The sequence below is a fragment of the Stenotrophomonas sp. STK16_22 genome (assembly GCF_051984505.1).
Classification (GTDB): domain Bacteria; phylum Pseudomonadota; class Gammaproteobacteria; order Xanthomonadales; family Xanthomonadaceae; genus Stenotrophomonas; species Stenotrophomonas maltophilia_A.
On sequence record NZ_CP196972.1, the window covers coordinates 3,064,349 to 3,120,216 of the forward strand.

Consider the following 55,868-nt stretch of genomic DNA (forward strand, 5'->3'; position numbering starts at 1 on the left):
AAGGCGGTGATGCCGCGCGCGCCCTTGTCCGGCTCGCTCATTGCGAACAGCACGATGTACTTGGCCACCGGGCCGGAGGTGATCCAGCTCTTCTTGCCGTTGATGACGAAGGTGCCATCGGCCTGCTTCACCGCGCGGCAGCGCATGGCCGTGGCGTCCGAACCGGACTGCGGTTCGGTCAGCGCGAACGCGCCGATGGCCTCGCCTTCGGCGATGGCACGCACATGCTTCTGCTTCTGTTCCTCGGTACCGTGGGTGAGGATGCCGTTGCAGAACAGCGAGTTGTTGACCGACATGATGGTCGAATGGGCTGCGTCGGCGGCGGCGACCTCCACCATCGCCAACACGTACGCCACCGGGTCCATGCCCGCGCCACCGTATTCGGTCGGCACTTCGATGCCCATCAGGCCGTTTTCGCCCAGCAGGCGGATGTTGTCCAGCGGGAACTCGCCGGTGCGGTCATGGTGCTCCGCGCTGGGGGCGATCTTTTCCTGCGCGATGCGCCGCGCCACGTCCTGCAGCATCAACTGCTCTTCAGTAAAGCTGAAATCCACAACACCCTCCCGGGTACATGAAGTTATGGGCCGCGCACCGCGCGCCCAGGTGCCTCGATTGTACCGGGGCCCGCCAGTTTCCGTACGCCAGCGACTTGACCGCGGCAGGCGTTCTCAGCGAATATATCTCTATATCGCGATAGGTAGATATTTATGGATCTGGAAGACTGGTCGACCCGCCTCAAGGTGTTCGCCGATGCCACCCGCGTGCGCCTGCTGGCGCTGCTGGAGCAGGAGGAACTGACCGTGGCCGAACTGTCGGCGATCACCCGGCTGGCACAGCCACGGGTATCCACCCACCTGGCGCGCCTGAAGGAAGCCGGCCTGGTCCGCGACCGCCGTGCGGGCGTGTCGGCCTATTACCGCTTCGACGAGGCCCAGCTGGACCCGGCGCAGCGTGCATTGTGGCATGCCTTGAGCAATGGAAGCGACGACCCGTTGCTGCGGCAGGACGCTGAACGTGTCGCCGCCGTGCTGGCCCACCGTGCCTCCGACCAGAACTGGGCCGACAGCGTGGCCGGCGACATGGAGCGCCACTATTCTCCCGGCCGCACCTGGGAAGCCCTCGCGCGTACCGCGTTGCCGCTGCTGGAGACCGGCGACGTGCTGGACATCGCCTCCGGTGACGGCGTGCTGGCCGAACTCGTCGCCCCGCATGCCAAGCGCTACATCTGCATCGATACCAGCGCGCGCGTGGTTGCCGCTGCCAGCGAGCGCCTGCGCCGCCTGCCCAATGTGGAAGTGCGCGAGGGCGACATGCATGCGCTGCCGTTCAAGGACGGCAGCTTCGACCTGGTGGTGCTGATGCATGCGCTGACCTACGCCAGCAAACCGGCGCAGGCGGTGACCGAAGCCGCGCGCGTGCTGCGCTCCGGCGGCCGCCTGCTGCTGTGCAGCCTGGCCCGCCACGAGCACAAGGCGGCGGTGGAGGCCTACGGCCACGTCAACCTCGGCTTCAGCGACAAGGAGCTGCGCAGGTTCGTCGACAAGGCCGGCCTGCAGGTGTCCAGCCTGGAGACGGTCACCCGCGAAAAGCGTCCGCCGCACTTCGAAGTGATTTCACTGATCGCCAACAAGCCCTGAGCCCGAGATCGCCATGCCTGCCCTGCCCTGGTTGCATCCTGATCGTGCAAACGCCCTGCTCGACGCCCTGCGCGAGCGGATCCTGATCATCGACGGCGCGATGGGCACCATGATCCAGCGCCATGGCCTGCAGGAAGACGACTACCGCGGCGAGCGCTTCACCGGTGGCTACGATCATGTGCATGGCCCCGCTTGCGACCACGCCGTGCAGGAAGGGCATGACCTGAAGGGCAACAACGATCTGCTGCTGCTGACCCGGCCGCAGATCGTCGCCGACATCCATACCGCCTACCTGGAAGCGGGCGCGGATCTGGTCGAGACCAACACGTTCAACGCCACGTCGGTCAGCCAGGCCGACTACCACCTCGAACACCTGGTGTACGAGTTGAACAAGGCTGGCGCAGCGGTGGCACGCACCTGCTGCGATACAGTAGCCGCAACCACACCAGGCAAGCCACGCTTCGTGATCGGGGTGATCGGCCCGACCAGCCGCACCGCCTCGATCAGCCCCGATGTCAACGATCCGGGCTTCCGCAACACCAGCTTCGACGAGCTTCGCGACACGTACCGCGAAGCCATTGACGGCCTGATCGACGGCGGCGCCGACACCATCATGGTCGAGACCATCTTCGACACGCTCAATGCCAAGGCCGCGCTGTATGCACTGGAGGAGGCCTTCGATGCACGCGGCGCAAGGTTGCCCGTGATGATCTCCGGCACCATCACCGATGCCTCTGGGCGCACGCTGTCCGGGCAGACCGCCGAGGCCTTCCACGCGTCGCTCGCGCATGCGCGCCCATTGTCGATCGGCCTGAACTGCGCACTGGGTGCCGATGCGATGCGCCCGCACGTGGAAACCCTTGCGCAGATCGCCGACTGCTACGTCAGCGCACACCCCAACGCAGGCCTGCCCAATGCCTTCGGCGAGTACGACGAGACGCCCGAGGACATGGCCAGCACCCTGCGCGGTTTCGCCGAGGATGGCCTGTTGAACCTGGTCGGTGGCTGCTGTGGCTCCACCCCTGACCATATCCGCGCAATCGCCGAGGCCGTGGCCGGGCTGCCGCCGCGCGCCCTGCCCGGTGTCCAGGAGCAGGCCGCATGAATGTCGCCGCCACCGTTCCGCACTTCCCACCCTATTGCTGTTGAGCTGACGCCTGCCATGACGCCTGTCCGCCCTACCCGCCTGTCCGGCCTGGAACCTCTGGTCATCACTCCGGACCTGCTGTTCATCAACGTCGGCGAGCGCACCAACGTCACCGGCAGCGCGCAGTTCCGCAAGCTGGTCAAGGAAGGCCGCTACGAAGAAGCGGTGGACGTGGCCCGCCAGCAGGTGGCCAGCGGCGCGCAGATCCTCGACGTCAACATGGACGAGGGCCTGATCGATTCGGAAGCGGCGATGACCCGCTACCTCAACCTGATCATGTCCGAGCCGGACATCGCCCGTATTCCGGTGATGGTCGACTCCTCCAAGTGGAGCGTGATCGAGGCCGGCCTGAAGTGCCTGCAGGGCAAGAGCGTGGTCAACTCGATCTCGCTGAAGGAAGGCGAGGCACTGTTCCGCGAACACGCGCGCAAGGTCCTGCGCTATGGCGCCGCCGCGGTGGTCATGGCCTTCGATGAAAGCGGGCAGGCCGATACCTGCGCGCGCAAGGTCGAGATCTGCACCCGCGCCTATCGCATCCTGGTCGACGAGATCGGCTTCCCGCCGCAGGACATCATCTTCGACCCGAACATCTTCGCCGTCGCCACCGGCATCGAAGAACATGACAACTATGCAGTGGACTTCATCGAAGCCACCCGCATCATCAAGCAGACCCTGCCGCACTGCCATGTGTCCGGCGGCGTCTCCAATGTCTCGTTCTCGTTCCGCGGCAACGAAACGGTACGCCAGGCCATCCATTCGGTGTTCCTGTACCACGCCATCGCCGCCGGCATGGACATGGGCATCGTCAATGCCGGTGCCATGCCGATCTACGATGAGCTGGAGTCGGAGCTGCGTGAGCGCGTGGAGGATGTGATCCTCAACCGCCGCAGCGATGCCACCGAACGCCTGCTGGAGATCGCCGAGCGCTACAAGGGCAGGAAAGGTGCGGCGAAGACCGAAGACCTGGCCTGGCGCGACAAGCCGGTGGCGCAGCGCCTGGCGCATGCACTGGTGCACGGCCTGGATGCCTTCGTGGAAGAAGACACCGAACTGGCCCGACAGGCCTCCAGCCGTCCGCTGGACGTGATCGAAGGCCCGCTGATGGACGGCATGAACATCGTCGGTGACCTGTTCGGCGCCGGCAAGATGTTCCTGCCGCAGGTGGTGAAATCCGCGCGTGTGATGAAGAAGGCCGTGGCCTACCTGCTGCCGTACATCGAGGCGGAGAAGGCGCGCAGCGGCGACACTGCCAAGAGCAACGGCAGGATCATCATGGCCACGGTGAAGGGCGATGTGCATGACATCGGCAAGAACATCGTCGGCGTAGTCCTGGCCTGCAACAACTTCGAGGTGGTCGACCTTGGCGTGATGGTGCCGGCGCAGAAGATCCTCGATGCCGCGCGCGAGCACAACGCCGACCTGATCGGCCTGTCCGGCCTGATCACTCCATCACTGGAAGAGATGAGCCACGTGGCCCGGGAGATGCAGCGCCAGGGCTTCGATTTGCCGCTGCTGATCGGCGGCGCCACCACCTCGCGCGCGCACACCGCGTTGAAGATCGACCCGCACTACAAAGCGCCTACGGTGTGGGTGAAGGACGCCTCGCGCGCGGTCGGCGTGGCCCAGTCGCTGATCTCGCGCGACCTGCGCGAAGCCTTCGTTGCCGCCAACGAGGCCGACTATGCCGAGATCCGCGCGCGCCATCGCAACCGTGGCGATGCCAAGCGCCTGGTGTCGCTGGAACACGCGCGTGGGCAGAAATTCCAGGGCGGCTGGGACACCTACACGCCGCCCGCACCGAACCAGCCCGGCCTGCACGTATTTGACGACTACCCACTGGCCGAACTGGTCGACTACATCGACTGGACGCCGTTCTTCCAGGCCTGGGAGCTGGCCGGCAAGTTCCCGGCCATCCTCAACGACGAGATCGTCGGCAGCCAGGCCAGCGAGCTGTACCGCGATGCCCGCGCGATGCTCGACCGCATCGTCGGCGAGAAGTGGCTGACCGCCAAGGCCGTGTTCGGCCTGTGGCCGGCCAACAGCGTCGGCGACGACGTGCGCGTGCAGCACCCACAGGGCGAGACCACCCTGCACTTCCTGCGCCAGCAGGTGGACAAGCCGGCCGAGCGCCCGGATTTCTGCCTGGCCGATTTCATCGCCCCGACCGACAGCGGCAGGCAGGACTGGATCGGCGCGTTCGCGGTCACCGCCGGCATCGGCATCGATGCCCACGTAGCGCGCTTCGAAGCCGAGCATGACGACTACAACGCGATCCTGCTGAAGGCCCTGGCCGACCGCTTCGCCGAAGCCCTGGCCGAGCGCCTGCATCAGCGCGTACGCACGGAATTCTGGGGTTATGACCAGGCCGAGACACTGGACAACGAGGCGCTGATCGACGAGCAGTACAGCGGCATCCGCCCGGCACCGGGTTACCCCGCCTGCCCGGAGCACAGCGAAAAGCGACGCCTGTTCGACCTGCTGCAGGCCGAAGCCAACGCCAGCATGGAACTGACCGAGAGCTTTGCGATGCTGCCTACGGCGGCCGTTTCGGGCTACTACTTCAGCCATCCGCAGAGCCAGTACTTCGTGGTCGGCCGCCTCAGCCGCGAGCAGGTCAGCGACTACGCCCGCCGCAAGGGCGTGGACCGCGCCCAGGCCGAGCGCTGGCTGGCCTCCAACCTCGACTACGACCCCGAATGACACAAAAAGGGGACGGAGGGGATTAAGTCGTTTTGGGCACAAACGACTTAATCCCCTCCGTCCCCTTTTCGCTTCATCATTGCGCTGGGCTTTGACGGTTTCTCGTCCGGTGTCGTTTGCCCTGGTCGGCGCACTGCTGTGCTTCTTCGCACCGAGCCTGCCACTGATCCGCGCACGCCGGAGCCGCTTCAAGGCCTGACGCCGGCGCGGTCCTACTGCTGCAGCAGTACCTGCTGTAGCGACGGCAGCAGCACACGGTTGCCATGCGCGCTGAGGTGATCGCCATCGAAGAACAACGGCCGGCCATCGCGCTGCGCCGGGCACAGCACGTCATCACACAGCACCGGCATCGGATCCCACAGCACACCCCCTGGCAGGCCATCGACCACCTGCTGCAGGCTGCCCAGCATCGGCGCACGCAGCGTTTCCATCGCCTCACGCGTGCTGTCCAGGCCGTTGCGGCAGACCTCGTTGCGTGAATTGAAGCGGTCAGAGCAGCGATACGGCGGCGCCGGCAGCACCGGTTTGGGCGCCTCCAGCACAATTCGCACACCGCGCTCGGCCAACGGTTTCCACTGGGTGATCGCCTCCGCCACTTCGGCTTCGCGTCCTGCAGTGGCTTCCGGGGTCAGCTCGCCCGCCAGCTGCGCCTGCGCATCGAACAATACGAACTGATCGGACAAGCGCGGTATCCGCAGCGACACCAGCACCACGGCATCACCTGGCTGCGCACGCTGCGTGACATCGGCGAGCATCGCTGCGTCGAAATCACTGCAACCGGCACCCGCGCCGCGCCACTTCTGCAGGCTCACCTGCGGGCATCCACCACGACCGTAGAGAATCACCTCCGAGCCACTCTCAAGCGCCAGCCGCTGCAGCAGCTCGATGTAGGCCATTGCATGCGAATCGCCAGCAACGAACACCTGCTTCGGCGCACCGGCAGGCGCCGGCCGATCGCAGTCACCACGCGCATAGGTCCGCATGCTGCCACCTTCGAAGCGTCGCTTGGTGGTCACCAGGCTGCAGTCAGGATAGTCGCCTGCCACGCTCTTGCCGTTGGGATACCAGTCGCCGGGATGCCGACTGACCGTGCTCAGTGATATCCGCGGTGCCTGCAGGTACAGCAGCGTCTGGGTGCCGGCCGCGACCAGCAGCACAGCCGAACCTGCCAGCACCCAGCGACCCGGGCGCAGACGCTGCGCCAAGGGGCCCCGGAACGGTTGCTCCACCCAGCGCCACGACAACCACGACAGCAGCAGCACCAGCGCCAGCGCAGCGCTCATCTGCAGGGGTGTCTGCAGGCCCACGGTCCAGCGCATCAGCACGAATACCGGCCAGTGCCACAGATACAGCGAGTACGACAGCAGGCCGATGGAGCACATCGGCCTGCTGGCCAACAGGCGTGCCACCCAGGACCGGGGATGATGATGCAGCGCCCACAGCAGGCCTGCGGCAGCGAAGGTCGGCAGCAGACCATCGGGCCACGGCGAATGCCCTGCCCGTGCAGTCCACAACGCCCAGCCCAACAGCGCCAGCGCCACCATCGCGAGCAGCGAGAACACGGGCGCAGCGCGCTTCAGTGCAATCGTCGTCACCGCATCCACTGGCTGGCGAACATGCAGCAGCTGGAACAGCAGTACGCCAACACCCAGTTGCCACAGCCGCGTAGTGGTGGCGTAGAACGCCCACGATGGCGGCGCCTCGCGCAGGCCCAGCACCGCCGCATGCAGCAGTGACGCCGCACTGACCACGGCAAACAGGCCAAGGCTGATCCAACGCCCGCGCACGCCGCGCGCCCAGGCCAGGAACAGCAGCGGGAACAGCAGGTAGAACTGCTCCTCCACGCCCAGCGACCAGGTATGGGTATAGGGATTGAATTCGGCCTTGGGCGCGAAATAATCGTTGCCGATCAGCGCCAGCACCCAGTTGCTGAAGCCGAAGAATGCCATCAGCCCGGTCTTGTCACTGGCCTCGCTGAGCCAGGACTCGGGAATGAACAGCACGCTGCCGACGGCGGTCAACAGCAGGCAGCTGATCAGCGCAGGTGCGATGCGGCGGATGCGGCGCGAATAGAAGCGCAGCATCGACTGCCACAGCGACAACGGCGGCAGCCGGTGCACCGACGCGCTGACCACGAACCCGGAAATGACGAAGAACACGTCTACGCCGGTGAACCCGCCCGGCAACCAGGCCGGGTCCAGGTGGAACACGATGACGGCCATCACGGCAATCGCGCGCAGGCCGTCAATGTGCGGCACGTAGCCGCGGCTTGGATCAGCGGTCATCCCTTCCCCCAACCGCGGAGGCAGTGCCGTCCGCGGTGGTTGCGCCTTTACCAGACCAGGTCGTCCGGCACCTGGTACTGCGGATCCGCATACGGATCTTCCTCGGCCGGCGCATTCGGATCGACCTTCAGCGCCACCGAGGCGGCGAACACCGCCTCGGACTGTGCCAGCACTTCGGCAGTCACCAGCAGGTAACGGCCATTGAGCTGGACCACACCCAGCTCACCGGCATTGAGCGCGGTCAGCTGTTCGGCGGTCACATAGATGCGCTTGATCTTGCCGCCATACGGGAAGTGGCGGGCGATGTCCGCTGCCTCGGCGTTGAGGCTCTTGTCCTTCAGCAGTTCTTCCAGCTTGGCCTTCGCCTCGCGGCGCACGCGTGCTTCTTCCTGCTTCAGGCGCTCGGTCTCGATGCGCTCTTCCTTCTCCCGCTGCGCCCGGATGGCATAGGCCTTGGCCAGATCCATCTCTTCGGTGCTGCGCGGCTTGCGCGGGCCCTGCTGGCTCTGGCCACCGCGCGCATGCCCGCCGGGCTTGCCCGCGCCATGGCCCTGCCCACGACGCTCACCGGGCTTGTGCTCGCCCTTGCCTGCGCCCTGCGGCTTTCCATTGCCGTTGCCGTTGCCACCCTTGCCCTGCGGGCGGCCATCACGGCGGGGGCCATCATTCTTGCGCTCGGGCTTGGGCGCGGGCTTGAAGCCCAGGCCCATCAGCTGGTCGCGGAGGGTATCGCTCATAGGATTCGGATCAGTAGTGCGGCGGCGGCGGTTCGCTCGCCGGATCGGAAGAATTCAGTGCGTTGCGGACCTTGCCCAGGTCTTCCAGCAGCACGCGCAGCACATCGGCGTTGCGCATGCCCTGCATGCGGGCATCAGCCAGCGCGTCGCTCAGCTCGGCCAGCGCCTGTTCCTGGAAGGACACGCGCATTTCCAGCTCGACCAGGCGCGCTTCCAGCGCCTGCTCGCGTTCAGTGGGCAGATCAGACATGCAACGAGCGCCCCCGGCCAATGCCGTAGTACGCAAGACCTGCGGCTTCCACTTCGCCCGGCTCATACAGGTTGCGGCCGTCGAACACCGCCGCATCCTTCAGCTGCTCGCGCAGCTTCTGGAAGTCGGGGCTGCGGAACTGCTTCCACTCGGTGACCACCACCAGCGCGTCGGCACCCTGCAGCGCTTCATCGGCACTGTTGCAGAACACCAGGTCATCGCGTTCGCCGAAGATGCGCTGCGACTCGTGCATCGCCTCCGGATCGTAGGCACGCACCGTCGCACCGCCTTCCCACAGCTGCGCCAGCAGTCGACGGCTGGAGGCCTCACGCATGTCGTCGGTGTTCGGCTTGAAGGCCAGCCCCCATACGGCGAAGGTCTTTCCACGCACGCCCTCGTCCTCGCCCTTGTCGTAATGACGCTGGATGAGGGCAAACAGATGGCCCTTCTGCGCATCGTTCACCGCTTCAACCGCATTGAGCAGCTTCGGCTCAAGGCCATACTGCTGGGCTGTACGGGCCAATGCCTGCACGTCCTTGGGGAAGCACGAGCCGCCGTAACCGGCACCCGGATAGATGAAGTGCCAGCCGATGCGTGGATCCGAACCAATGCCCTGGCGGACCTGCTCGACATCGGCACCGACGCGTTCAGCGATGTTGGCGATTTCATTCATGAACGAAATCTTGGTCGCCAGCATCGCATTGGCGGCGTACTTGGTCAGTTCGGCCGAACGCACGTCCATTTCCACCACGCGGTCGTGGTTGCGGTTGAACGGCGCGTACAGGCGACGCATCACCGCCACCGACTCTTCGTTCGCCGCACCGATGATGATGCGGTCCGGGCGCATGCAGTCCGCAACCGCATCGCCTTCCTTCAGGAATTCCGGGTTGGACACCACGTCGAAGGCGATGTCCGCGCCACGCGCGGCCAGCTCTTCGGCAATGGCGGCACGCACCTTGTCGGCGGTGCCGACCGGCACCGTCGACTTGTTCACCACCACGGTCGGCACACTCATGTGCCGACCAATGGTCCGGGCTACGGCAAGCACGTATTGAAGATCGGCACTGCCATCCTCGTCCGGTGGCGTACCAACGGCGATGAACACCACCTGGCCGTGATCGATGGCGGCCGCGGCATCCGTGGTGAACGCCAGCCGCGCTGCGGCATGGTTGGCCTTCACCATCGGCTCCAGGCCGGGTTCATAGATCGGGATGATGCCCTGGTTGAGGCCATCCACCTTGGCCTGGTCGATATCGACACAGACCACCTGATGACCAACATCGGCCAGGCAGGTACCGGTCACCAGTCCAACGTAGCCGGTACCAAAAATCGCAACGCGCATATCCGTATTCGCTCCTGAATGACTTACGGCAGAACGCCCAGCAGCTCGACGTCGAACGTCAGAGTCGCGTTCGGGCCGATCGGGCCGCCCGGGGTGCCGTTCTCACCGTAGGCGAGTTCGCCCGGGATCCAGAAGCGGTACTTCGAACCGACCGGCATCAGCGCGACGCCTTCGGTCCAGCCCTTGATCACCTGGTCCAGACCGAACTCGGCCGGCTGGCGGCCGTAGGAACTGTCGAACACGGTGCCGTTGAGCAGCTTGCCTTCGTAGTTCACGCGCACCTTGCTGCTCGGCAGCGGGCGCTCGCCGCTACCCGGGCGGATCACCTGGTACTGCAGGCCCGACGAGGTGGTCACCACGCCCGGCTGGGTCTTGTTCTTGGCCAGGAATGCGTTGCCTTCCGTGCGGTTGGTCTGCGCAGCCTGGGCGGCCTTGGCCTGCATTTCAGCCTGCTTGGCACCCATGAAGGCCTGGATGGTGGCGGTCGCGTCAGCTTCCGTCATCTTCGGCTGGCCCTTGGTCAGGCCGGTGCTGATTGCGTCAAACAACGAGGCGACATCGATATCGTCCTTCAGCTGCGCCAGCGACGGACCCACCGAGTAGGAGCCGATCATCTGCGACACCTTGACGCGGTCGACCTTCGGCGGCTGCGAGCCCGGTGCCACGCCCGGCACCTGCTGGCCGCTGCGGGCCATCACGACCTGGCGCAGGGCGGCATCGGTGGCCTTGGCCTGTTCCTGGGTGATCTGCGGCTGCAGGCCCTCGAACGAACGCTCAACGGCGGTGCGCAGGGCGGCCACATCGATCTCATCGGCGATCGGGGTGAACGACTTGGCGACATCAAGGCCGATGGCGTAGCCGAGCTTCTGCTTGGGGGAATTCAAGGTTGCGGTCTCCTTGGCGGCTGCGGGGGCAGCCGGTTGTTGCGACAGAGCGACACCCGAAGTGCCCATCGCCAGAATCAGAACCGACGCCGCGGCGCCGCGCATTCCCATCTTCATTCGCTGCATTCCTGGAAGTGTCTGGGCGCCGACGTCGGCGCGAAAAGAAACATTGTCGCACGCATGCCGTCGATGTCGAGGCATGCGTGCTGGATATCAATGCGTGGCGGCTGCCGCCAGCGCCTTGTCGATGGCCGCGGTCAGCTGCGGATCGTCCGGCGTCACCTTGCTGGCGAACTGGGCAATGACCTTGCCATCGCGGCCCACGAGGTACTTGTGGAAGTTCCAGGCCGGCGCAACGCCGGTCGCTACGGTCAACCGCTGGTACAGCGGCGTGGCCTGCGTGCCGACCACATGCACCTTCTCGAACATCGGGAACTTGACGCCGTAGGTCAGGGTGCAGAAGTCCTGGATCTGCTTCTCGTCACCCGGTTCCTGGCCCTTGAAGTCATTGGAAGGAAAGCCCAGCACCGCAAAACCGCGGCCTGCATAGCGCTTCTGCAGCGCCTCCAGCCCTTCGTACTGCGGCGTGTAGCCACACTTGCTGGCGGTGTTGACCACCAGCAGCACCTGCCCGTGATAGCGCTGCTGCAGATTCACCTGCTGCTTGCTGGCCAACGGCCGGTATTCCAGATCGAGCAGGTCGGCCGCCAGCGCACTGGCGGAACCGGCGGCGCCGGCCACCATCAGGGCCAGCAGGGACAGGCCGCGCAGGCGGCACGGGGAAACGGTCGGCAGGGGCATCAGAGGCGGTCCGCGGTAGCCATTCACAAGGCCCGGCCAGTGCTGGCCGGGAATCGGCCGAACTATAGCACCGGGCTCTGGAGCCCCTGATGGCACAGGTCCATCCCGGGCTTTGCGCGGCGTGGCGAATGTGCTGCCCGGGCGCCATCGAAGGCGCAGTGATGACATAGCATGGACATCACTGAATGGAAGGCCGCCCCGAAAAGCCCCCTGCAGAAGATTCATTTCCCTTTTAAATCAATCGACTAGAGGGATGTTTCAGCAATCTGACCACCCCTGCCATCAGTTGGGGACGGCAAGGGGTTGCACGTAGGCGTGCCGGTGTTATAGTTGCATACAACACCAGTCATCTGAGACAGGGGGAAGCCATGAACGTCCGGATCCGTCGCAACCTCACCGCACCCGCGGCCGTCGCTGTTTCGACCCTGCTCGTGCTGGCCTGGTGGGCCACGCCCACCGCCCCTGTTTCCGCCGCTGCTGAAAGTGCGCAGGACGCGACTCTCTCCCCCGCAGGGAACGCCCCCTCCTCCTCCCCCCCTCCCCCGCGTCGGCTGCACAGCGCGCTGTCCATGCCGTATTTCTCGTTCGCCCAGCCGCTGACCCCACGGAGCTGAATATGAGCGACATCCAGTGGAGCGACGGCGCTCCCATCTACCGTCAGTTGAAGGAGCGCGTGATCGCCATGATGCTCGACGGAATCCTCAAGCCGGGCGATGCCCTGCCTTCGGTGCGCCAGGTGGCCGCCGACTATCAACTCAACCCCATCACCGTTTCGCGCGCTTACCAGGAGCTGGCCGACGAAGGCCTGGTCGAGAAGCGCCGCGGCCTGGGCATGTTCATGACCGAGCAGGCGGCCACGCAGCTGCGCAGCAGCGAGCGCGACCGTTTCCTCAACGAAGAATGGCCGGCGGTTCTGGAGCGCATCCAGCGCCTGGGCCTGAGCCTCGACGAATTGCTGCCCCAGGGGAAAGTCTGATGAATAGCACTGCAAGTGAGTCGGTCATCACCGCCCGAGGCCTGCGCAAGGCCTACAAGACCACGGTCGCCCTCGACAACGCCAGTTTCAGCATTCCAAGCGGACGCATCGTCGGCCTGATCGGGCCCAATGGCGCCGGCAAGACCACCGCGCTGAAGGCCATTCTTGGGCTGACCTCGGTGGAGGGTGAACTGAGCGTGCTCGGCCGCGACCCGCGACTGCACCGCGACGAACTGATGAACGACATCTGCTTCATCGCCGACGTCGCCGTGCTGCCGCGCTGGCTGAAGGTGCGCGAGGCGATCGATTTCGTGGCCGGCGTCCACCCGCGCTTCGACCGCGCCCGCTGCGAGCGCTTCCTGGCCAACACCAAGCTGCAGCCGAAGCAGCGCGTGCGCGAGCTGTCCAAGGGCATGATCGTGCAGCTGCACCTGGCGCTGGTGATGGCCATCGATGCCCGCATCCTGGTGCTGGACGAGCCGACCCTCGGCCTGGACATCCTGTACCGCAAGGAGTTCTACCAGCGCCTGCTGGAAGACTACTTCGACGAACAGAAAACCATCATCGTCACCACCCACCAGGTGGAGGAGATCGAGCACATCCTCAGCGACGTGATGTTCATCCGCGATGGCCGCATCGTGCTCGACGCGGAAATGGACGACGTCGGCCAGCGCTATACCGAGCTGCTGGTCAATGCCGACCAGCTGGACACCGCGCGCGCCCTGAAGCCGATCGACGAGCGCAGCCTGGCGTTCGGCAAGACGGTGATGCTGTTCGATGGCGTGCCGCGCACCCAGCTTTCCTCTCTCGGCGAGACCCGCATCCCGGGCCTGGCCGACCTGTTCGTCGCCATCATGAAGGGGACCTACGCATGAATGCCGTCAACCACCCCATCAGCCCGATCGGCACCCTGCGCTGGCTGCTCAAGCGCGAGTACTGGGAGAACCGCGGCGGCTTCCTGTATGCCCCGTTGATCGCGGGCCTGATCTCACTGGTGATGAGCATCGCCGGCATTGCCTTCGGCCTGTTCGCGCTGAACCGTGCAGCACGCGACGGCGGCCTGCACATCGATGGCGAGAACGTGAACATCAACGGCCTGAACCTGGCCCTGCTCACCCGTGACATCAGTGCCAAGGACCTTGCTGATCTTGGCAACGGCCTGGATCTGACTCTGGTACTCAGTTCAAGCTGGCCGTTCGTGGTGCTGGCCTTCGTCGTGTTCTTCTACTGCCTGGGCGCCCTCTACGACGATCGTCGTGACCGCAGCATCCTGTTCTGGAAGTCGTTGCCGCTGTCGGACACGCAGACCGTGCTGTCCAAGGTGATCAGCGCACTGATCGTGGCACCATTGATCGCGGTCATCGCCGGCATCCTCACCATGTTCGGCTTCATGCTGATCATCAGTGCCGTCGCGCTGCTGCACGGTGGCAGCCCGATGACCCTGATCTGGGGCCCGGCCAGCCCGCTGACCCTGGCCGCTGGGCACCTGGCCTGGATTCCGGTCTATGCCCTGTGGACCCTGCCCACCGCCGGCTGGCTGCTGCTGTGCTCGGCATGGGCCAGGAGCAAGCCGTTCCTGTGGGCGGTAATGTTGCCGCTGTTTGCCGGCATCATTGTCAGCTCCACCAAGATGATGCCGCTGTTCGGCCTGACCACCGGCTGGTTCTGGCAGAACATCGTCGGCCGCCTGCTGCTGGGCGGCGTGCCCGGCATGGACCTGCTGTATCGCCTCGGCGCCGACGAAGCATCGCGCCGCGATCTGGACTCGGTCGTCAGCCTGATGTCCCCCGCCTCGCAGCTGAAGTCGCTGGCGATGCCGGAGCTGTGGATCGGCGCCGTCGTCGGTGCAGTGTTCATCTTCCTTGCCATCCGCCTGCGCAAGCGCGCCGGCGAGATCTGATCCCATCCATCCGGAGGCACCACTCATGCGTTCTTTGCTCGCCTGTTCTGCGTTGTTGCTGTTGCCGTTGTCGGCGCTGGCCGCCGATGCTCCGAACTGCAAGTTCACTGCCGCCCGCGCACTGAAGCTGGACGTGGCTGCTGCCAGGACGGTGGTGTTCGAGGTCAACCAGCATGACCTGAAGGTGGTCGCCAGCGCTGGCGGCGGCCAGCTGGACGGCCGCGCCTGCGCGTCCAGCCAGGAATGGCTGGACCAGCTGGTGCTGGAGCAGCGCAAGGTCGGCGACAAGCTGGTGGTGAGCCTGCGCCGCGACGGCCGCCAAAGCGGCATCAGCCTGGGCAACAGCTACGCCTGGCTGGATATCCGTGGCAGCGTGCCGGACAACATGCCGCTGCAGTTCAAGATCGGCTCGGGCGATGCCAGCGTGGAGAACGCACAGTCGCTGAGCGTGGATGTGGGTTCCGGTGATGCCGTGGTCCGCGGTACCCGCGGCAGCATCCACGCTGCAGTGGGTTCGGGCGACCTCAACATCGATGGCGGCAGCTCCCTGAATCTGCTGTCGCTGGGTTCCGGCGACGTCACCGTACGCAACATCAGCGGCGATGCCAGCACCGGTACCGTCGGCTCCGGTGACCTGAAGATCAGCGATGTGCGTGGCAACGCGCGGCTGGATACCGTGGGCTCGGGTGATATCGAGTTCAAGCGCGTGCAGGGCAGCGTTGAAGTGGGCGTGGTTGGCTCCGGCGGGGTCGATCTGGCCGACATCGGCGGCAATGTGCATGTCCGCAGCCACGGCTCGGGCGACATCAACGTCGACGGCGTGCGCGGCACCCTGACCGTCGACCACAGCGGCAGCGGTGACGTCGATCATCGCAACGTCAGCGGCCGGGTCACTCTGCCGCGCAGCAAGTAAACCCTCTTCCAGACACTACCAGGGGAACACCATGAACCTGTTGCGCCTGTTGCCCGCTGTGCTGCTGTCCCTGCCGCTGATCGCCTGCGGCGGCACGTCGTCAGCACCCGACAAGACCGTTGGCAAGAGTGTGGCCGAAGCCACAGGCGGCGTCGGCGAGACCGTCAGGAACGCGATGGACGATGCCCGCAAGGATATCACCCAGGGCAACATCAAGATCTCGGCGGACAAGCAGCCGCGTGCGGAGATCACGCCGGATGGCCGCCTGCTGATCGCGGGCAAGGAGATCGCCGCCAACGATATCCAGCGCCGTCATCTGCAGGACTACCGCGGCCACGTGGTCGCCATCGCGATGGACGGCATGGATGTCGGCCTGGCCGGCGCCAAACTGGGTGCCAGTGCTGCCGGCGAAGCGCTGAAGGGCATTTTCAGTGGCGACAGCGAAGGTGTCGAAAAGCGCATCAATGCCGAAGCCGAGAAGATCGAAGCCCAGGCCAAGCGCATCTGCGACCGCCTTCCGGCGATGCTGGCCAGCCAGCAGGCGCTCGCACGTGAACTGCCGGCATTCAAGCCCTACGCGACCATGGACCAGGGCGACGTGGACGACTGCGGCAAGGACACCGTGGTCCAGCGCTAGGCCTGTGACAGATCAGCGCACCCGGCCGGCAGCGGCGTCCAGCTGCCGGCCGTAGTGCGCCGCCCGGCTTACAATGGCGGCCCCGGACGCCCCCGAACCGAATGTCATGAAGAAGCTGTTTCTGCTGTTGACCGCCCTGCTCTGCCTCGGCCTGGCCGGCTGTGACCAGGAGTACCGCAACCACCGCGCCGAGCGTGGCAAGCCCAAGATTTCCGTCAGCGAAGGCATGGTCACCGTGCGTCGCCCGCCCGCGCCGAACATCATCATCCTCGCCGACGGCACGATGAAGATGGACGAGATCCAGATTCCGCTGGACGACGGGCAGAAACAGATGCTGCAGACCATGTTCGGCAAACTGCAGGTGCTGCGCCAGAACACCCTGGTGGCCGCACCGGCCGATCCCAACATGCAGCCGGTGAAGATCCAACCGCCGGAGGGCATGGTCGTGATTCCGGCGGACCTGATCCAGCGCATCCCGGAGTTCAAGGATTACACCGACACCTTCGGCAACATCGTCGCCGACCGTCGCTGAAAAAAAACGCCGCCCAAAGGGCGGCGTTTCTGCTTTCTGTAGAGTCGAGCCATGCTCGACTCCGGAACAACAGTCGAGCATGGCTTGTATGTTCCTCCCGGCTCCTACGAGGTATGTAGGAGCCAGGGTGGAGGGACCGTCAAGCATGCATCTGCGGATACTAGCCGACAGACGAGTCGAGCGATCCCCATCCCGCACACGAACGTCGATAAAGGATCGTACGGCCCCCAAAGGGGATCGTCGATGTAGGCAAGCTAACGTCGGTGCGGTACCACCCCAGCCCCTTAAAGATAGCTGGGAGCCGTACAAATGTCTGATTCTCTCGATATTGGCGTGGACGTGGACTCCAAGGAGTTCGTACCGGCAGTGGCCGACCGCAAGGCCGGCGACAGGATCGCCAACACCCGGGCCGGCATAGCCCAGTGGCTCAACACCTTGCCCCAGCGATGCCGGATTGGCATGGAGGCGACGGGGCGGTACTACGAGTTGTTGGCTCGGATGGCTGGCCAGGCAGGCCACGTTGTCTATGTGATCAATCCACGTCTGATCAAGCACTACGGCCGGGCGACGGGCTCGCGTGGCAAGACGGACGCCATGGACGCCGAAGCGATCGCCCGGTACGTGAAGAAGGAGAACGATCGCCTGCGTGAATACGTACCGCGTACCGACGAGCAGCAGCAGATGCACGATTTGCTGCGCAAGCGGCAGACGCTGGTAAAGACACGCGCGCGCCTGGAGCAATCCTTCGGGGTAAGCAAAAGTGCTCCCGGGGAGCTGTCAGATCTGTTCTGCGCTCTGGCTGGGACGCTGTCCGAGCTGGAAAGCGAACTGCAGCGCTTGGGTCGCGATGGAGAGCATGGCACGCTCTACAAGCGCCTGTTGACCATCCCTGGTGTCGGCCCTGCCGTCGCCGCTCACCTGATCTACTACATGACGCGCTGGCCGTTGGCCAACGCCAACGCGTGGATCGCCTGCACGGGCCTGGATCCCCGGCCCAACGAGTCTGGCGGCAGAACGGGACGGCGTCGGCTGTCCAAACAGGGCGCGCCAGTGCTGCGCCAGATGCTCTACATGGCCGCCATGGGGCTCAAGCGGTGTCGTCGGGGGCAACCGCTCTACGACGAGCTGTCAAAACGCGGTCACCCCAGCACCGCCGTCTTCAACATCCTGGCCAGAAAGCTGGCCAGGATCGCCTGGGGTGTCTTCAAAAGCGGCCGGGACTTCGATCCGGCCATGCTGAAGGTGGGTCAAGCCTGCTTCCAGCAGGCTTGACCACGAACATAGGATCTCGACTCTACAACCGGCCGATCAACCGCCGGCGCCGCCGCCACCGGCCTGGATGCCACCGGCGGTCAGCGCGGTCGGGTCCAGCAGGCGACGCAGCTCGGCCTCCTCCAGTCCACTGTCCTCCAGCGCCACATCCAGCACCGGGCGCTGTTCCTTGTACGCACGCTTGGCAATCGCCGCAGCCTTCTCGTAGCCGATGATCGGGTTGAGGGCGGTAACCAGGATCGGGTTGCGCGCCAGCGCCTCGGCAACGCGGTCCTCGCGCACCTTCAGCCCGGCAATCGCACTGTCGGCCAGCAGGGTGGACACGTTGGCCAGCAGGCCGATGCCATCGAGCAGGTTCACTGCGATCAGCGGCAGGGTGACGTTGAGCTGGAAGTTGCCGGTCTGCCCGGCCACGGTGATCGCAGTGTGGTGACCGATCACCTGTGCACAGGCCATCACCGTCGCTTCCGGAATCACAGGGTTGACCTTGCCCGGCATGATCGAGCTGCCCGGCTGCAGCGCCGGCAGTTCGATCTCGCCCAGCCCGGCCAGCGGACCGGCGTTCATCCAACGCAGGTCGTTGGCGATCTTGATCAGCGCCACCGCCAGCGCATTGAGCTGACCGGAAAGCTCCACCGCGTCGTCCTGTGCGGCCAGGCCTTCGAACTTGTTCTCGGCACTGTCGAACTTGAAACCGGTCTGCTGCTTCAGTGCCTTGGCCACCTGTGCACCGAAGCGCGGATCGGCATTGATGCCGGTGCCGATGGCGGTGCCACCCAGCGGCAGCCGGCGCACGCGCTTGAGGCTGTCTTCGATACGCTCCTGCGCCGACGCCAGCTGCGCCGACCACGCGCCGAATTCCTGCTCGAAGGTCAGCGGCATCGCATCCATCAGGTGGGTGCGGCCGGTCTTGACCACCTTGCGCAGGCTGCGGCCCTTCTTGTCCAGGGTCTTGCGCAGGTGCACCAGCGCCGGCAGCAGCTGCTCATGCGTCGCCAACACCGCCGACACCCGCAACGCGGTCGGAATCACGTCGTTGGAGCTCTGCCCCTGGTTGACGTGGTCATTGGGGTGCACACTGGTCTTGCCCGCCTTGCCGGCACGGTTGGCCAGGGTGGCGATGACCTCATTGGCATTCATGTTCGACGACGTGCCAGAACCCGTCTGGTAGACATCGATCGGGAACTGCGCGTCCCAGTTGCCGGCGGCCACTTCGGCGGCAGCGGTCTGGATGGCCTTGGCCACGTTCTTCGGCAGGTGGCCCAGTTCTGCGTTGACGCCCGCGGCGGCGCCCTTGACCAGGCCCAGGGCACGGATGAAACCGCGCGGCATGCGCTGGCCCGACACCGGGAAGTTCTGCACGGCACGCTGGGTCTGGGCGCCCCACAGTGCGTCCGCAGGCACCTGCAGCTCGCCCATGCTGTCGTGTTCGATTCTGAAACCCTTGCTTGCAGCTTTGCTCATTGCATCAACTCCGCACTACTTCAGTTGGGGAAAGGGAAGCGGCGGCTGGCAGGGTGTCGCTTCCCGGGCTGGCGGCTGCGCCAACGATACTCCCTTGCCCGCAGCGTGGGATGACGAGGGCGGGCCAGATCGTTTCATCCGCAGGGCCGATCTGCACGCGCAAGGGGTAGTGCCGGCCGCTGGCCAGCAATCCATGGAATCGTGGGCCGGGCGTGGTTGCCGGCCAGCGGCCGGCACTACCTCACCGGCACGTCGTAGAATATGGCCCCCGCCGCTCGCCCCAGCCCTGCCGACATGTCCGATTCCGCCCTGCTCGCCCTGTCCCCGCTCGATGGCCGCTATGCCGGCAAGGTCGACGCCCTGCGCCCGATCTTCTCCGAGTACGGCCTGATCAAGGCCCGCATCACGGTCGAAGTGGAGTGGCTGCTGGCCCTGGCCGCCGAGCCGGGCATCGTCGAACTGGCCCCGTTCTCCGACGCCGCCGTCGCCCGCCTGCGCGCCCTGGCCGCCAGCTTCAGCCCGGTCCAGGCCGCGCGCGTGAAGGAGATCGAACGCACCACCAACCATGACGTCAAGGCGGTGGAGTACTTCATCAAGGAACAGCTGAAGGACGACGCCGAGCTGGCCCCGGCGCTGGAATTCGTGCATTTCGCCTGCACCAGCGAAGACATCAACAACCTCAGCTACGGCCTGATGCTGGAACAGGCGCGCCGCGAGGTGCTGCTGCCGACCCTGGACGGCATCGCCAACAGCCTGCGCAGCCTGGCCCACGCCCAGGCCGGCCAGCCGATGCTGTCGCGCACCCACGGCCAGACCGCCTCGCCGACCACCCTGGGCAAGGAACTGGCCAACGTGGTCGCCCGCCTGGAACGCCAGCGCAGGCAGATTGCCGCGGTCGAACTGACCGGCAAGATCAACGGCGCGGTGGGCAACTACAACGCCCACATCGCCAGCTACCCGGACGTGGACTGGCCGGCCTTCGCCGAGCGCTTCGTGACCGGCCTGGGCCTGGTGTTCAACCCGTACACCACGCAGATCGAGCCGCACGACAACATCGCCGAGATCGGTGATGCCGCACGCCGCGCCAACATCATCCTGATCGACCTGGCCCGTGACATCTGGGGCTACGTTTCGCTTGGCTACTTCAAGCAGCGCCTGAAGGAAGGCGAAGTCGGCTCGTCGACGATGCCGCACAAGGTCAACCCGATCGACTTCGAGAATGCGGAAGGCAACTTCGGCATTGCCAACGCGCTGTTCGAGCACTTCAGCGCGAAGCTGCCGATCAGCCGCTGGCAGCGTGACCTGACCGACTCCACCGTGTTGCGTGCGCTGGGCACCGCGTTCGGCCACAGCCAGGTGGCGCTGGATTCGCTGGCCAAGGGCCTGGGCAAGCTGGAAGTGAACCCACAGCGCCTGGATGCCGATCTGGACGCGGCCTGGGAAGTGCTGGCCGAAGCTGTGCAGACGGTGATGCGCCGCCATGGCCTGCCGAACCCGTACGAACAGCTGAAGGCGCTGACCCGCGGCCAGGGCATCACCGCCGAGTCGATGCGGGCGTTCGTGCAGGGGCTGGAGCTGCCGGCGGATGCGAAGCAGCGCCTGCTGGAGATGACCCCGGGCAGCTACACCGGTCTGGCCGAGTCGCTGGCGAAGAAGATCTAAGGGGTTTCCTTTGCGGCGGCGGCCGCGGGCGCTGCCTGCGGCAGGCTCTACGGCAACGGCAACGGCAACAGCAACGTCAAGAGCGGCTCTGGATTGCTGCTAGCTGGGCGGGTCGGGATGGGCCAGCGGGACACGCCGTAAACCCGTCCATGGGGGCTCGATGGCGCCATCCATGGCGCCAACGGTCCCGCTGGTCCATCCCGTCCCACCTCTGACAGATTCCTGGTGACGGATCGAAGAGCTTTGGGTTGTCGGGACGGAATTTGGAAGAGGGACGCGGCTTCGCCGCGTCCCTCTGTTGTTTTTGGCTGATTGTAGAGCCGAGCCCATGCTCGGCTGCTTGTTCCAACAGCAAGCCGAGCATGGGCTCGGCTCTACAGGAGCATGAGCAAGCGCAGCGCGCGACCCGCTTTTGCCTTTGATCTTCTTCTTCCATTCCGTGGCGGGCCGCGCAGGAAACTGTCAGGGGCCGGGCGGGGTGGGTTCGCGGGACCGTTGGCGCCATGGATGGCGCCATCGAGCCCCCATGGATGGGTTTACGGCGTGTCCCGCGAACCCACCCCGCCCGGCCCAGCCCATGAAGCGAGCGCTTTACGCGACCAGACCCCGCCACGAGGGGCTCCGCCGTTGGCCGGAACCCCCGCGACAAACCCGCGCACGTGCGCAATGCCCACGAACGGCGGACAATGGAGAACTCAGGCGGCCCGCCGCGCCGCCCCTCCCGCTTTCCGCTGCAAGGATTCCCCCATGGCTGCCCGCAAGTCCTCCGCCCCCCTCATCGAAGTCACCGCCCGCCCCGGCCAGCCGCTGGGCATGGCGTCGGCCACCTTCCTGCGCGATTTCTGGCAGAAACGCCCGCTGCTGATCCGCAACGCCTTCCCGGATTTCCAGACCCCGGTGCAGCCGGAAGACCTGGCCGGGCTGGCCTGCGAGGAAGGCGTGCTGGCACGCCTGATCGAGCACGACAAGACCCAGGACGGCTGGCGCGTGCGCACCGGTCCATTCCAGGAAGACGTGTTCCCCGCCCTCCCCGACCACGACTGGACCCTGCTGGTGCAGGACGTGGACAAGTGGGACCCGGACGTGCGCGCCCTGATCGAGCACTTCAGCTTCCTGCCGCGTTGGCGCATGGATGACGTGATGATCAGCTTCGCCGCCACCGGCGGCTCGGTCGGCGCCCACGTCGACCAGTACGACGTGTTCCTGCTGCAGGCCCATGGCCATCGCCGCTGGCAGATCGATGCCAGCGAATCGATCAAGGGCAAGCAGCCGCCGCTGGGCTTCCGCCCGGACGTGGAACTGAAACTGCTGAAGGTGTTCAAGCCGACCCACGACTGGGTGCTGGCGCCGGGCGACATGCTGTACCTGCCGCCGAACGTGCCGCACCACGGCGTCGCCGAAGATCCCTGCCTGACATTCTCGTTCGGCATGCGCGCGCCGTCTTCGGCCGAGCTGATCAGCGACTACCTGGACACCCTGATCGCCGATGCCGACGAGAACATCCGCTACCAGGATGCCGACCTGAAGGTGCCGGCCGACCCGAACGAAATCGACACGGTGGCGATGGCGCGGGTGATCACCGCGCTCAACGCCATCCGCATGAACGACCCGGACAAGCTGGGCGACTGGTTCGGCCGCTTCATCACCACCTACCGCGCGGCCGGCGAAGTGATGGCCCACCAGGCCGCACCGGCACAGGAAGAAGTGGTCCAGGCCCTGGCCTCGGGCCTGCTGCTGCAGCGCCACCCGTGGGCCCGCCTGGCCTGGCGCCGGGCCAAGCGTGGCGCCAGCCTGTATGTCAGCGGCCAGGACTTCGCGCTGCCGGTGAAGGACGCGCAGCGCCTGGCTGGCACCGAACAGCTGGACGCCGCCGCTTATCGCGGCCTGTCCGACAAGGGCCGTGCCGTGGTCCAGCAGCTGCTGGTCGGCGGGGTGTTCCAGCTGATCGACCCGAATGAGGTATACGAGGCCGAAGACGAGGACGACGGCGAGGATGCCGTGGTGCTCGGCGAGGTCGTCGAAGGCCGCGACCGCGTGGATGCGATCGACGCCGATGCGGTGTCCGACGATGTCCACTCCGTGACCGTGCACGACGACGGCATCGAGGTCATCGTCAACTTCGAGGACGACGAGGAAGACGACAGCGCCGGCCGGGCCTGAGCCATCGCCATGATCCGGGTCCAGCAGGTCAGCCACGCCGATGCCCACGCAGCCATCCACGAGGTGCGCCAACGCGTGTTCGTGCAGGAACAGGGCATCGCCGCCGAGCTGGAACGCGATGCGCTGGACCCGGTCAGTGCCCATGTGCTGGCGCTGGACAGTGACAACCAGCCGGTCGGCACGGGCCGGCTGGCCCCGGATGGCCGCATCGGCCGCATGGCGGTGCTGGCCAGCCATCGCAGCCGTGGGGTCGGCGAGGCCCTGCTGGCGGCACTGGTCGAAGCCGGGCGCCGGCTCGGCCTGGCCGAGCTGCATCTGCATGCCCAGCTGCCCGCCCGTGACTTCTATGCCCGCCAGGGCTTTCTGCCCGAAGGCGAGGTGTTCGAGGAGGCCGGCATCGGCCACCAGCAGATGCGCCGCCGGCTGGGCGCGGCCAGCGCCATCGACAGCCGCGCCGAGGCAGTAGCCATCACCACGGCCATCATCCACCGCGCCCGTCGCCAGCTGTGGCTGCACAGCCGCCAGCTGGAGCCCGGGCTGCTCGACGCGCCCCCGATACAGGCCGCCCTGCGCCGATTCGTCACCGCCCGCCACGACAAGCAGCTGCGGGTGATCGTGCACGATGCGGCGGCGATCGCCTCGGCCGGAGCGCCCCTGCTGGCGCTGGCCCAGCGCCTGCCCAGCGTGATCCAGATCCGCGAGGTCTGCGACCCGATCGACCGTGCGCTGGCCTCGGCGTGCATGCTCAACGACGCCGGCGACTTCTACTTTCGTCTGATCGGCCACCGCCTCGACGGCGAGGCCGGCATCGCGCTACCGGCACGTTCGCAGCCGTTCGAGCAGCAATTGCAGCGTGTCTGGGACCGTTCGCGCGATTGCAGCGAACTTCGCGCGCTCGGCCTCTGAGCGGAGCGGGCTGCCCCAACCTGTCTGGAAGCGGCACCGGTGGACCTGCGATGCCTCGGGCGGCGCCCCTTCGTGTCCGGTTGGGGGTACAATTTGGCTGTTTGAACGCGCCCGCGCAGGGCTATTCATCTTCCTGCCGGGTCCTTCTGAAGCCATACCCCACAAAGCGAATCAACACCCTCCATCGTGGACAATCAACTGAAGCAGTTTGCGCAATCTTCGCAACTCGCCGGCGGCAACGCCTCCTATGTCGAGGACCTGTACGAGCAGTACCTGGTCTCCCCGGATAGTGTCGATCCCAAATGGAAAACCTACTTCGACGGCTTCAAGGGCCGCGAAGCAGGTGACATTCCGCACTCGGCCGTCATCTCCCACATTGCGGACGCGGCCAAGGATGCGCTGAAAGCCGGCACCGGCAACGGTGCGGGCGACGAGCGTGAGCGCAATGTCGGTCGTCTGATCACCGCCTACCGCTCGCGCGGCCATCTGGACGCCCGCCTGGACCCGCTGGGCCTGACCACGCCGGTCAACACCCCGGACCTGGGCCTGCCGTTCCACAGCCTGTCCGATGGCGACCTCAACAGCGAATTCAGCACCGGCGGCGTCGGTGGCCAGCCGCGCATGAAGCTGCGCGACCTGCTGGCGCGCCTGAAGGCGACCTACACCGGCTCGATCGGTGCGGAGTTCATGCACATCTCCGAGGTCGAGCAGCGCCAGTGGATCTACAAGAAGCTGGAAGCTGCCGGTGGCAACTACCAGCTGGACGCTGACACCCAGCGCCGCACCCTGGAGCGCCTGACCGCCGCCGAGGGCCTGGAACGCTACCTGCACACCAAGTACGTCGGCCAGAAGCGCTTCTCGCTGGAAGGCGGCGACTCGCTGATCCCGATGATGGATACCATCATCCGCAGCGCCGGCAAGGATGGCGTCAAGGACGTGGTGATCGGCATGGCCCACCGCGGCCGCCTGAACGTGCTGGTCAACACCCTGGGCAAGAACCCGCGCAAGCTGTTCGACGAATTCGAAGGCAAGTTCGAGCACGACGAGCACGCCTCCGCCGGTGACGTGAAGTACCACATGGGCTTCTCGGCCGACGTCGCCACCGACGGCGGCCCGGTCCACCTGGCGCTGGCGTTCAACCCGTCGCACCTGGAAATCGCCGACCCGGTTGTGGCCGGTTCCGTGCGTTCGCGCCAGGAGCGCCGCAAGGACACCGCGCGCAAGCAGGTCATGCCGATCCTGATCCACGGCGACGCGGCCTTCTCCGGCCAGGGCGTGGTCATGGAGCTGTTCCAGATGTCGCAGGCCCGCGGCTTCGCCGTCGGCGGCACCGTGCACATTGTGGTCAACAACCAGGTCGGTTTCACCACCTCCAACCCGCTGGATACGCGCTCCACGCGCTACGCCACCGACGTGGCGAAGATGATCGCCGCCCCAGTGCTGCACGTGAACGGCGATGATCCGGAAGCGGTGGTGTTTGCCGCACAGCTGGCCTTCGAGTTCCGCCAGACGTTCGCCAAGGACGTGGTGATCGACCTGATGTGCTACCGCCGTTGGGGCCACAACGAGGCCGACGAGCCGGCAATCACCCAGCCGCTGATGTACCAGGTGATCCGCAAGCACGCCACCACCCGCGAGATGTACGCCGAGCAGCTGGAAAAGGCGGGCGTGATCGCCGCCGGCGCCGGCAAGGCGATGGTCGATGCCTACCGCGAGAAGCTGGACGCCGGTGAAGTGACCACCGAGCTGGCCAAGGTCGAGAAGACCCCGCCGAGCAGCCCGCTGTTCGTCGATTGGCCGAAGCTGCTGGAAGGCAAGCTGTCCGACCCGGTCTCGACCAAGGTCGAGAAGAACAAGCTGGTCGAGCTGGCCAAGCTGATCAACACCGTGCCGGACGAAGTGCAGCTGCACTCGCGCGTGGCCAAGGTCTACGACGACCGTCGCAAGATGGCCGCCGGCGAGATCCCGGGCGACTGGGGCTTTGCCGAGAACCTGGCCTACGCCACCCTGCTCGACGAAGGCCATGCACTGCGCCTGGTCGGCCAGGACGTCGGCCGCGGTACGTTCACGCACCGCCACGCGATCCTGCACGACCAGAAGACCGACAACTACTACATGCCGCTGCGGCAGCTGGTGGATTCGCCGGAAAAGGCCACCGTCATCGATTCGCTGCTGAGCGAAGAAGCGGTGATGGCCTACGAGTACGGCTTCTCCACCACCGATCCGAACACGCTGTGCATCTGGGAAGGCCAGTTCGGCGACTTCGCCAACGGCGCCCAGGTGGTGATCGACCAGTTCATCGCCGCCGGTGAAGCCAAGTGGGGCCGCATTTCCGGCCTGACCCTGCTGCTGCCGCATGGCTATGAAGGGCAAGGCCCGGAACACAGCTCGGCGCGCCTGGAGCGCTTCCTGCAGCTGTGTGCGCTGGAGAACATGCTGGTGGTGGTGCCGTCGACCCCGGCACAGGCCTTCCACATGCTGCGCCGCCAGCTGCACCTGACCACCCGCAAGCCGCTGGTGGTGATGTCGCCGAAGTCGCTGCTGCGCCACAAGCTGGCCGTGTCGACCCTGGACGAACTGGCCAACGGCGAGTTCCAGCACCTGATCGGCGATGCCAATGCCGATGCCAAGAAGGTCAAGCGCGTGGTGCTGTGCTCCGGCAAGGTCTACTACGACCTGCTGGAAGATCAGACCAAGCGTGGCCAGGACGATGTGGCGATCATCCGCGTGGAGCAGCTGTATCCGTTCCCGCGTGCGCTGCTGGCCGCCGAACTGAAGAAGTACGGCAAGGCCACCGACGTGGTGTGGACGCAGGAAGAACCGCAGAACCAGGGTGCGTGGTACCAGATCCGCCACCATCTGCAGTTCTGCCTGGCCGATGGCCAGAACCTGCACTACGCCGGTCGCGCACGTTCGGCTTCGCCGGCTGCCGGTCACATGGCTGACCACGTCCGCGAACAGCAGCAGCTGGTCGCCGATGCACTCGTCAACCCGTTCAACGACACGTTCGCTGAATAATCCTCCCCCTATTTAGAAGACAAACCAGGAAGCTCCCGCAATGGCCACCGAAGTCAAAGCCCCGGTACTGCCCGAATCCGTCGCCGACGGCACCATCGCCACCTGGCACAAGAAGGTGGGCGACGCCGTCAAGCGCGACGAAAACCTGCTTGACCTGGAAACCGACAAGGTCGTCTTGGAAGTGCCGTCGCCGGTCGACGGCGTGCTCAAGGAAATCAAGTTCGCCGAAGGCTCGACCGTGACCTCCAGCCAGGTCGTGGCGATCATCGAAGAAGGCGCCGTGGCCGCTGCCCCGGCTCCGGCCGCTGAAGAGAAGAAGGCCGAGGCCGCGCCGGCCGCTGCGGCTCCGGCTGCTGCTGCCGCTCCGGCTCCGGCCGCCAAGTCGGCCGCCGACGCGCTGCCGCCGGGCGCCCGCTTCACCGCCATCACCGAAGGCGTGAACCCGGCCGACGTCGACGGCACCGGCCGCCGCGGCGCGGTGACCAAGGAAGACATCGTCAACTTCGCCCGCAACGGCGGCGCCGGCAAGGCCGGTGGCGCACGTCCGGAAGAGCGCGTGCCGATGACCCGCATCCGCAAGCGCATCGCCGAGCGCCTGATGGAGTCGAAGAACTCCACCGCCATGCTGACCACCTTCAACGAAGTCGACCTGTCCAAGGTGTCGGCGGCGCGCAAGGAGCTGCAGGACGAGTTCGTCAAGGCCCACGGCATCAAGCTGGGCTTCATGAGCTTCTTCGTGAAGGCCGCTGCCAACGCGCTGCAGCGCTTCCCGCTGGTCAATGCCTCGATCGATGGCGACGACATCATCTACCACGGCTACTCGGACATCTCGATCGCCGTCTCGACCGAGAAGGGCCTGGTCACCCCGGTCCTGCGCAACGTCGAGCGCATGTCGTTCGCCGACATCGAGAAGACCATCGCCGACTACGCCAAGAAGGCGCGTGACGGCAAGCTGAGCCTGGAAGAACTGCAGGGCGGCACCTTCACCGTGACCAACGGCGGCACCTTCGGTTCGCTGCTGTCGACCCCGATCATCAACCCGCCGCAGAGCGCCATCCTGGGCATGCACGCCATCAAGGAGCGTCCGATCGCCCAGAACGGCCAGGTCGTGATCGCGCCGATGATGTACCTGGCGCTGTCCTATGACCACCGCATCATCGACGGCAAGGATTCGGTGCAGTTCCTGGTGGACATCAAGAACCAGCTGGAAAACCCGGGCCGCATGCTGTTCGGCCTGTAAGACACCTCCCGCCCCTCCGCGCCTGCGCGGAGGGGTTCTGGTAATGCATCAAGGAATAATTCAATGGCTGAACAATTCGACGTCGTCGTCATCGGTGCCGGCCCGGCCGGTTACCACGCTGCCATCCGCGCGGCACAGCTGGGCCTGAAGACCGCCTGCATCGACGCAGCGCTGGGCAAGGACGGCAAGCCGGCCCTGGGCGGCACCTGCCTGCGCGTGGGCTGCATCCCGTCCAAGGCGCTGCTGGATTCCTCGCGCCAGTTCTGGAACATGGGCCACATCTTTGGCGACCACGGCATCAGCTTCAAGGATGCCAAGATCGACGTCGAGGCGATGGTTGGCCGCAAGGACAAGATCGTCAAGCAGTTCACCGGCGGCATCGGCATGCTGTTCAAGGCCAACAAGGTCGCCGCCTACTACGGCTTCGGCGAACTGCAGCCGGGCAATGTGGTCAAGGTCACCCAGCATGACGGTTCCATCGTCGAGCTGAAGGGCACCAACGTCATCATCGCGGCCGGTTCGGATTCGATCGAACTGCCGTTCGCCAAGTTCGACGGCGAGACCATCGTCGACAACGTCGGCGGCCTGGACTTCACCGAAGTGCCGAACCGCCTGGCGGTGATCGGTGCCGGCGTGATCGGCCTGGAACTGGGCAGCGTGTGGAAGCGCCTGGGCGCTGAAGTCACCATCCTGGAAGCACTGCCGGAGTTCCTGGCCGTGGCCGACGCCGAAGTGGCCAAGACCGCTGCCAAGGAATTCAAGAAGCAGGGCCTGGACATCCGCCTCGGTGCCAAGGTCTCCAAGACCGAGATCACCGGCAAGGGCAAGAAGAAGGAAGTCGTTGTCACCTACACCGACAGCGAAGGCGAAAAGACCCTGACCGTGGACAAGCTGCTGGTGGCCGTTGGCCGTCGCGCCGCCACCAAGGGCCTGCTGGCCGAAGGCACCGGCGTCAAGATCAACGAGCGCGGCCAGATCGAAGTCGACGCGCACTGCCACACCGGCGTCAACGGCGTGTGGGCGGTCGGCGACTGCGTGCGCGGCCCGATGCTGGCGCATAAGGGCTTCGAGGAAGGCATCGCGGTGGCTGAGCTGATCGCCGGCCTGCCCGGCCACGTCAACTTCGACACCATTCCGTGGGTCATCTACACCGAGCCGGAACTGGCCTGGGTCGGCAAGACCGAAGCCCAGCTGAAGGCCGAAGGCATTCCGTACAAGGCCGGCAGCTTCCCGTTCGCCGCCAACGGCCGTGCCGTGGCGATGATCGAGCCGGCAGGTTTCGTGAAGATCCTGGCCCATGCCGAGACCGACCGCATCCTCGGCATGCACCTGGTCGGCGCCAACGTCTCCGAGCTGGTGCACGAAGGCGTGCTGACCATGGAGTTCAGCGGCTCGGCCGATGACCTGGCCCGCATCTGCCACGCCCACCCGTCGCTGTCGGAAGTGATCCACGACGCAGCGATGGCGGTCAGCAAGCGCGCCATCCACAAGGCGAACTGATCTGCATCCGGGTAGGTGCCGACCGTTGGTCGGCACGCGCCTGCAGACAAAAAACCCCGCCTCGGCGGGGTTTTTTGTTGCCCGCACCCCTGGCGGGCAGCTTGACGCACGCCCGCTCCGGCTCCCCGCCGGTAGCGGGCTCACGCTGATCCTGACGCACTGCCCGCAACGGCCGTGGCCAGCTCCCGCATGAAGACCTGCGTTGCACGCGATGCGCGACCCGCCGGCGAACAGACCAGGCCAAACAATCGACGGATGGCCGGCTTCACCGGCAGCACGCGCAGGCCGTGGAGATCGTCCGGCAATGTCGATTCCGGTACCAGCGAGACGCCCAGTCCCTCGCGCGCCAGCACGCACGCGCTGGCCCAGTCGCGCACGGTCACCCGTACGTCGCTCAGCTGTAGACCAGCGTCCGCCATCAGGCGCTGACCGTTCACCGCACAGCCCCCTGTTGCAAGGATGAAGGGTTCGCCCGCCAGCTCGCTCAAGGCCACCCCGCTTTCGGTGGCGCGGCGCCCCAGCGGATGCGCCTGCGCGAGCACCGCCATCCACCCGTCGCTGCCCAGCATCAACGGCGCGCGATCTGCAGCGGGGTTCATCACCACGCCGACATCGACCGTGCCCGATTCGAGCCAGCACTCGACCTCCTCGTCCGTACCCTCCACGATCACCACCTCGATGCCCGGGTGGCGGCGCTGGAAATCCCGCAGCAGCGCTGGCAGCACGCTGGAAACGAGTGACGGGAAGGTCGCCAGGCGGATGCGTGCACCACTGAACCCCTGGCTGTCATCGGCCAACGCACGGATCGCCTGCAGGCCGCCCAGCATGATGCGTGCGTGTTCGATCACCCGCTGCCCGAGCGCAGTGATCTCGACCTGACGCCGCTCGCGCACGAACACCGCAAACCCCAATGAGGACTCCAGCTGGGCCAGGGCCTGGCTGGCACCGGACTGGCTGATGCCGACCCGGTCAGCGCCGCGCGAGATGGTTCCCTCGTCGGCCACCGCAACCAGCAGGCGCCAGTGGGCAAGATTCATCATGACAGGCAGTAGCCCAGCTTATGGGAGAAAAATCGAAGATTGATTTTACCGGATACCGCTCGCACAGCAGACTGCCTCGCACCGGCTGACCCGGCCGTCCTTTCTCCCTCGAGACCCTCCATGAAGCTGTACTACGCGCCCTACACCTGCTCGCTGTCGCCCCATATCGTGCTACGTGAACTTGGCCTCCCCTTCGAGCTGGTCAAGGTCGACAACGCCAGCAAACAGACCGCCGATGGCCGCGATTTCCGCACCATCAACCGCAAAGGCTATGTCGCGGCGCTGGAACTGGATGACGGGAAGGTGCTGACCGAAGGCCCGGCCATCGTCCAGTACCTGGCCGACCTGAAACCCGGATGCGGGCTGGCCCCGCCGGTCGGCAGCTGGGAGCGGGTACGACTGCAGGAATGGCTGAACTTCGTGACCAGCGAGATCCACGCCGGCTCGACGCCGCTGTTCAACGCGGATCTGCCGGAAGCGGCCAAGGCCTTCTTCCGGCAGAAGCTGTTCAAGCGTTTCGACCTGCTGCAGGAGACGTTGGCAACGCAGGACTTCCTGATGGGGCCCGACTTCAGCGTCGCCGATGCCTATCTTTTCACGGTGCTGGGCTGGTGCCGCTTCTTCTCCATCGATCTGGCGGTGTGGCCGGCGCTGCCTGCCTATGCCCGCAGGATCAACGCACGACCGGCCGTGCAGGCGGCGCTGCGCGCGGAGGCCGCGTGATGTGTGGCCGAGCACAGGCTCGGCGCTACACCTTTCCAGCCGGCTTCTTTGGTGGATCCTCACAGACCCGGTGCTGCACAACCGTCTCGCCGACCTTCCATTCCTTCGCGACCCTGCAGCGCTCCTTGGCTTTCTGCACAGAGACCGCTGCAGCATTTGCCTCGTCAGCCGCAGCAGTCTGCTGGCGTTCCAGCCACACCGAGGGTGGCGCTGGAGGTGTGGCCAGTGCCGGCCCCGCGAGCAATGCCAGCGCCACCAGCAGCACCGTCCTCATGCAGCCACCGCCCGGCCACCGAGCAGGCGCGCCGGCAGCATGAACAGCGCGCGCAGGAACGCGAACAGGGCCGAGAAGGTGATGCCGACCAGGCGGAACGGCAGGCTCAGCAGCCACACGAACGGCCAGGCGATCAGGGCGAGGATCGCCAGCGGCCAGCACAGCACGAACAGCAGGCACCACACACCGAGCGCGAACAGGGTCTTCATCACGGTCTCCTTGGGGCGGCACCCTGCCGCCTGCGGACACCTTGGCGCCCCGCCCTGGCCACCCGCAAACGGTTTGCGACGAAACCGGGGCTGGGGGCGATGAAACCGATTGCGGGGAAACCGGAGATTCAGGAGGTTGCCGGCCAGCGGCCGGCACAACCGCAGGGATTTACACCGGGACCGCGCCCGGGCGGCCGTGGGTCACCTGGAAACGCGCCGCGGTGCGAACCGCAGCGTCCGCACGCAGCACACTGTCGGCGAAGCGCAGTTCCGCATCCACGGTCTGCCGGTTCAGCTGCAGCTTCCACCAGCCACGGCGGTCACCGTCGAAGTAGCGGATGTGCGGGTTCTGCGGTATCGACGGCCCGTAGTACGGCCCGTACGGCGTGTCGTCGCCGCCGCTGCTGATCGCCGGGGCGATGAATTCGGTGGCGACGGCCGGCGCACTGGCCGCGTCGAAATCCAGCTTCAGATCGTTGACGAAGGTGGAATGCCAGTCACCACCCAACACGATGGCATTGCCCTGCCCGCCCGCCTGCATCGTCTGCAGCAACCGGTTACGTGCGGCAGGATAGCCATCCCAGGCGTCATTCCAGAAGCGCTCGCGTGGCGTGCCGCCGTCCAGCCGCAGCTGCGCCATCAGCAGCTGCTGCACCACCACGTTCCAACGCGTGCCCTGCGCGGCCGCCATCGACTGCGCGAACCACGCCTCCTGGCCCGTGCCGAGCATGCTCATGCGCGGGTCCAGTGCAGCATCACAGCGTGGCGACTCGCCCACGCCACAGGGATTGGCCGGGCGGAACTGGCGGCAATCGAGCAGGGTCAGCTGTGCCAGATCGCCATAACGCAGCCGCCGGTGTACGCGCAGGCCACCATTGCCCGCCGGCGAACTGCGCATCGGCAGGTGTTCGTAGAACGCGCGGTAGGCGGCGGCACGACGCACGATGAAGTCTTCGGCCGATACACCAGCCTTCTCCGGATGGATGCCGGAATAATCGTTCTGCACCTCGTGGTCATCCCAGATCACCGCGAACGCATGCGCGGCGTGCGCAGCCTGCAGATCCGGATCGAGCTTGTACAGCGCATACTGGTCGCGGTAGCGGTCCAGGCTGACGGTCTCGCCGCTGAAGCGCTCGGCATCCAGTGCGCGCCCACGTGCGTTCTGCAGCGGGCTGTACTCGTACAGGTAGTCGCCGGCATGCAGCACCAGGTCGATATCGCTCTGGGCGATATCGCGCAGCACCGGATAGTAGCCGCTGTTCCAGGCCTGGCAGGTGCACAGGGCCAGCCGCAACTGCTGCAATTGCGTGTCCAGCAGCGGCGCGGTGCGGAAGTGGCCGACCACGCTTTCCTCGTCGCCGTCGCAGGCAAAACGATAGTAATAGTCGCGGCCCGGGCGCAGGCCATTGACCTCAACGTGCACCGAATGGGCCAGCTCGGGCACCGCTGCGGCAACGCCCCGCTGCACCAACCGGCGCATGCCCGGGTCTTCGGCCACGAACCAGCGCACCGGCACCGCCCGCGATGGCATGCCACCACCGTTGAGCGGGTCCGGGGCCAGCCGCGTCCAGAGCACCGCGCCCTGCGGATCCGGATCGCCAGCGGCTACGCCGAGGGTGAACGGATCGCGCCCCAGCCGCGGCCGCGGGCCGGCCGTGGCCAGCCCCGGCATCGCCGCCAGCGCGATCGCCGCCCCCGTGCCCTGCCACGCCATGCGCAGCAGGCGACGACGGCTTTCCGGATCGACAGGCCCGCGCATCAGAAATGCACGGTGGCGGTGGCCATCACCTGGCGCGGCGCGCCGACCTGCATGGTCGCCAGGCTGCGGGTCGGGTCAGCGGCGTAGGTGCCATTGGTGTTGATCGAGGACAGGTAGCGCTTGTCGGTCAGGTTGGTCAGGTTCAGCGCTACGGTCAGGTTCTGCGCCGGGCCGAGCTTGCCGAAGTCATAGGCCGCCGAGGCGTTGACCAGCCAGTAGCTCGGCACCGACACATCGTTGGTATAGGTCACGTAGCGCTTGCCGACATGGTTGGCGGCCAGGCGCAGGTCCCACGGGCCCGGGGTCCACGCCAGGGTGCTGGCGAACATCCATTCCGGGGTATCGACGGTCTTCTTGCCACGGGTCGGCACCACGCCGTTGTTCACGTAGTCGTTGTCATAGGTGCTGTCATTCCAGGACAGCGCGTTGGACCAGGTGAGGTCCTGCATCGGCTTCAGCTGCAGGGTTGCCTCGGCGCCGCGGCTGGTCACCGAACCGACGTTGGAGAACAGCGCCGGGCAACCGAGGATGCCCACGCACTGGGCGATGGCCAGCAGACGGTTGTCGAACTTGACGTCGTACACCGCCACCGAGGCTTCATAGCCGCGGCCGTAGCCACGCCAACCCAGCTCGATGGTGCGCGACTGTTCCGGCTTCAGGTTCTTCGCGCTGGCATCGAAGGCGGCCTGCGGCACATTGAACGGGCTGCCCACGCCCAGCGCATAGGCGGCGACGTTTTTGGCGAACGAACCGAAGATCTCGTTGCCTTCGTTGAGCTTGAAGTTGAAGCCGGCCTGCGGCAGCAGGCCCTTCTTCGAGGTCAGGCTGCTGTTGTTGGCATAGCTGCCCAGCGGCGTGCGCACGCTGGTGCGGGTGTGCGGCGACTTCGCACCGATGTCGATGGTCAGTCGGTCATCGAACAGGCGGAAGCGGTCCTGCACGTAGAACTGGCGGGTGATGGTGGTGTAGCGCTGGTGCCACACGCGCTGGTCCGGGTTGCGCAGGAAGAAGTCGTCGGTGATCGGGCCGTCGATGTAGTAGAAGTTGCGCTGCACGCTGTGGCCGTTGTCCTCGTACCAGAGGCCGGCTTCCAGTTCGTGGCCACCGACGTTCCAGGTGAACGCCGAGGTCACGCCGGTACGGTCGATCGCGTACTCGGTGGTGCGGATCGAGATCGGAATCTCGCGGCTGGTGCCCGGGTTCGACGGATTGGACGGGCTGAACCAGTGGCCCTGGCCACGGTTGCTGTGGTTGTAGACGTTGACCTTCAAGCGCATCGACTCGTTCAGGCCGAAATCGCCGGCAATGCTGGACAGGTCATCATTGCGCAGGCCGTGGCCGGAGTAGTACGCATCCCACGGGCTGTTGACGCCGCCGCTGAATCTGCCGCGTGCGGCGGCGACGGCGCGATCCCAGTCCGGCGCGTAGTTGTCCCAGTCCCAGCCGAGGCGATCGATCATTTCCAGCGACAGATCCTGGTAATCGGCCTCGACCCGGCGCGAGGCGTTGAACAGCGCGGTGATCCTGCTGTCCGTTCCGAAGTTGTAGGTGGCCTTGCCGTTGAACTGCTTCAGCTCCTGCGAGCCCTTGCCCTTCCACTTGTCACCTTCCGAATACACGCCGGACAGGTAGGCGGCAAAGCCCTGGTGCTCGCCGGTATCGAGGCGTGCATAGCTGCGGCGTGCGCTGTCACTACCAAAGCTCTGTGCCAGCACGACCCCATACTCGGTGGACGGATCGATCGAGTAGAACTGGAACACGCCGCCGAGGTTGCTGGTGGACGGCGTACCCAGTGCGCCGATGCCGGTGGAGACCTCCGCACCGCCCAGGTTCTCGCTGATCACCGCGCGGCTGATGTGCAGGCCGTTGCTGTTGCCATAGGCCATGTTGCCCAGCGGGATGCCATCGAGGGTGTAGCCCAGGCGGTTCTGGTTGAAGCCACGCAGGCTGATGGTGGTGGACCATTCGTAGGCGCCGGTGGCATCGGCCGATTCGAAATGCACGCCCGGCTTGGTTGCAAGCAGCTTCAGCGGATTGGCACCCGGCGGCAGCACCTTCATGTCCTCGGCGGTCACGCGCTGCACCTGGCGCGCTTCACCGCGGCCGATCACCGAGACCGAATCGAGGGTGGTGGCCGACTGTGCGTCGGTGGCGGGGGCGGTTTCAGCGGCAGCCAGCGACGGCAGCGAAGCACAGACCAACAGGGCCAGCAGATTGCGGCGAAGCGGAGCGTGGGACGGCATGGGGGCGGATTCCTTGGGCACGCTGGACGCCGAAGGGCGGCGTCGAAGGGCAGCAGCGGCGGAATCGTAGAAGCGTCGCGTTACATGTCATTTACACGCCACATACGGACGTTCGGCGTTTCGAATGGTTTGCCGGCCGTGGGGTGGTTGCCGGCCAGCGGCCGGCACTACGGTTATTCGAATGAACCGACCGAGTCGTGGGCCAGGTTGTCGAAGCGGGTGTACTCGCCGAAGAACTTCAGCTTGCACGACCCGGTCGGGCCGCCACGGTGCTTGCCGATGATGATCTCGGCCAGGCCCTTGTCCGGCGAATTTTCCTTGTTGTAGTAATCGTCGCGGTAGATGAAGACGATCATGTCCGCATCCTGCTCGATTGCGCCCGATTCGCGAAGATCGGCCATCACCGGGCGCTTGTCGGTACGCGTTTCCAGCGAGCGGTTGAGCTGCGACAGCGCGATCACCGGCACGTGCAGTTCCTTGGCCAGGCCCTTCAGCGAACGCGAGATCTCCGAGATTTCGGTCGCGCGGTTTTCGCTGTTGCCCGGCACGCTCATCAGCTGCAGGTAGTCGATCACCACCAGGCCCAGGTCATGTTCGCGCTTGAGGCGGCGGCACTTGGAGCGCAGCACTTCCGGCGACACGCCAGGCGTGTCGTCGATGAAGATCTTGGTTTCCTTCAGCATCTTGATCGCGCTGGTGACGCGGCTCCAGTCCTCGTCTTCCAGCTGGCCGGTACGCAGGCGCTGCGCGTTGATGCGGCCGTTGGAGGAAATCAGGCGCATCGCCAGCTGCGATGCCGACATTTCCATCGAGAACACCGCCACGCCCTTCTTCGACTTGATCGCCGCGTACTCGGCGATGTTCAGTGCGAAGGTGGTCTTGCCCATGGCCGGGCGCGCGGCAAGGATGATCAGGTCGGTCGGCTGCAGGCCGGAGGTCATCGCATCGAAATCGTTGTAGCCGGTCGGCAGGCCGGTGATGTTGCCGCCGTTCTCGAAGCGGCTGCGCAGCTCTTCGAAGGCATCCTTCAATGCACCGGGCATCGCCACGAAATCGGTACGGCCGCGTGCGCCCTGTTCGGCGATGGCGAACACGCTCTTTTCCGCCGAGGCCAGCAGCTCGCTGCTCTCTCGTCCCTCGGGCTGGAAACCGTCGTTGACGATGTCGGTACCTACCTGGATCAGCTGCCGCAGCACCGCCTTGTCACGCACGATCTCGGCGTAGGCCACGATGTTGGCCGCCGACGGGGTGGTACTGGCCAGTTCGATCAGGTAGGCACCATCGCCCACCAGTTCCATCTTGCCCTGCGATTCGAACCACTCGCCCAGGGTCACCGCATCGAACGGCCGCTCGCGCTCGGACAGCTCACGGATCGCGCGATAGATCATCTGGTGGTCGCGGCGGTAGAAATCGCCTTCGGTCAGCTGGTCATTGACCCGGTCATAGGCCTCCGGGGCCAGCATCAGGCCACCCAGCACCGCCTGCTCGGCTTCCACCGAATGGGGCGGTACCCGCAACTGGTCGATGCGCGACTCGTCGCGATCGCGATCGCGATCGCGATCGAAGCCTTCACCGCGCTCTCTGCGGTTGGAACGGAAGCCGGGGCGAGCGGACATGCTGCGGTGTTTCCTGCGAAAGTGGGCCGGACGAGTGTAGGCATGCGCCGACCCCGGCGGCCATGGACAAGCCTGTGGATAAGCCGTGGAGAAACGGGGGATATCCGCCGGTGCCTGGCCAGACTGGCGTGGGGGCGTCGAACTGCCTGCGACGGGCGCCATTGCGGCACCCGAGCGGACATTATCGCAGATGGGGCTGGCAACCGCTGGCGTCAATCGCCCTTGACGTGAACCGCGATCAGCGCCAGGAACCGGTCCACGTAGCCCTGCAGGAATTTCTGCGTGCCTTCATTGTGGACCGTGCCATCGGCATCGATCAGGCCGTCCTTGAAATGAATGAACGCCTCGGGCTGGCCGAGCACGTGCATGTCCAGGAAGGCCAGGCTGTTGCGCAGGTGCTGCTGGGCCACGGCGGTGCCGATCTGGCCGATGGAGGCGCCGATCAACGCCGCCGGTTTGCCGGCAAACGCGCTGTCACCGTAGGGGCGCGAGCCGATATCGATGGCGTTCTTCAGCACGCCCGGCACCGACCGGTTGTATTCCGGGGTCACGAACAGCACCGCATCGGCGGCACGGACCTGGTCCTTCAGCCGGGTACCCTGCGCCGGATAGTGGCCATCGAAGTCCTGGTCGTACAGCGGCAGATCACCGATCTGCACGTACTGGAAGCGCGCACGGTCGCCGGCAATCTTCTCCAGCGCATGGGCCAGTTTGCGGTTGCAGGAATCCTTGCGCAGGCTGCCGACGAACACGGCGATGGTGGGGACGGACATCGGGACATACTCCTCACGGTGCGGGAGGCCCAGCCTAGTCGCCGGGCCCTTGCAGGCCGGTGAAGATCAGCCGCCGGTCACGCCAGCGCGCACCTGCCGCCAATGCGCCTGCCAGGCCTGGAACATCAGCACATTCCACAGATGGGTATGCCACTTGCGTTGGCCGCCGAGGAACTGCTGCCACAGCGGCTGTACCGCGGCCGCCGACAGCACGCCCTCCTGCTCCAGCCGCGCGGGCTGCAGCAGGTCTTCGGCCCACGGCCGCAGGTCGCCCTTCAGCCAGTCACTGACCGGCGCGCCGAAACCACGCTTGGGCCGGTGCACCATCGACTGCGGTACATAGCGGCCCAGCACGCGCTTGAGCAGCACCTTGCTGGTGGTTTCACTGCGCTTGAAGCCCAGCGGCAGCGACCAGGCGAACTCGGCCACGCGAGAATCCAACAGCGGTGCGCGGGCTTCCAGGCTGACCGCCATCGAGGTGCGGTCGACCTTGCACAGCAGGTCATCCGGCAGGTAGGTCACGTAATCGGCCAGCATCATCGCATCGGCCGGTGTGCCGGCACCGTGCAACGGGTCGGCCAGGTCGTAGAAGCTGCCCGCGGCCTGCGCCCCGGGCACTGCCGCCGCCGGGTCGCGCCAGCGCGAGATGCGGTTGCGGTACACGTCACCGATGCCACGCGCGCCGGATTCTGCCAACAGCGCGGCCAGGCCGCCGGTACGCGAGGCCTCGCCCTGCTGCTGGGAGCGCGCGCCCATCCAGCGCCGCAGCGGCCCCGGCACGCGGCCCAGCATCTGCCAGTTGCGCAGCGCGCGTACATAGCGGGTATAGCCGAAGAACAGCTCGTCGCCACCATCGCCGGACAGCGCCACGGTCACGCCCTGCCGCGCCAGGCGGGCGACCAGCGCGGTCGGCACCTGCGAGGCATCGGCGAAGGGTTCGTCGAACATCGCCGGCAACTGCGGCACCACCGCCAACGCATCGGCACCGCTGACGTAGAGTTCAGTGTGGTCGCAGCCCAGATGCGCGGCCAGTTCCTTGGCCAGCGGCGCCTCGTCGTGGCCCGAACCGGTGAACCCGATACTGAAGCTGTGCACCGGCTGGCCACTTTGTGCCTGCATCAGCGCGGCCACCAGCGACGAATCGGTGCCGCCGGACAGGAACACGCCCACCGGCACGTCGGCCACCATGCGCAGCGCGACCGCGTCACGCAGCAGCCCGTCCAGTTGCTCCTCGGCTTCCTCGATGCGGCCCTGGAACGGCGCAGCCAGCGCCGCCTGCATGCGTGCACGGGCATCCCAGTACGGGCGCTGCGCCTGTTCCGGGCGATGCGCGGCCGCACCCGCCGCTACGGCTTCCGCATCCAGGCGCAGCACGCGGCCCGGCATCAATTTGTAGCAACGCTGGTGGATGCTGTGCGGCGCCGGAATGTAATCCAGCCGCAGCAGCAGGGTCAGGGCGTCACGGTCGATGTCGTTGTCGAAGGCCGGGTGCTGCCACAGCGCCTTCAGTTCCGAACCGAACACCAGCGTGTCGCCGGCCCAGCCGTAGTACAGCGGCTTCTTGCCAACGCGGTCGCGGGCCAGCCACAGGCACTGCTCCTGGCGGTCCCACAGCGCAATGGCGAACATGCCGTTGCAGCGCTGCAGGGTGTCTTCCATGCCCCATTGCAGAATCGCTGCCAGCAGCACCTCGGTGTCGGAGTGCCCACGGAAGGCGTGTCCCAGCGGCTCCAGTTCGGCACGCAGGGCGGCGAAGTTGTAGACCTCGCCGTTGTAAGCCATCACGTAGCGACCATCGGACGAGGCCATCGGCTGGTGGCCCAGCGGCGACAGGTCGAGAATGCTCAGCCGACGGTGCGCCAGCGCGATGCCGGCCCCGGCATCGACCCAGCTGCCGCCATCATCCGGCCCGCGGTGGTGCAGCGCCTCGCCCATGGCCAGGACCTGCGCCTGCAGCACCTCGGCCGACGCCACCCGCGCCGGCAACAACATTCCCGCCAATCCACACATGCATCAAGGTTCCTGCGCCAGTTCAAGGGCGGCGCCAATCACCGCATTGTCGCTTGGAAGCCCGAACATTGCTGCCCCCGCCAACGGGGTATAGGTATCGGCACCGCAGACCCGGCGCAGCGGCAGGTGGCCGAAGCCGGCCTCGACCAGGGCGGTGACCACGCCCTCGCCCACCCCGCCACTGTGGCGGCCCTCGTCCAGCACCAGCACGCGCCGGGCGCTGGCGGCTTGCGCGGCGATGAAACCGGCATCCAGCGGCACCAGCCAGCGCAGGTCGACCACCCGCACCTGCCAGCCCAGCTGCTGCTCGATTGCCCGCGCCGCGCGCAGCGCCATCGGCACGCCATTGCCATAGGTGTAGACCACCAGGTCGCCTGCCTCCGGCGCATAGACCCGCCCTTCGCCCGGCACCAGCGCCTGGCCCTGGGCGGGGTAGTCGAACAGCCACTGGCCATCGCCCGGCGCATGCAGGTCCTTGCTCATGTACAGCGCGATCGGCTCCAGGAACACCGCCACCCGCCCGTCCACCCGCGCCAGCGCGGCCAACGTGCGCAGCATCATCACCGCATCGTCGCCGCGCGACGGGCAACCGACCACCAGGCCGGGAATGTCGCGCAGCGCGGTGATCGAATTGTCGTTGTGGAAGTGGCCACCGAAGCCCTTCTGGTAGCCCAGCCCGGCCACCCGAACCAGCATCGGGTTGCGGTACTGGTCATTGGAGAAGAACTGCAGCGAGCACGCTTCGCCGCGCACCTGGTCGATGGCGTTGTGCAGGTAGGCCAGGTACTGGATCTCCGGGATCGGCAGCATGCCCATGTTGGCCAGGCCCTGCGCCATGCCCAGGATCATGGTCTCGTCCAGCAGGGTGTTGAACACCCGGCGTGGGCCGAAGCGGCGCAGCAGATCCTTGGTGACGGTATAGACACCGCCCTTCTGCGCGACGTCCTCGCCGAACAGCAGGCTCTGCGGATACTTCGCCAGCAGTTCCTGCAGCCCATGGTTGATCTGGATGGCGAGGTGCCGAGGTGCCTGCCGCTCGGGCAGGACCTCCGCACCGCCATACTGCGCTTCGCGCGCATCGGCGGGCACCTCGCGCCGCGCTTCGGCCTGCACCGCCGCCGGCGTGTACGGTGCCAGCGGCGCCATCACCTCCTGTAGCGACTGCAGCGTCGGGCGGCCTTCGGCATCCGCCGCCGCGGCCATGCAGCGCGCGCGCATCGTTTCGTAGGCCACTTCGATGGCAGCCGCATCCATCCAGCCCGACTCCATCGCGATCTGCGCCGAGCGCAGCAGCGGATCCTGCGCCTCGGCCGCGCACAGCTCCGGCAGCGCGCGCCATTCCACCTCGAAATCGGTGCCGGCGTGGCCCATCAGGCGGGTGGTGCGCAGATGCAGGAAGGTGGGCCGCCGCGTGCGCCGGCAGTGCTCCACCGCCGCCTGCACCTGGGCGTGCCCGGTGGCCAGATCGAGACCATCAGCGAAGAAATAGTCGAGCCCCGGCTGGCGGCTGAAGCGCTCGGCAATCCAGCCTTCCGGCGTCTTCACTGAAATGCCCAGCCCGTTGTCCTCGCAGACGAACAGGATCGGCGCCGGCAGCTTCTGGTAGGCCGACCACATCGCGGTGTTGAACGCGGTCTGCGCGGTGGCATGGTTGGCCGAGGCGTCGCCGAACGAGCACAGCACGATGCTGTCGGCCGGGATCGGCAACGGCTGCCCCAGGCGCTTGCCGCTCTCGATGGCCAGCGCGGTGCCCAGCGCTTTCGGCAGGTGCGACGCGATGGTCGAGGTCTGCGGCAGCACCCACAACGGTTTGCTGCCCCACACCTTGTGGCGGCCCCCGCTGGCCGGGTCATCGGCGCTGGCGGCGAAAGACAGCGCGGCATCGCGTAGCGGATCGATGCCCGGCACCTGGCGCGAACGCTCGGCCATGAAGGCACCGGAGCGATAGTGCAGAAAGGCTGGATCGGTATGCCGGCAGGCCCGCGCCAGCAGCGCGTTGCCCTCGTGGCCGGAGGAACCGATGGTGTAGAAGACCTTGTTCTGCACGCGCAGCACGCGTGCCATCAGGTCCAGCTGGCGGCTGGCCAGCTGCGAATCGAACAGCTCGCCAAACGCTGCGGCAGTGAGCGTGCTGCCCGGCAGGATCGGCGCATCCGGTGCCGGGCGCGGACGCGGGGTGCCGCGCCAGCCACGCACCGCATCGAGGAAGTTGACGTCGCACACTTCGGCGCGGTTGAGCACGCGCATGCGTGCAGGAATCGGATCTGGAACCACAGCGAACATCGAACACCCTCCGTGTCGTTGTTGCATTCCGCCCGGCGTTGGCCAGGCGCTACCCTGTGGGGGTCACCCTGGTGAGAGTCACGCAGCCTCGAATCGCGAGCGCACTTCGGCAGTCACGGCCGGCATCGGCAGGAAGCGCGGTTGTTCACGCACGCGCTGCAGCCAGCCACGCACTTCCGGGAATGGCTCCAGACTGATACCGCCCTCTCCCGCCACGTCGGTATAGGCGAACAACGCGATATCGGCGACGCCATATCCGTTGCCGGTGAACCATTGCGCCTGGCGCAGGTGCTGCTCCATCACCGCCAGCGCGGTGGCGGCGCGCTCGTGCAGGCGCGGCAGTTCGGCGCGGCGCGGTGAATCAGCGGGGGTCCAGCCACGGATGAAGCGCGCCACCGCCACGCACGGCTCGTGCGTGTACTGCTCGAAGAACATCCAGCTCAACGCCTGCGCGCGCTCCCAGCCATCGGTGGGCAGGTACGGCGTGCCCTCGGCCAGCCAGAACAGGATCGCGTTGGATTCGGTCAGCACGCGGCCATCGTCGCGGACGATCAGCGGCACCTTGGCATTCGGATTCAACGCCAGGAATTCGGGGGTGTGGGTCTGGCCATGGGCGCTGTCCACCTCCACCCAGCGGTAGCGGCTGCCGAGCTGCTCCAGCAGCAGGCGCACCTTGTGGCAATTGCCCGAGACCGACATGCCATGCACCGTCAACGGGACGCGCTCTTCCACCATCGCCTGCTCCATCGGATCCGGCCGGCGGCCAGCTGCGTGCAGTCTGGCAAGCGCGCCGATGAATGCCAAGCGCGGGTGCAGCATGGCAACCCGGTAGTGCCGGCCGCTGGCCGGCAATCGCGCGAATCTGCCGCAACGCGATTGCCGGCCAGCGGCCGGCACTACCGGGCAAGGCTCAGCGCGCGCGCTGCCGCCACTGCTCGCGCGACTGGCCCCAGATCTGCATCGGCTTGTCGTTGTACGGCGGCGGCAGTTCCCCCATCCGCAGCAGCGTGCTGCCGAGCTTGCGCGCGACCGCCCGCGAGTTGTCGTTGTTCTCGGCGATGGTATGGATCACCTCGTCCCATCCGAGCGTGTCGAATGCCCAGTCGATCGCGGCGACTGCGGCTTCCGGCGCATAGCCCCGGCCCCAGCTGGCATGGCGAATGCCCCAGCCGACCTCGGTACCGGGCCAGTCCTGCGGTTGCCACGGACCCATCCGCCCGATCCAGTCACCGCTGGACTTCTCGATCACGCTGAACATCGAGAAGCCGAACAGCTGCCAGGCACCGGCCAGGCTGCAGAAACCGCGCCAGGCCACCGACGGCGGCTGCACGCCACCGAGGGTGCGCATCGTTTCCTCATCAGCGCAGAACGCCAGATACGGTTCGTAGTCCTCGCGCAGCAGCGGGCGCAGGATCAGGCGCTCGGTTTCGATGCGCAGGTCGAAGATGCTCATGCCGGCTCCATGTCGAAGGAAGCGTCCATGATGGTGGATTCGCGCCCCGCGCGGATGAATTTCGCCGGCTGCAACGAAACGGGCCGGCATAAGCCGGCCCGTCAGGCACTGCATGCTGCGTCTGGATTACTGGCGCGTGCTGGCCGCCGTGGCACCGGCAGCAGCGGTCTGCGTGACCAGCTGGCCGTCGACCACCGGCAGGCGATCGCTGGCCGGCTTGTTGTCCATGCGCACCGTCTTCTCGGCGCCGTCATAGCGGTAGGTCACGTTGTACCCCTTCACCACGTCGTTGGTACCCATGGCAATGCGGTTGCCCGGCTTGCTGGCCATGCGCATGGTGCCGGTGGTGCCGTCCTCGTTGCGGTAGGTCACGTTGTAGCCGGTGACGCGGCTCGACTCGGAGGTCGCGGTCTCGGTGTGGCACTGGCGCTCGGTGCGGTTGACCACGCGGCCACCCACATGGCGCTTGTCGATCTGGTTGCCGATGAAGCCACCGGCCACCGCGCCGGCCGCAGTGGCGGCCTTCTTGCCATTGCCGCCGCCGACCTGGTTGCCCAGCAGGCCACCCACCACAGCACCGACCACGGTACCGCCGACGTTGCCGTCACGTTCCGGCAGGCGCTCCTGCACCGTCACGTCCTGGCAGACTTCATGCGGGGTCTGGGTGGTGGAGGTCTCACGCACCGCGTCGGTGCCGATCACGGTGGCGTAGGCCTTCTGCTTCTCGGTGATCGGGTCGACCTTCAGCACATCGGCATATTCCAGCCCACGCGGTGCGGTCGGGTCGAGAGTGTCACCACGCGCGCCATCGTCGGTGGCGTTGCCATCGACCAGGCGCGATTCACCATTGGGGGTTCCGGCGCTGATGGAATCGGGCGATTTGTCGCCACTCTTCATGAAGGCGGCAGTGGCGATGCCACCGACCAGCAGCGCGCCCGCTGCGACCAGGACAGTTGTAGTTGTGCTTTTCATGACCTGCTCCTTGCGGACCATCCGCAACGTTCTCGAACCAGATTGCAGCATGCGCTGCCTGAACGGAATCTCCACATTTCCTGCTCATTCCCGTAACCCATTCAGCATCGGGAAATGCTGGGCCCGTGGTAGCGTTTGCATATTCCCCAGGAGGACCCCCGCCATGGCCAACCCGATGCTGCTGCCGGTACTGCAATGGGCGCGCCGGCTGCGCTACCCCACCCTGTTCAAGCTCACCGCGGGCCTGTTCGCGCTGACCCTGTTCATCCCGGACCCGATTCCGTTCGTCGATGAGCTGGTGCTCGGCTTCGGCACCCTGCTGCTGGCCAACTGGAAGCGCCGCAACACCACCACGCCTCCGCCGCTGGAGCAGCATTGAGCCTGCTGGTCGACAGCCACTGCCATCTGGACGCCAGCGAGTTCGACCGCGACCGCGCCGCGGTGGTCGAGCGTGCGCAGGCCGCTGGCGTGCACCAGCAGGTGGTGCCGGCGGTGACCGCAGCCAGCTGGCCGAAGCTGCGCGAGGTCTGCCAGCAGGCGCCGGGGCTGTACCCAGCCTACGGCCTGCATCCGATGTTCCTGGCCGAGCACCAGCCTGGGCACCTGCCGCTGCTGCGCGAGTGGATCGAACGCGAACGCCCCTGCGCGATCGGCGAATGTGGTCTGGACTTTTTCGTTGAAGGCCTGGATGCCGAGGCGCAACAGGCATATTTCATCGGTCAGCTGGAACTGGCCCGTGAGTTCGAGCTGCCGGTGATCGTGCATGCACGGCGCGCGGTGGATGCGGTGATCGCCGCGATCCGTCGCGTCGGCGGCCTGCGCGGCGTGGTGCACAGCTTTTCCGGCAGTCCGGAACAGGCAGCGCAACTGCACAGGCAGGGCTTCCTGCTCGGGCTCGGCGGCCCGTTGACCTACGAACGCGCGCAACGCCTGCAGCGGCTGGTGCGCGAGATGCCGCTGGAACAGCTGCTGCTGGAGACCGACGCTCCGGACCAGCCTGACGCCGGCATCCGCGGCCAGCGCAACGAACCGGCACGGCTGGCGATCATCGCCCGCCACGTGGCGGCGCTACGCGGGATGGAGCTGGACGCGGTGGCCCAGGCCACGACGGAGAACGCGCGGCGGCTGTTCGCGCTGCCCGCAATGCAACGGTAGGTGCCGGCCGCTGGCCGGCATCTGCGCTGATTCAATCATTCCGGAGTTGCCGGCCAGCGGCCGGCGCTACCGATCACACTTCAGCGTGATCCTCGACCACTTCGGCCTTCACCTTCTTCGGCTCCAGCAGCATTTCCAGCGCCTTGCCGACCGCCGCGAACGCGAACGCACCGGTGATGTGGGTCGCCGCACCCAGGCCCGCGCCGCAGTCCAGCTTCAATGCCGCATCAGCGCCCAGGTTCGGGCGGATGCCACAGACGCTGCCATCGGCCTGCGGGTACTTCACGTTCTCCAGCGAGTACACCGCCGGCACGCCGAAGTAGCGCTTGGCATTCTTCGGAAAGTTGAACTCGCTGCGCAGCTTCTTGCGGATCAACGCCAGCATGGCGTCGTGCTCGGTGCGCGAGACATCGCGGATGCGCACCAGGGTGGGATCGGTACGGCCACCGGCGGCACCCACGGTCAGCAGCGGCAGCTTGCGGCGGCGGCACCAGGCAATCGTCTCGACCTTGACCCGGAAGCTGTCGCAGGCATCGATCACCAGATCAAAGCCACGGTCCAGCAGTTCGGCCATGTTCGACACCGTCAGGAACGCCTGTACGGCATCGACCGCGATGTCCGGGTTGATCGCGCGGCAGCGTTCGGCCATCGCCTCGGCTTTGTTGCGGCCGTAGTTGCCTTCCATCGCCGGCAGTTGCCGGTTGGTGTTGGACACGCAGATGTCATCGGCATCGATCAGGGTCAGGTGACCGACCGCCGAACGGGCCAATGCCTCCACCACCCACGAGCCAACGCCACCCATGCCCACCACCGCCACGCGGCTGCTCTGCAGGCGCTCGAGTGCGCCCACGCCATACAGCCGTTCGATGCCGGCGAAGCGTTGTTTGACCTGTTCGTTCATCCGGCTATTTTAACGTGCAGGCGCCAGCGCCTGCAGCGCGCCGGCATCGAACCCACCGTTGCACGTCCGGAGAGCCCGCCATGAACGCCAGCCCGCCCCGCCGCCCGTCCACCGCCTACCGCTATCTGTTCGTGCTCGGCCTGGGCCTGTTGATCGGCCTGATCGCCACGGTGATGGTCGGCCGCGCCCTGCAGGCCCGCCGCGATCCGTTCCCGGACAGCCTGATGCAGGTGATGCAACGGCAATCACAGCTGCTGCAGCAGGCCCAGCAGCAGAACCGCTGCAGCCTGGCCGACAGCGTGCCGCGGTTGCAGGCGATGCGCCTGCTGTCCAACGACCTGGACCTGGCCTTTCCCGGGCTGAAGGACAGCGCGCAGTTCCAGCAACATGCCAGCCAGCTGCGCGGCAACCTCAACGCCGCTCTGGCTGCGCCGCCCAGCGACTGCACGGCCCTGGCCCGGGTGGTGGAAACGGTGCAGGCCGACTGCCGCGCCTGCCACCAGGACTTCCGCTGAGCCGCATTCATCCTGCAGCCGGACAAGGCCTGCGCGGTTGGCGCCTTGTTCACGTTCAAAAGGGGACGATTCGTCCACCCTGCTGCATGACGCAGTACCACCCCAGACACCCGCCTTCACGGCCAGGAGACGCCCCATGAAGATCCAGCTCATCGCCGCCAGCGCCATCGCTACCCTTGCCCTGGCTGGCTGTGCCACCTCGCCCGGCTACGGCGGTGGTGGTTACAACAACGGCTACAACAATGGCGGCTACGGCAACAATGGTGGCTACAACCAGGGCCGCTGCGCCGACTGCGGCATCGTGACCCGCATCAACACCGTGCAGTCCGGCCGTACCGCGCCCAGCGCGACCGGCGCGATCCTGGGCGGCATCGTCGGCGCCGTGGCCGGCCACGAGATCTCCGACCACACCGGCGGCAGCCGCGGCAACAAGAACATCGCCGCCGCTGCAGGCGCGGTCGGTGGCGCACTGGCCGGCAACCAGATCCAGAAGAACGTGACCAGCGATACCTACGACATCAGCGTGCGCATGGACGATGGCCGCACCATCGTGGTCAACCAGCGCGACCTCGGCGGCATCCGCGAGAACACCTACGTGCGCGTAGTCAACGGCAAGGTCATCCTGCGCTGACCTGCATCGGGCCGACGGCAAAGAAAAGGCCCGCTTGCGCGGGCCTTTTCATTTGACGGCATGCAGCGCGATCAGGTCGGCTGAACGGCGTCGGCCTGCAGGCCCTTCTGGCCCTGCACGACGGTGAAGGTGACTTTCTGGCCTTCCTTCAGGCTCTTGAAGCCCTGGGTCTGGATGGCACGGAAGTGCACGAACACGTCTTCGCCGTTTTCACGGCTGATGAAGCCGAAGCCCTTTGCATCGTTGAACCACTTGACGGTACCGGTCTCGCGATCAGACATCTCACTAACTCCCTGGTGACTCTCTCTTGTTGTAGGAAACGCCTGGTGGGCGGCTGACAAGCAAGGGGGAAGCGAGGTGCATCGATGCAGCGGATCGGGAAGATCTTGCTTCATCAGGCCACGATCCACGGTGACCTTGCCAAGCTCAGCGACTGCAACTTAACCCGCCCAAAACGAAAAAGCAACTGGCAAAATCTTTCACTGTCAACCCCAAAACGACCACCATACGGGACAGCATGGGACTCTCATTCATCTTATATCTGCTAGCGGTCATTTTTGTCCTCGTCGGCATCGCCGGAATCATCCTTCCGGCCCTCCCCGGCATCCCGCTGGTATTCATCGGACTGCTGCTGGCGGCGTGGGCCGACGGCTTCGCCCACGTCGGCTGGCCGACCCTGGTCGCGCTGGGCGTACTGACCCTGCTCTCGCTGCTGGTGGACGTGCTGGCCACAGTGGTGGGTGCGCAGCGGGTCGGTGCCAGCCGCAAGGCGCTGTGGGGCACGTTCGTCGGCAGCATCGTCGGGCTGTTCTTCATGCCGATCGGCCTCTTTGCCGGGCCCCTGATCGGCGCCTTGGCCGGCGAGTACTGGCACACCCGTGAACTGGGCCGCTCGACCAAGGTGGGTCTGGCCACCTGGCTCGGCATCCTGCTCGGCCTGGCGTTGAAGCTGGCGGTGGTGATCGCGATGCTGGGCCTGTTCGCCTTCGCCTGGTTCCTGTAACCCGCACCGTCTTCACGCCGCGCGCACGCGGTGGCCGTGCATAAACCGTGGGGGCTGGCCGCGATGCGGTACAGCCGCCACACTGTGCGATTCCCGTATTCACCGAAGGGCCTGCTGGAATGACCCTCCCCCCGCTGCTTCCCCGCCTTGCGCCGCTGGCGCTGGCCCTGGCCAGTGCCCCATTGGCCGCGCAGGAATTCGTGCCCAGCACCGATACCTCGCCGGCGGCGTGTGCCGCCATCACCACTGACGCGGCGCGCCTGGCCTGCTATGACCGCCTGTTCGCGCATACGCCGCAGGCCACGGCCGCCGCCGATGCCGCTGCCGAGGCGGCCGCGCAGGCCCGTCGCGAAGAACGCCAGACCGCTCGCGTGAGCCAGGGCGAAGAGAAACTGCGCGAGCGGGTCAGCGACCTGTTCCGCCCCGCTGCGCCGGACAGCGCGCTGGCCAATGCCGGCCGCGGTTCGCTGCTGGACAGCCGCTGGGAACTGGCCGAGGACTCCAAGCTCGGCCCATTCCAGCTGCGTGCCTACAAGCCGGTGTACCTGCTGCCGGCGTTCTGGACCAGCGACCGCAACACCACGCCGCATTCGCCGAATCCGGCCAACACGGTCACCACGCCGCAGGTGCTGGACAGCGCCGAACTGAAGTTCCAGATCAGCTTCAAGACCAAGATCGCCGAGAACCTGTTCGGCGACAACGGCGACATCTGGGCCGGCTATACCCAGAGCTCGCGCTGGCAGGCCTACAACGGCGAGGATTCGCGCCCGTTCCGCGAAACCAATTACGAGCCGGAAGTGATGATGGTGTTCCGCAACGGCTACTCGATCGGTGGCTGGCGCGGCCGCATGACCGGCATCGCGCTGAACCACCAGTCCAACGGCCGCGCCGATCCGCTGTCGCGCAGCTGGAACCGGGTCATGCTCAACATCGGCCTGGACCGCGAGAACTGGGCGCTGGTACTGCGCCCCTGGTACCGCATTCCCGAGACCCGCAGCGACGACAACAACCCGGACATCGAGGATTACATGGGCCGCGGTGATGCGACCCTGACCTGGAACCGCAACGGCCACGAAGTCTCGCTGATGGCGCGCCATTCGCTGCGCACCGGCAGCCGCTCGCACGGCGCCTTGCAGCTGGATTACGGCTTCCCGATCAGCAACCTGCTGCGCGGCCATGTGCAGGTCTTCGACGGCTATGGCGAGAGCCTGATCGACTACAACCACAAGGCCACCTACGTGGGCGTGGGCGTGTCCCTGCTGGAGTGGTTCTGATGGACGTGACGATCTGGCACAACCCGGCCTGCAGCAACTCGCGTGGCGCATTGAAGCTGATCCGCGATGCGGGCTTCGATCCGGAGGTGATTGAGTACCTGGGCAACCCACCCGACGTGGCTACGCTGCGCCAGGTACTGGCCGAATCCGGGCTGGACGCGCAGGCGCTGGTGCGCAGCAAGGAAGCGCAGTTCGCCGAACTGGGCCTGGAAGGTGCGGACGAGGCTACGCTGCTGGCCGCGATGGCCGAACACCCGCGACTGATCAACCGCCCCGTGGTGCGCACGGACAAGGGCACACGCCTGTGCCGTCCACCGGAAACAGTGCTGGAGATCCTGTAACCCGCACCGCCGTCGCGTAGCGGAGCGTGTTGGTAGAGTCGACTGTTGGTAGAGTCGACTGTTAGTCGACTCCCTCCCCACCCTTCATATGCCTCCGCGGAAAAGCCCGCACTGCGTGCGATGGTCGACTGACAGTCGACTCTACCCCATTGCCCTCTTCTACCCGGACGCCCTCCTCCCCGGCTGGCTTACAGCCAGTCGGTGATGCCTTCGCGGCGGTACACCTCGGCGAACGCCGGGCGCGCCTTCATCAACGTGGCGTGCGCCTTCAGCACCGGCCAGGTGTCGGTGGGCCTGGGCATGTTGCGCGACCAGCGCATCAGCATCACCAGCATGTAGTCGACCACGCAGGGCGTGGCACCCAGCAGGTAGGGGCCATGTGCATGCAGGTGCGCGGCCACATGCTGCCAGGCCGCTTCCAGGCGCTGCCGTGCCATCCCGCGGCTGGCCTCGATATTCGCCTCGCCCGCCATTTCGTGTGGATAGAACCAGGCTCGATAGGCCGGCTGCAGCGTATTGGCACACCAGAACATCCAGCGGTAGGCATTGGCGCGCTGCGGCGTGCCCAGCGCGGGCAGCAGGTTGGCGTCCGGATGGCGATCCGCCAGGTACAACGCAATGGCCGCCGCTTCAGTCAGTACCAGGCCATCGATCAGCAGGGTCGGCACCACACCGGCCGGATTCAGCGCCAGGTACTGCGCCGACTTGTGCTCGCGCGCGTCGAAATCCAGCAGCACCAGTTCATGCTCGATGCCCAGCTCGATCAGCAGCCAGTGCACCACCAGCGCGGCGGTACTGGTCGAACCATACAGCGTGGTGCTCATGCAGAAGATCCTGTACAGGTGGATCAGCCGATTATGCGCCCGCGCGCACGATCGTTGCTCAGCCGCAGCTGCTCATGCAGGAATCCCGGCGTTCGCCACAGGACATCATCGGCGCGCGCATCGTACAGTCATGCGTCTTCAGTTCGCAGGCATGGCGCAGGTCCGGGTTGTCCACGTCCTTGCAGCGCTTGTCCGGCGCCGGCACCATCCGCTGCTCGCAATTGCTCTGGCGGCTGCCGAGAGAGTCATTCTGCGCCATGCAGCTGCGATAGCCGGCCTGGCACTGCACGCGGCACTGCGCCGATGCAGGGAAATCCGCGCCTTCGTACGACGCTGGGGTGCTGCAGCCGGCCAGCGCCAGCAGCATGCCTACCGCGATGAATCGATGCAGGGCCATGGACACGTCCTGTGCGAGAGTGTGCCGACCGTAGCAGAGCAAGGGCTACAGGCGCGTTAATCCTCCCCCCGGATACAACAACGGCGCCACACGGGCGCCGTTGTCTGGACCGAAGCGTGCGGGGAGTTACTCCACCACCACCGGAATCTTGCCGATGCGGGCCTGCCATTCGCGCGGGCCGGTCTTGTGCACCGATTCACCGGTGGAGTCGACGGCCACGGTCACCGGCATGTCCTGCACGGTGAACTCGTAGATCGCCTCCATGCCCAGGTCAGCGAAACCAACCACCTTGGCGGCCTTGATCGCCTTGGACACCAGGTAGGCCGAGCCACCGACGGCCATCAGGTAGGCCGACTTGTGCTTCTTGATCGCCTCGATCGCGGCCGGGCCGCGCTCGGCCTTGCCGACCATGCCCAGCAGGCCGGTCTGTGCCAGCACCTGCTCGGTGAACTTGTCCATGCGGGTGGCGGTGGTCGGGCCGGCCGGGCCCACCACTTCGTCGCGCACCGGATCGACCGGGCCGACGTAGTAGATGAAGCGGCCCTTCAGATCGACCGGCAGTTGCTCGCCCTTGTTGAGCATGTCGACCATGCGCTTGTGCGCGGCATCGCGGCCGGTCAGCAGCTTGCCGTTGAGCAGCAGGGTCTGGCCCGGCTTCCAGCTGGCCACGTCTTCCGGCGTGATCGTGTCCAGGTCCACGCGGGTGCCCTTGGACGCGTCGTAGGTCAGCTTCGGCCAGTCTTCCAGCGACGGCGGGTCCAGCATCACCGGGCCGCTGCCATCGAGGGTGAAGTGCGCATGGCGGGTGGCCGCGCAGTTCGGGATCATCGCCACCGGCAGGTTGGCTGCGTGGGTCGGGTAGTCGTTGATCTTGATGTCGAGCACGGTGGTCAGGCCACCCAGGCCCTGCGCACCGATGCCCAGCGCGTTGACCTTCTCGTACAGCTCCAGGCGCAGCTCTTCGATGCGGTTGGACGCACCACGGGCCTGCAGCTCGGTGATGTCGATCGGCTCCATCAGCGCTTCCTTGGCCAGCAGCATCGCCTTCTCGGCGGTGCCACCGATGCCGATGCCGAGCATGCCCGGCGGGCACCAGCCGGCGCCCATGGTCGGCACGGTCTTCAGCACCCAGTCGACGATCGAGTCGGACGGGTTGAGCATGGCGAACTTGGTCTTCGCTTCCGAACCACCGCCCTTGGCGGCGACGATCACGTCGACCTTGTTGCCCGGCACGACCTTGACGTTGACCACGCCCGGGGTGTTGTCCCTGGTGTTGATGCGCTTGCCGGCCGGATCAGCCAGCACCGAAGCGCGCAGCTTGTTGTCCGGGTGCATGTAGGCACGGCGCACGCCTTCATTGGCCATGTCTTCCACGCCCATGGTGGCGTCGTCCCAGCGCACGTCCATGCCGATTTCCAGGAACACGGTGACGATGCCGGTGTCCTGGCAGATCGGACGGTGGCCTTCGGCGCACATCCGCGAATTGATCAGGATCTGGGCCATCGCTTCCTTCGCGGCCGGCGACTCCTCGCGCTCGTAAGCGGCGGCGAGGTTCTTGATGTAGTCGACCGGGTGGTAGTACGAGATGTACTGCAGCGCGTCGGCGATGGACTGGATGAGGTCTTCCTGCTTGATCGATGTCACGTCTTGCTCGCTTGCTCGAGGCTGGCGGGGGTAATCCGCCCATTTTACCCCCTCCCCCGGCCCCGGGGTGGTAGTGCCGGCCGCTGGCCGGCAAGATTCCCCCGACGCTCTGTCACGCCACGCGCCACTGCGGCGTCCTTGCCCACATGAACGCCGAAACCGCTTTCCAGACCCACCGCCCGCGCCTGATGGCCCTGGCCTACCGCCTGCTTGGCAGCCGCGCCGACGCCGAAGACGTGGTCCAGGATGCCTGGCTGCGCTGGTCCGGCGCCGACCCGGCGGCCGTCCGCGACCCCGAAGCCTGGCTGGTCACCACCACCACCCGGCTCGGCCTGGACCGGCTGCGCGCGGCCAAGCGCGAGCGCGTGCACTACGTCGGCCCATGGCTGGCCGAGCCGCTGGCGGTCACCCTGGAGCCCGACCCGGCGCCCGGCCCGGCCCAGCTGCATGCCCTGGCCGACGACGTTTCGGTCGCCTTTCTGACCCTGCTTGAACAGCTCGGCCCCGAGGAACGCGCCGCTTTCCTGCTGAAGGAGGCCTTCGACCACGACTACCGCGAGATCGCCGAGCTGATCGGCCACAGCGAGGCCAACTGCCGGCAGCTGGTGCACCGTGCCCGGCAGCGCCTGCAGGCCGGACGCCCGCGCTTCAACGCCGATGCCAGCCAGCACCGGCAGCTGCTGGCGCGCTTCATGGATGCCTCGCAGCGCGGCGACAGCGAGGCGATCCAGGCCCTGTTGCACACCAACGCGTTGCTGGTGTCCGACGGCGGCGGTGTGGTCACCGCAGCGGTGCGCCCGCTGCTGGGCGCCGAGCGCATCGGTCGCCTGTTCTGGGCCATTGCCCGCCGCGGCGCGGTGCATCCGGCGCAGTTGGGCTACGTCAACGGCGAGCCGGCGATCCTGCGCTTTGTCGGTGATCGCTTGCACTCGGTCACCACCATCGAGGTGGTCGATGGCCGCATCGCCAACGTGTACAGCGTGTTGAATCCGGAAAAGTTGCCGGGGGTTGTCACGCGCGGCGACGCTGCGGCGTCCTGGTAGTGAAAGGCGGCCATCGTGGCCGCCGTGGAGCCCCCGATGTCCAATCACACTTCTCCCCGCGTCCCCTACACCCGCCTGGCCGCCGAGGCCTTCAAGGGCCTGCTGGCCACCAGCCAGGCGGTGCATGACAGCTCGATCGATCCGACCCTGATGGAACTGGTGTTCCTGCGCGTGTCGCAGCTCAACGGCTGCGGCTACTGCATGGACATGCACGGCACGGCGCTGCGCAAGGGCGGCATCGAGCCGCGCAAGCTGGACACACTGCCGGCATGGCACGAGAGCCCCTTCTTCGACGAACGCGAGCGCGCGGCGCTGGGCTGGGCCGAGGCACTGACCCGGCTGACCGACGGCGCGCCGTCGCAGGCGGCGTTCGATGCATTGGCGCCGCACTTCGATGAGAAGGGCATCAGTGACCTGAGCATGGGCATCGCGGTGATCAATGCCTGGAACCGCCTCGGTGCGGGGTTGCTGCCGCCGCTGCCGGCCTGACCCACCCCGCCTTCGACAGTTCATCGGTGCTGCTGATAGGTGTCGACCTTGGTCGACACGGTAGATCCACGCCATGCGTGGATGCGGGAGAGTCGGATCCCTTCGCTTCGCGAAGGGCTCTGACCCGCTGTGGGTCGCTGGGGTCAGAGCCCGCGCAAAGGGATCTGACCCCGGTGCCGGCCACACGCCTGCACTGACCCCCTCTGCACGTATCAGGCGCGCACAATACGCGCATGCCTGCTACCCCCACCGCTGGCGCTGACGCCGCGAAGAAACCCAGCCTGCGCCAGCGCTTCAGGGCCATGCGCAACCTGCCGCCGTTCCTGCGCATGG

The 55,868-nt window shown here is 66.4% G+C and carries 53 protein-coding genes (2 of these 53 running past the window's edge); 28 read left to right on the top strand and 25 right to left on the bottom strand.

The window, feature by feature from the left end:
• A protein-coding gene (locus tag ACSYAO_RS14370; protein WP_149909404.1) for an acyl-CoA dehydrogenase family protein crosses the window boundary here: on the bottom strand, window positions 1–554 show its 5' portion. It extends 595 nt beyond the left edge of the window; the window shows 554 of its 1,149 coding nt (coding positions 1–554); the start codon lies at window positions 552–554; its stop codon lies beyond the left edge, outside the window.
• A gap of 153 nt (window positions 555–707) precedes the next feature.
• On the opposite strand from ACSYAO_RS14370, the gene ACSYAO_RS14375 reads away from it, so the two are divergent.
• Genes ACSYAO_RS14375 through metH form a run of 3 tightly spaced genes read left to right on the top strand, consistent with a single transcriptional unit; the run spans window position 708 to window position 5,484 of the window.
• The gene (locus ACSYAO_RS14375; RefSeq protein ID WP_032127664.1) at window positions 708–1,637 is read left to right on the top strand and encodes an ArsR/SmtB family transcription factor; all 930 of its coding nucleotides are present in this window, start codon (window positions 708–710) and stop codon (window positions 1,635–1,637) included.
• 13 nt (window positions 1,638–1,650) lie between these two features.
• The gene (locus ACSYAO_RS14380; protein ID WP_049463154.1) at window positions 1,651–2,742 is read left to right on the top strand and encodes a homocysteine S-methyltransferase family protein; all 1,092 of its coding nucleotides are present in this window, start codon (window positions 1,651–1,653) and stop codon (window positions 2,740–2,742) included.
• Between the two features lie 57 nt (window positions 2,743–2,799).
• Window positions 2,800–5,484 (top strand): methionine synthase, encoded by a 2,685-nt coding sequence (metH, locus tag ACSYAO_RS14385; RefSeq protein ID WP_149909405.1) that lies wholly within the window; start codon window positions 2,800–2,802, stop codon window positions 5,482–5,484.
• Between the two features lie 212 nt (window positions 5,485–5,696).
• Here the strand turns inward: metH and ACSYAO_RS14390 are convergent, their stop codons facing one another.
• From ACSYAO_RS14390 to ACSYAO_RS14415, 6 genes are all read right to left on the bottom strand, one after another.
• Window positions 5,697–7,769 carry an acyltransferase family protein gene (locus tag ACSYAO_RS14390; protein WP_149909406.1) on the bottom strand — a complete coding sequence of 691 codons (2,073 nt, stop codon included), beginning with the start codon at window positions 7,767–7,769 and terminating at the stop codon, window positions 5,697–5,699.
• A gap of 47 nt (window positions 7,770–7,816) precedes the next feature.
• The gene (locus ACSYAO_RS14395) at window positions 7,817–8,506 is read right to left on the bottom strand and encodes a DUF2058 domain-containing protein (protein ID WP_149909407.1); all 690 of its coding nucleotides are present in this window, start codon (window positions 8,504–8,506) and stop codon (window positions 7,817–7,819) included.
• Between the two features lie 10 nt (window positions 8,507–8,516).
• The gene (locus tag ACSYAO_RS14400; RefSeq protein ID WP_019660397.1) at window positions 8,517–8,756 is read right to left on the bottom strand and encodes a SlyX family protein; all 240 of its coding nucleotides are present in this window, start codon (window positions 8,754–8,756) and stop codon (window positions 8,517–8,519) included.
• The gene (locus tag ACSYAO_RS14405) at window positions 8,749–10,098 is read right to left on the bottom strand and encodes a UDP-glucose dehydrogenase family protein (protein WP_032127659.1); all 1,350 of its coding nucleotides are present in this window, start codon (window positions 10,096–10,098) and stop codon (window positions 8,749–8,751) included. Before ACSYAO_RS14405 ends, ACSYAO_RS14400 begins: the two co-directional genes overlap by 8 nt.
• 23 nt (window positions 10,099–10,121) lie before the next feature.
• On the bottom strand, window positions 10,122–11,099 hold the full coding sequence (locus ACSYAO_RS14410; RefSeq protein ID WP_019337358.1) for an FKBP-type peptidyl-prolyl cis-trans isomerase N-terminal domain-containing protein: 978 nt from the start codon (window positions 11,097–11,099) through the stop codon (window positions 10,122–10,124).
• 96 nt (window positions 11,100–11,195) lie between these two features.
• The gene (locus tag ACSYAO_RS14415) at window positions 11,196–11,783 is read right to left on the bottom strand and encodes a glutathione peroxidase (RefSeq protein WP_049463149.1); all 588 of its coding nucleotides are present in this window, start codon (window positions 11,781–11,783) and stop codon (window positions 11,196–11,198) included.
• 368 nt (window positions 11,784–12,151) lie between these two features.
• On the opposite strand from ACSYAO_RS14415, the gene ACSYAO_RS14420 reads away from it, so the two are divergent.
• From ACSYAO_RS14420 to ACSYAO_RS14455, 8 genes are all read left to right on the top strand, one after another.
• A complete protein-coding gene (locus tag ACSYAO_RS14420) occupies window positions 12,152–12,397 on the top strand; it encodes a hypothetical protein (RefSeq protein ID WP_080355172.1) in 246 nt (81 codons plus the stop codon).
• A 2-nt stretch (window positions 12,398–12,399) separates the two neighbouring features.
• A complete protein-coding gene (locus tag ACSYAO_RS14425; RefSeq protein WP_006453095.1) occupies window positions 12,400–12,759 on the top strand; it encodes a GntR family transcriptional regulator in 360 nt (119 codons plus the stop codon).
• Window positions 12,759–13,634, top strand: a complete 876-nt coding sequence (locus ACSYAO_RS14430; protein WP_032130455.1) for an ABC transporter ATP-binding protein — start codon at window positions 12,759–12,761, stop codon at window positions 13,632–13,634. The genes ACSYAO_RS14425 and ACSYAO_RS14430 overlap by 1 nt, the downstream gene beginning before the upstream one ends.
• Window positions 13,631–14,659, top strand: a complete 1,029-nt coding sequence (locus ACSYAO_RS14435; RefSeq protein WP_049463148.1) for an ABC-2 transporter permease — start codon at window positions 13,631–13,633, stop codon at window positions 14,657–14,659. The genes ACSYAO_RS14430 and ACSYAO_RS14435 overlap by 4 nt, the downstream gene beginning before the upstream one ends.
• Before the next feature lie 25 nt (window positions 14,660–14,684).
• On the top strand, window positions 14,685–15,572 hold the full coding sequence (locus ACSYAO_RS14440; RefSeq protein ID WP_049463147.1) for a DUF4097 family beta strand repeat-containing protein: 888 nt from the start codon (window positions 14,685–14,687) through the stop codon (window positions 15,570–15,572).
• 31 nt (window positions 15,573–15,603) lie between these two features.
• Window positions 15,604–16,209 carry a hypothetical protein gene (locus ACSYAO_RS14445; RefSeq protein WP_049463146.1) on the top strand — a complete coding sequence of 202 codons (606 nt, stop codon included), beginning with the start codon at window positions 15,604–15,606 and terminating at the stop codon, window positions 16,207–16,209.
• Between the two features lie 106 nt (window positions 16,210–16,315).
• Window positions 16,316–16,741, top strand: coding sequence for a hypothetical protein (locus ACSYAO_RS14450; RefSeq protein ID WP_032130459.1), 426 nt, complete (start codon window positions 16,316–16,318; stop codon window positions 16,739–16,741).
• 309 nt (window positions 16,742–17,050) lie between these two features.
• Entirely contained in the window at window positions 17,051–18,013 is a 963-nt protein-coding gene (locus ACSYAO_RS14455; protein WP_182266802.1) for an IS110 family transposase, read from the top strand.
• 36 nt (window positions 18,014–18,049) lie between these two features.
• On the opposite strand, the gene ACSYAO_RS14460 is transcribed toward ACSYAO_RS14455, so the two are convergent.
• Window positions 18,050–19,477, bottom strand: a complete 1,428-nt coding sequence (locus ACSYAO_RS14460; protein ID WP_049462122.1) for a class II fumarate hydratase — start codon at window positions 19,475–19,477, stop codon at window positions 18,050–18,052.
• Window positions 19,478–19,771: 294 nt separating this feature from the next.
• Here ACSYAO_RS14460 and purB point away from each other — a divergent pair, with 294 nt between their 5' ends.
• The 6 genes from purB to lpdA all read left to right on the top strand — a co-directional run bounded on the left by purB (window position 19,772) and on the right by lpdA (window position 29,963).
• Entirely contained in the window at window positions 19,772–21,139 is a 1,368-nt protein-coding gene (purB, locus tag ACSYAO_RS14465) for an adenylosuccinate lyase (RefSeq protein ID WP_049462123.1), read from the top strand.
• A gap of 747 nt (window positions 21,140–21,886) precedes the next feature.
• A complete protein-coding gene (locus tag ACSYAO_RS14470; protein WP_149909208.1) occupies window positions 21,887–23,299 on the top strand; it encodes a ribosomal protein uL16 3-hydroxylase in 1,413 nt (470 codons plus the stop codon).
• A 9-nt stretch (window positions 23,300–23,308) separates the two neighbouring features.
• Window positions 23,309–24,205 (top strand): GNAT family N-acetyltransferase, encoded by an 897-nt coding sequence (locus ACSYAO_RS14475; protein ID WP_149909207.1) that lies wholly within the window; start codon window positions 23,309–23,311, stop codon window positions 24,203–24,205.
• 186 nt (window positions 24,206–24,391) lie between these two features.
• Entirely contained in the window at window positions 24,392–27,223 is a 2,832-nt protein-coding gene (locus ACSYAO_RS14480) for a 2-oxoglutarate dehydrogenase E1 component (protein ID WP_006453251.1), read from the top strand.
• 40 nt (window positions 27,224–27,263) lie between these two features.
• Window positions 27,264–28,463 (top strand): dihydrolipoyllysine-residue succinyltransferase, encoded by a 1,200-nt coding sequence (gene sucB / locus ACSYAO_RS14485; protein ID WP_008265271.1) that lies wholly within the window; start codon window positions 27,264–27,266, stop codon window positions 28,461–28,463.
• Window positions 28,464–28,526: 63 nt separating this feature from the next.
• Window positions 28,527–29,963, top strand: a complete 1,437-nt coding sequence (gene lpdA / locus ACSYAO_RS14490) for a dihydrolipoyl dehydrogenase (protein ID WP_008264626.1) — start codon at window positions 28,527–28,529, stop codon at window positions 29,961–29,963.
• Between the two features lie 140 nt (window positions 29,964–30,103).
• Here the strand turns inward: lpdA and ACSYAO_RS14495 are convergent, their stop codons facing one another.
• Window positions 30,104–31,003 (bottom strand): LysR family transcriptional regulator, encoded by a 900-nt coding sequence (locus ACSYAO_RS14495; RefSeq protein ID WP_149909206.1) that lies wholly within the window; start codon window positions 31,001–31,003, stop codon window positions 30,104–30,106.
• A 120-nt stretch (window positions 31,004–31,123) separates the two neighbouring features.
• On the opposite strand from ACSYAO_RS14495, the gene gstA reads away from it, so the two are divergent.
• Entirely contained in the window at window positions 31,124–31,726 is a 603-nt protein-coding gene (gstA, locus tag ACSYAO_RS14500) for a glutathione transferase GstA (RefSeq protein WP_149909205.1), read from the top strand.
• 25 nt (window positions 31,727–31,751) lie between these two features.
• Here gstA and ACSYAO_RS14505 read toward each other — a convergent pair whose 3' ends face one another.
• The 11 genes from ACSYAO_RS14505 to ACSYAO_RS14555 all read right to left on the bottom strand — a co-directional run bounded on the left by ACSYAO_RS14505 (window position 31,752) and on the right by ACSYAO_RS14555 (window position 45,318).
• Window positions 31,752–32,000, bottom strand: coding sequence for a hypothetical protein (locus ACSYAO_RS14505; RefSeq protein WP_049460552.1), 249 nt, complete (start codon window positions 31,998–32,000; stop codon window positions 31,752–31,754).
• Window positions 31,997–32,209 carry a hypothetical protein gene (locus ACSYAO_RS14510; protein WP_010486834.1) on the bottom strand — a complete coding sequence of 71 codons (213 nt, stop codon included), beginning with the start codon at window positions 32,207–32,209 and terminating at the stop codon, window positions 31,997–31,999. The genes ACSYAO_RS14505 and ACSYAO_RS14510 overlap by 4 nt, the downstream gene beginning before the upstream one ends.
• 169 nt (window positions 32,210–32,378) lie before the next feature.
• A complete protein-coding gene (locus ACSYAO_RS14515) occupies window positions 32,379–33,968 on the bottom strand; it encodes an alkaline phosphatase D family protein (RefSeq protein WP_149909204.1) in 1,590 nt (529 codons plus the stop codon).
• Entirely contained in the window at window positions 33,968–36,211 is a 2,244-nt protein-coding gene (locus ACSYAO_RS14520) for a TonB-dependent receptor family protein (protein ID WP_149909203.1), read from the bottom strand. Before ACSYAO_RS14520 ends, ACSYAO_RS14515 begins: the two co-directional genes overlap by 1 nt.
• A 173-nt stretch (window positions 36,212–36,384) precedes the next feature.
• On the bottom strand, window positions 36,385–37,827 hold the full coding sequence (locus tag ACSYAO_RS14525; protein WP_149909202.1) for a replicative DNA helicase: 1,443 nt from the start codon (window positions 37,825–37,827) through the stop codon (window positions 36,385–36,387).
• Between the two features lie 212 nt (window positions 37,828–38,039).
• On the bottom strand, window positions 38,040–38,600 hold the full coding sequence (locus tag ACSYAO_RS14530; RefSeq protein WP_149909201.1) for an NADPH-dependent FMN reductase: 561 nt from the start codon (window positions 38,598–38,600) through the stop codon (window positions 38,040–38,042).
• Window positions 38,601–38,666: 66 nt separating this feature from the next.
• Window positions 38,667–40,610, bottom strand: coding sequence for an asparagine synthase (glutamine-hydrolyzing) (gene asnB / locus ACSYAO_RS14535; protein WP_149909200.1), 1,944 nt, complete (start codon window positions 40,608–40,610; stop codon window positions 38,667–38,669).
• A gap of 3 nt (window positions 40,611–40,613) precedes the next feature.
• On the bottom strand, window positions 40,614–42,893 hold the full coding sequence (locus ACSYAO_RS14540; protein ID WP_149909199.1) for a thiamine pyrophosphate-dependent enzyme: 2,280 nt from the start codon (window positions 42,891–42,893) through the stop codon (window positions 40,614–40,616).
• A 78-nt stretch (window positions 42,894–42,971) separates the two neighbouring features.
• A complete protein-coding gene (locus ACSYAO_RS14545) occupies window positions 42,972–43,628 on the bottom strand; it encodes a glutathione S-transferase family protein (RefSeq protein WP_032129666.1) in 657 nt (218 codons plus the stop codon).
• A 175-nt stretch (window positions 43,629–43,803) separates the two neighbouring features.
• On the bottom strand, window positions 43,804–44,346 hold the full coding sequence (locus tag ACSYAO_RS14550; RefSeq protein WP_032129637.1) for a GNAT family N-acetyltransferase: 543 nt from the start codon (window positions 44,344–44,346) through the stop codon (window positions 43,804–43,806).
• 126 nt (window positions 44,347–44,472) lie between these two features.
• Window positions 44,473–45,318, bottom strand: coding sequence for a glycine zipper 2TM domain-containing protein (locus tag ACSYAO_RS14555; protein ID WP_032129667.1), 846 nt, complete (start codon window positions 45,316–45,318; stop codon window positions 44,473–44,475).
• 163 nt (window positions 45,319–45,481) lie between these two features.
• Here ACSYAO_RS14555 and ACSYAO_RS14560 point away from each other — a divergent pair, with 163 nt between their 5' ends.
• Together ACSYAO_RS14560 and ACSYAO_RS14565 are read left to right on the top strand one after the other, a co-directional pair.
• The gene (locus ACSYAO_RS14560; RefSeq protein WP_049398753.1) at window positions 45,482–45,697 is read left to right on the top strand and encodes a DUF6116 family protein; all 216 of its coding nucleotides are present in this window, start codon (window positions 45,482–45,484) and stop codon (window positions 45,695–45,697) included.
• Complete coding sequence (locus ACSYAO_RS14565) at window positions 45,694–46,473, top strand: TatD family hydrolase (protein ID WP_049420901.1); 780 nt, start codon at window positions 45,694–45,696, stop codon at window positions 46,471–46,473. The genes ACSYAO_RS14560 and ACSYAO_RS14565 overlap by 4 nt, the downstream gene beginning before the upstream one ends.
• Window positions 46,474–46,546: 73 nt before the next feature.
• On the opposite strand, the gene ACSYAO_RS14570 is transcribed toward ACSYAO_RS14565, so the two are convergent.
• Window positions 46,547–47,374: a tRNA threonylcarbamoyladenosine dehydratase gene (locus ACSYAO_RS14570; RefSeq protein WP_149909198.1), complete on the bottom strand. Its 828-nt coding sequence runs from the start codon at window positions 47,372–47,374 to the stop codon at window positions 46,547–46,549.
• An 80-nt stretch (window positions 47,375–47,454) separates the two neighbouring features.
• Here ACSYAO_RS14570 and ACSYAO_RS14575 point away from each other — a divergent pair, with 80 nt between their 5' ends.
• Both ACSYAO_RS14575 and ACSYAO_RS14580 read left to right on the top strand, forming a co-directional pair.
• Entirely contained in the window at window positions 47,455–47,889 is a 435-nt protein-coding gene (locus ACSYAO_RS14575) for a cytochrome c (RefSeq protein WP_049398757.1), read from the top strand.
• A 136-nt stretch (window positions 47,890–48,025) separates the two neighbouring features.
• Window positions 48,026–48,520, top strand: coding sequence for a glycine zipper 2TM domain-containing protein (locus ACSYAO_RS14580; RefSeq protein ID WP_010486804.1), 495 nt, complete (start codon window positions 48,026–48,028; stop codon window positions 48,518–48,520).
• A 71-nt stretch (window positions 48,521–48,591) separates the two neighbouring features.
• Here the strand turns inward: ACSYAO_RS14580 and ACSYAO_RS14585 are convergent, their stop codons facing one another.
• The gene (locus tag ACSYAO_RS14585) at window positions 48,592–48,801 is read right to left on the bottom strand and encodes a cold-shock protein (protein ID WP_005410290.1); all 210 of its coding nucleotides are present in this window, start codon (window positions 48,799–48,801) and stop codon (window positions 48,592–48,594) included.
• A gap of 236 nt (window positions 48,802–49,037) precedes the next feature.
• Between ACSYAO_RS14585 and ACSYAO_RS14590 the strand changes: the two genes are divergently transcribed.
• The 3 genes from ACSYAO_RS14590 to arsC all read left to right on the top strand — a co-directional run bounded on the left by ACSYAO_RS14590 (window position 49,038) and on the right by arsC (window position 51,138).
• Window positions 49,038–49,523, top strand: a complete 486-nt coding sequence (locus tag ACSYAO_RS14590) for a DUF456 domain-containing protein (RefSeq protein WP_049398758.1) — start codon at window positions 49,038–49,040, stop codon at window positions 49,521–49,523.
• A 119-nt stretch (window positions 49,524–49,642) separates the two neighbouring features.
• Window positions 49,643–50,797 (top strand): phospholipase A, encoded by a 1,155-nt coding sequence (locus ACSYAO_RS14595; RefSeq protein ID WP_049434855.1) that lies wholly within the window; start codon window positions 49,643–49,645, stop codon window positions 50,795–50,797.
• Window positions 50,797–51,138: an arsenate reductase (glutaredoxin) gene (gene arsC / locus ACSYAO_RS14600; protein WP_149909197.1), complete on the top strand. Its 342-nt coding sequence runs from the start codon at window positions 50,797–50,799 to the stop codon at window positions 51,136–51,138. The genes ACSYAO_RS14595 and arsC overlap by 1 nt, the downstream gene beginning before the upstream one ends.
• Window positions 51,139–51,326: 188 nt before the next feature.
• On the opposite strand, the gene ACSYAO_RS14605 is transcribed toward arsC, so the two are convergent.
• The 3 genes from ACSYAO_RS14605 to ACSYAO_RS14615 all read right to left on the bottom strand — a co-directional run bounded on the left by ACSYAO_RS14605 (window position 51,327) and on the right by ACSYAO_RS14615 (window position 54,003).
• Window positions 51,327–51,962 (bottom strand): glutathione S-transferase family protein, encoded by a 636-nt coding sequence (locus ACSYAO_RS14605; RefSeq protein WP_149909196.1) that lies wholly within the window; start codon window positions 51,960–51,962, stop codon window positions 51,327–51,329.
• A 58-nt stretch (window positions 51,963–52,020) separates the two neighbouring features.
• On the bottom strand, window positions 52,021–52,359 hold the full coding sequence (locus tag ACSYAO_RS14610; protein ID WP_005413956.1) for a hypothetical protein: 339 nt from the start codon (window positions 52,357–52,359) through the stop codon (window positions 52,021–52,023).
• Between the two features lie 126 nt (window positions 52,360–52,485).
• Window positions 52,486–54,003 (bottom strand): fumarate hydratase, encoded by a 1,518-nt coding sequence (locus ACSYAO_RS14615; RefSeq protein WP_149909195.1) that lies wholly within the window; start codon window positions 54,001–54,003, stop codon window positions 52,486–52,488.
• A gap of 146 nt (window positions 54,004–54,149) precedes the next feature.
• Here ACSYAO_RS14615 and ACSYAO_RS14620 point away from each other — a divergent pair, with 146 nt between their 5' ends.
• The 3 genes from ACSYAO_RS14620 to ACSYAO_RS14630 all read left to right on the top strand — a co-directional run.
• Complete coding sequence (locus ACSYAO_RS14620; RefSeq protein WP_049451477.1) at window positions 54,150–55,046, top strand: RNA polymerase sigma-70 factor; 897 nt, start codon at window positions 54,150–54,152, stop codon at window positions 55,044–55,046.
• Between the two features lie 36 nt (window positions 55,047–55,082).
• The gene (locus ACSYAO_RS14625; protein ID WP_149909194.1) at window positions 55,083–55,535 is read left to right on the top strand and encodes a carboxymuconolactone decarboxylase family protein; all 453 of its coding nucleotides are present in this window, start codon (window positions 55,083–55,085) and stop codon (window positions 55,533–55,535) included.
• Window positions 55,536–55,768: 233 nt separating this feature from the next.
• Window positions 55,769–55,868: the start of an ABC transporter ATP-binding protein gene (locus ACSYAO_RS14630; protein WP_149909193.1), read on the top strand. 1,772 nt of this gene lie beyond the right edge of the window; 100 of the gene's 1,872 nt are visible here — the first part of the coding sequence; its start codon is at window positions 55,769–55,771; the stop codon falls past the right edge of the window.

Coding starts and splice junctions, on each gene's coding strand:
- ACSYAO_RS14375 (WP_032127664.1), top strand. CDS start 708: ATGGATCTGGAAGACTGGTCGACCCGCCTCAAGGTGTTCGCCGATGCC.
- ACSYAO_RS14380 (WP_049463154.1), top strand. CDS start 1,651: ATGCCTGCCCTGCCCTGGTTGCATCCTGATCGTGCAAACGCCCTGCTC.
- metH (WP_149909405.1), top strand. CDS start 2,800: ATGACGCCTGTCCGCCCTACCCGCCTGTCCGGCCTGGAACCTCTGGTC.
- ACSYAO_RS14390 (WP_149909406.1), bottom strand. CDS start 7,769: ATGACCGCTGATCCAAGCCGCGGCTACGTGCCGCACATTGACGGCCTG.
- ACSYAO_RS14395 (WP_149909407.1), bottom strand. CDS start 8,506: ATGAGCGATACCCTCCGCGACCAGCTGATGGGCCTGGGCTTCAAGCCC.
- ACSYAO_RS14400 (WP_019660397.1), bottom strand. CDS start 8,756: ATGTCTGATCTGCCCACTGAACGCGAGCAGGCGCTGGAAGCGCGCCTG.
- ACSYAO_RS14405 (WP_032127659.1), bottom strand. CDS start 10,098: ATGCGCGTTGCGATTTTTGGTACCGGCTACGTTGGACTGGTGACCGGT.
- ACSYAO_RS14410 (WP_019337358.1), bottom strand. CDS start 11,099: ATGAAGATGGGAATGCGCGGCGCCGCGGCGTCGGTTCTGATTCTGGCG.
- ACSYAO_RS14415 (WP_049463149.1), bottom strand. CDS start 11,783: ATGCCCCTGCCGACCGTTTCCCCGTGCCGCCTGCGCGGCCTGTCCCTG.
- ACSYAO_RS14420 (WP_080355172.1), top strand. CDS start 12,152: ATGAACGTCCGGATCCGTCGCAACCTCACCGCACCCGCGGCCGTCGCT.
- ACSYAO_RS14425 (WP_006453095.1), top strand. CDS start 12,400: ATGAGCGACATCCAGTGGAGCGACGGCGCTCCCATCTACCGTCAGTTG.
- ACSYAO_RS14430 (WP_032130455.1), top strand. CDS start 12,759: ATGAATAGCACTGCAAGTGAGTCGGTCATCACCGCCCGAGGCCTGCGC.
- ACSYAO_RS14435 (WP_049463148.1), top strand. CDS start 13,631: ATGAATGCCGTCAACCACCCCATCAGCCCGATCGGCACCCTGCGCTGG.
- ACSYAO_RS14440 (WP_049463147.1), top strand. CDS start 14,685: ATGCGTTCTTTGCTCGCCTGTTCTGCGTTGTTGCTGTTGCCGTTGTCG.
- ACSYAO_RS14445 (WP_049463146.1), top strand. CDS start 15,604: ATGAACCTGTTGCGCCTGTTGCCCGCTGTGCTGCTGTCCCTGCCGCTG.
- ACSYAO_RS14450 (WP_032130459.1), top strand. CDS start 16,316: ATGAAGAAGCTGTTTCTGCTGTTGACCGCCCTGCTCTGCCTCGGCCTG.
- ACSYAO_RS14455 (WP_182266802.1), top strand. CDS start 17,051: ATGTCTGATTCTCTCGATATTGGCGTGGACGTGGACTCCAAGGAGTTC.
- ACSYAO_RS14460 (WP_049462122.1), bottom strand. CDS start 19,477: ATGAGCAAAGCTGCAAGCAAGGGTTTCAGAATCGAACACGACAGCATG.
- purB (WP_049462123.1), top strand. CDS start 19,772: ATGTCCGATTCCGCCCTGCTCGCCCTGTCCCCGCTCGATGGCCGCTAT.
- ACSYAO_RS14470 (WP_149909208.1), top strand. CDS start 21,887: ATGGCTGCCCGCAAGTCCTCCGCCCCCCTCATCGAAGTCACCGCCCGC.
- ACSYAO_RS14475 (WP_149909207.1), top strand. CDS start 23,309: ATGATCCGGGTCCAGCAGGTCAGCCACGCCGATGCCCACGCAGCCATC.
- sucB (WP_008265271.1), top strand. CDS start 27,264: ATGGCCACCGAAGTCAAAGCCCCGGTACTGCCCGAATCCGTCGCCGAC.
- lpdA (WP_008264626.1), top strand. CDS start 28,527: ATGGCTGAACAATTCGACGTCGTCGTCATCGGTGCCGGCCCGGCCGGT.
- ACSYAO_RS14495 (WP_149909206.1), bottom strand. CDS start 31,003: ATGATGAATCTTGCCCACTGGCGCCTGCTGGTTGCGGTGGCCGACGAG.
- gstA (WP_149909205.1), top strand. CDS start 31,124: ATGAAGCTGTACTACGCGCCCTACACCTGCTCGCTGTCGCCCCATATC.
- ACSYAO_RS14505 (WP_049460552.1), bottom strand. CDS start 32,000: ATGAGGACGGTGCTGCTGGTGGCGCTGGCATTGCTCGCGGGGCCGGCA.
- ACSYAO_RS14510 (WP_010486834.1), bottom strand. CDS start 32,209: ATGAAGACCCTGTTCGCGCTCGGTGTGTGGTGCCTGCTGTTCGTGCTG.
- ACSYAO_RS14515 (WP_149909204.1), bottom strand. CDS start 33,968: ATGCGCGGGCCTGTCGATCCGGAAAGCCGTCGTCGCCTGCTGCGCATG.
- ACSYAO_RS14520 (WP_149909203.1), bottom strand. CDS start 36,211: ATGCCGTCCCACGCTCCGCTTCGCCGCAATCTGCTGGCCCTGTTGGTC.
- ACSYAO_RS14525 (WP_149909202.1), bottom strand. CDS start 37,827: ATGTCCGCTCGCCCCGGCTTCCGTTCCAACCGCAGAGAGCGCGGTGAA.
- ACSYAO_RS14530 (WP_149909201.1), bottom strand. CDS start 38,600: ATGTCCGTCCCCACCATCGCCGTGTTCGTCGGCAGCCTGCGCAAGGAT.
- asnB (WP_149909200.1), bottom strand. CDS start 40,610: ATGTGTGGATTGGCGGGAATGTTGTTGCCGGCGCGGGTGGCGTCGGCC.
- ACSYAO_RS14540 (WP_149909199.1), bottom strand. CDS start 42,893: ATGTTCGCTGTGGTTCCAGATCCGATTCCTGCACGCATGCGCGTGCTC.
- ACSYAO_RS14545 (WP_032129666.1), bottom strand. CDS start 43,628: ATGGTGGAAGAGCGCGTCCCGTTGACGGTGCATGGCATGTCGGTCTCG.
- ACSYAO_RS14550 (WP_032129637.1), bottom strand. CDS start 44,346: ATGAGCATCTTCGACCTGCGCATCGAAACCGAGCGCCTGATCCTGCGC.
- ACSYAO_RS14555 (WP_032129667.1), bottom strand. CDS start 45,318: ATGAAAAGCACAACTACAACTGTCCTGGTCGCAGCGGGCGCGCTGCTG.
- ACSYAO_RS14560 (WP_049398753.1), top strand. CDS start 45,482: ATGGCCAACCCGATGCTGCTGCCGGTACTGCAATGGGCGCGCCGGCTG.
- ACSYAO_RS14570 (WP_149909198.1), bottom strand. CDS start 47,374: ATGAACGAACAGGTCAAACAACGCTTCGCCGGCATCGAACGGCTGTAT.
- ACSYAO_RS14575 (WP_049398757.1), top strand. CDS start 47,455: ATGAACGCCAGCCCGCCCCGCCGCCCGTCCACCGCCTACCGCTATCTG.
- ACSYAO_RS14580 (WP_010486804.1), top strand. CDS start 48,026: ATGAAGATCCAGCTCATCGCCGCCAGCGCCATCGCTACCCTTGCCCTG.
- ACSYAO_RS14585 (WP_005410290.1), bottom strand. CDS start 48,801: ATGTCTGATCGCGAGACCGGTACCGTCAAGTGGTTCAACGATGCAAAG.
- ACSYAO_RS14590 (WP_049398758.1), top strand. CDS start 49,038: ATGGGACTCTCATTCATCTTATATCTGCTAGCGGTCATTTTTGTCCTC.
- ACSYAO_RS14595 (WP_049434855.1), top strand. CDS start 49,643: ATGACCCTCCCCCCGCTGCTTCCCCGCCTTGCGCCGCTGGCGCTGGCC.
- arsC (WP_149909197.1), top strand. CDS start 50,797: ATGGACGTGACGATCTGGCACAACCCGGCCTGCAGCAACTCGCGTGGC.
- ACSYAO_RS14605 (WP_149909196.1), bottom strand. CDS start 51,962: ATGAGCACCACGCTGTATGGTTCGACCAGTACCGCCGCGCTGGTGGTG.
- ACSYAO_RS14610 (WP_005413956.1), bottom strand. CDS start 52,359: ATGGCCCTGCATCGATTCATCGCGGTAGGCATGCTGCTGGCGCTGGCC.
- ACSYAO_RS14620 (WP_049451477.1), top strand. CDS start 54,150: ATGAACGCCGAAACCGCTTTCCAGACCCACCGCCCGCGCCTGATGGCC.
- ACSYAO_RS14625 (WP_149909194.1), top strand. CDS start 55,083: ATGTCCAATCACACTTCTCCCCGCGTCCCCTACACCCGCCTGGCCGCC.